Origin of the sequence: Mycobacterium colombiense (assembly GCF_001672755.1) — a bacterium.
GTDB lineage: Bacteria > Actinomycetota > Actinomycetes > Mycobacteriales > Mycobacteriaceae > Mycobacterium > Mycobacterium colombiense_C.
In genome coordinates, this window is the sequence record NZ_LZKI01000132.1 from 1 (window position 1) to 54,687 (window position 54,687).

A 54,687-nucleotide genomic window follows, 5' to 3' on the forward strand; every position below is an offset into this window, starting at 1 on the left:
CCAACCCCGAGCCCGGCGCCGAGGAGAAGATGAAGGAGCGCATGCAGACGATCTCCGAGCGCTGGCGTGCGCACGGTTTCGAGCTGGACATGGCGGGCCTGGTCTACTTCGGTGACCGCAACGAGGCGGCTCCCTACCTGGCGGCCCGCGGCTGGCGGCTGAACAGCGCCAGCATCGGAGAACTGTTCGCGGCCAACGGACTTGACCCCCTCACCGACGACGACATGCGCATGGGCGAGATGCTGTACACCAGCGGCACGCTCGGCGAGAAATAGGAGCCAGGAGGATGACCACCGAAGCGGGACGCACCGACGGCGACAGCTGGGGACCGGCACACAGCGTGGGAGCGACGGCCACCATGGTCGCCGCCTCTCGCGCCGTGGCGTCGCAGGGACCCGATGCCCTGCTCGACGATCCGCTGGCCGACCCGCTGGTGCGCGCCGTTGGGCTGGAGCCGTTCATCCGCATCGTCGACGGCGAGATCGACTTCGAGGACGACCCGCTGTTCAACCGCAAGTCGCGGGCCCAGCAGATCACCGTGCGCACCAGGTTTTTCGACGACTTCTTCGTCGGCGCCACCAAAGACGGTGTGCGGCAGGCCGTGATCCTGGCTTCCGGCCTGGACACCAGGGCCTACCGGTTGCCGTGGCCCGCGGGCACCGTGGTCTTCGAGATCGACCAGCCGGAGGTCATCGCCTTCAAGACCGACACGCTCGCCGGGCTCGGCGCGGCCCCCACCGCCGAGCGCCGCACCATCAGCATCGACCTGCGTGACGACTGGCCGGCGGCCCTGCGCGAGGGCGGGTTTGACGCCTCGGCACCGACCGCGTGGAGCGCCGAAGGGTTGCTGCCCTACCTGCCGCCCGAGGCCCAGGACCGGCTGTTCGACAACATCACCGCGCTCAGCGCCCCGGGCAGCCGGCTGGCGACCGAACACGTGCCCGATCCCAATGCGTTCTCCGACGAGCGCCTGGCGCGCATCTCCGAACGCTGGCAGCGCTTCGGGTTCAACCTGAACGCCGCCGACCTGTTCTACCGGGGCGAGCGCAGCGTCGTGGTCGACTACCTGACCCGTAGCGGCTGGCAGGTCACACCGTCTCCCGCCCGGGAGTTGTACGCCCGCAACGGTTTCGAATTCCCCGAGGACGAGATGGCGGCCACCTTCGGCGAGATGAGCTACGTCGCCGCTACCCTCAAGTGACGCTCGGTTAGGGTTTTGGCTATGTCACGCACTCACGACGATGAGTGGGATCTGGCGTCCAGCGTCGGCGCGACCGCGACCATGGTCGCGGCCGGGCGTGCGATGGCGACCAAGGATCCCCGCGGTTTGATCAACGATCCGTTTGCCGAACCGCTGGTGCGCGCGGTCGGGGTGGACTTCTTCACCAAGATGATGGACGGCGACCTCGACGTGGACGCGATCGACAATGCCTCACCGGTGCGCATTCAGTCGATGGTCGACGGAATGGCTGTGCGCACCAAGTACTTTGACGACTACTTCATCGAGTCCACCGGCGGCGGGGTGCGTCAGGTGGTGATCCTGGCCTCCGGGCTGGACTCGCGTGCCTTCCGGCTGCCCTGGCCCGCGGGCACGGTGGTCTACGAGATCGACCAGCCGCGGGTGATCGAGTTCAAGAGCAGCACCCTGGCCGATGTCGGCGCCCAGCCGACCGCATCGCGGCGCACCATCCCCATCGATCTGCGCGCCGACTGGCCCGCCGCGCTGAAGGCGGCGGGGTTCGACGCGACGGCGCCGACGGCCTGGCTGGCCGAGGGTCTGCTGATCTACCTGCCGCCCGACGCGCAGGACCGGCTGTTCGACAACATCACCGCGCTCAGCGCGCCGGCCAGCACCATCGCCACCGAATTCGTGCCCGGCATCGTGGATTTCGACGCGGAACGGGTGCGCGAGATGTCCGGGTCATTCCGGGAGCACGGGGTCGACATCGACATGGCGTCGCTGGTCTACGCCGGCGAACGCAACCACGTCGTCGACTACCTGTCCAGCATCGGATGGCGACCCGAGGGCATCACCCGAACGGAACTGTTCGAGCGCAACGGCATCCAGCCGCCCGCCCCGGAGAACGACGACCCGCTCGGCGAGATCATCTTCATCAGCGCCAAGCTGGCGGGGTAGAACCGCTAGAGCCGCCAGGGGCCCGGCCACAACGCGCTCGCCCCGGCGTAGGACCGTTCCACGTTGTCCAGGATGCCGCCGATGGTGCGGCCCAGCAGCGCGCCCAGCGCGTCGGGCACCGACGCGGCGGCCGGTTGCGAGGAGGCCCGCGGCCGCAGCATGTCCAGCAGGGAGCCACCCGGGTAGGTCACGACGCGCACGTCGGTGTCCTCATCAAGTCCGGCAAGGATTTTCGCGCGGCGCAGCGCGGCGCGGAAGCCGCCCAGTTCGTCGACCAGGCCGCGCTCGCGCGCGTCGGCGCCGGTCCACACCCGGCCCCGGGCGACGCGATCGACGGCCTCGGTGGTCAGGTTGCGGCCGTCGGCGACCCGCTCCAGGAAGTCGGCGTACACCAGGTCGGCCTCAGCCTCCCGGTGGGCGCGCTGCTCCGGGGTGAACGGCGTCTCGATCGACCAGGCATCGGCATTGGCGTTGGTGCGCACGCTATCCAGCCCGACGCCGAGGCGCTCCAGCAGATCGCGAATCACCAGCTTGCCGGTGATCACGCCGATCGAGCCGGTGATGGTCGCGGGGCTGGCCACGATCGCGTCGGCGGCCACCGCAATGTAGTAGCCGCCGGAGGCGGCGACCGCACCCATCGACGCCACCACCGGCTTGCCTTGTTTGCGAGCCCTTTTCACTTCGCGCCACAGGGTTTCCGATGCGGTCACCGAGCCCCCGGGACTGTTCACCCGCAGCACGATCGCGGACACCGATTCGTCGGCGGCGGCCTCCCGCAACGCCGGGGCGATGGTGTCGCTTCCGACGGTGGAGGCGCCGAACGGCAAAAACTGCGGTCCCCCGCGCCCGTCGACGATCGTGCCGTCGATGTTGATGACGGCCACCTTCGGCTTGGGGCGGCGTCCGGGAACCGAGGGCACCGGCGGGGTCAGCCGGGACCGGTCCGCGCTGGCATAGCGTGACAGGTACAGCCGCGGTGGCGTGTTCTCTTCGGAAACTTCTTGCACACCAACCAGTTCCGCGATGTGGTCATAGGCTTCGTCCCGGAACCCGATCCGGTCGACCAGTCCCGACGACACGGCCTCCTCGCGCAGCAGCGGGGCCCGATCGGCCAGCGCGTCGAGCACACCGGCATCGAGCTTGCGCGAGTGCGCCACCGCTTCCCACACCTGCTCCTGCAGGCTTTCCAGCATTCGGGTGACGGCCTCGCGGTGGGCCTCGGTGAAGCCGTGCTCGGTGAAACGGTTCGCGGCCGACTTGTATTCGCCGCGCGCGACGAATTGGGCTTCGATGCCGGCCTTATCGAACGCGTCGCGCAGGAAGGTGGCATTGCTGGCGAAGCCGATCAGCCCGACGCTTCCGGCGGGCTGCATCCAGACCTCACCGAACGCCGACGCCAGGTAGTACGACAGCGTGCCCGGGTAGGTCTCGGCCCAGGCCAGTGACGGCTTGACGGCGGTGAACGCGACGATGGCCTCGCGCAGCTCCTGCACCGCGGCCGACGGCGACGCGCTGAGTTGAACCCGGGCGATCAGCCCGGCCACCCGCGGATCCTCGGCCGCCCGGTAGATGGCGGCGACCATGTCGCGCAGCGCGACCGGCCGGCTGCCCCCGGTGACGATCGCCAGCGGGTCGAAGCCCGACGTCTCCGGCGGCATCGAGCGCAGGTCCAATTCGAGCACGCAGCCATTGGGCACCCCGTGATGGCGTGCGGTGTCGACCCGGCCGGCGAGGGCCCGAACTTCACCCACGCCGGGGATCGAAGGCAGGAAAGCGAACATGTCTGCAGACTACCGATGCACGGCCGTACGGTGGTCGGGTGAGGTTCTCCATCGCGATCCCGCAGTTCGACTACGAGGGCTTCGACGGAGCCGGGTTGCGCACATTTCTCGCGCGCGCCGAAGAGCTCGGGTTCGAGGGCGGCTGGCTGCTCGAGCAGATCATCGGGCCCGCACCGCTGCTGGCGCCGCTGGAGCTGCTGGCCTACTGCGCGGCCTGCACCGAGCGGCTGCGCCTGGGCGTCGCGGTCCTGGTCACCTCGTTGCACGACCCGCTGCAGTTGGCCTCGGCCGCCACCGCCGTCGACCGGCTCAGCCACGGCCGGCTGGACCTCGGTGTCGCGCCGGGTGGCGGCAGGCGGCAATTCGCGGCCTTCGGCGTGGACAAGGACACCTTCATCTCGTATTTCACCGAGGGCCTGGAGCTGATGAAGGCGGCGTGGTCCGACGAGCCGCGGGTGACGTTTCACGGTCGGTTCCGCGACGTCGATGACCTACCGATCCAGCCCAAGCCGGTGCAGCGGCCGCATCCGCCGATCTGGTTCGGGGGCCTCGCACCCAAGGCGCTGGCCCGCGCGGTGCGGCACGGCGACTCGTTCCTGGGCGCCGGTTCGTCGACCACCGAGGCGTTCGCCGGCGCCGTCGCAGTCGTGCGCCGCGAGCTCGACGAACAACAGAAGGACCCCGCGAACTTCACCATCGGCAAACGGGTCTACCTGATGGTCGACGACGACGCGGCCAGGGCCCGGGAGCGTGTGCTCGCCGGGCTGGACCGCATCTACGGAAAGATGCCCGGCGTGCAGGACGTACCGGTGTCGGGCACAGCCGACGACGTGGCGCGCGGGTTGCGTGAGGTCATCGACGCCGGAGCGCAGATGGTGCTGTTGAACCCCGTCGGCACCGACGCCGCCGAGAACCGCGAGCAGATGGAACGCCTTGCCGCAGAGGTGATTCCGCAGCTGAGCTAGCTAGGACAGCTCGGTCGCCGAACCGCCTGCGGCGGTGATCTTCTCGCGGGCGCTGCCGCTGAACTTGTGCGCGGTCACCTCGACCTTGACCGTCAGCTTGCCGTCGCCGAGCACCTTGACCAGCGAGTTGCGGCGAACCGCGCCCTTGGCCACCAGCTCGTCCACGCCGATCGAACCGCCCTGCGGGAAAAGCCGATTGAGGTCGCCGACATTGACGATTTCGTACTCGGTGCGGAACCGGTTGCGGAAGCCCTTGAGCTTGGGCAGCCGCATGTGGATCGGCATCTGGCCACCCTCGAAGGTCGCCGGCACGTTCTTGCGTGCCTTGGTGCCCTTGGTACCGCGACCGGCGGTCTTACCCTTGGAGCCCTCACCGCGACCGACCCGGGTGCGGGCGGTCTTCGACCCGCGCGCCGGCTTGAGATCGTGCAGCTTGATCGTCATTTCTTGCTACCTCCGGTGCCCGTGGCCGTCGCCTCGGCCGGCTCCACCTCGACGAGGTGGCTGACCACCGCGATCAGGCCGCGGGTCTGCGCGTTGTCTTCGCGGATCACCGAGTGGCGAATCCGCCGCAGGCCCAGGGTGCGCAGGGACTCACGCTGCTTCCAGCGGGCCCCGATGGTGCTGCGCACCTGGGTGATCTTCAGTTGACTACTCATGGTTGTGCCGTTGCCTCTCGTGCCGCCGCACTGGCCATCGCGTCACTTTCGCGGCGCGCCTTGAGCATTCCGGCCGGCGCAACGTCCTCGATGGGCAGGCCGCGCCGAGCGGCCACCTCCTCGGGGCGCTGCAGCAGCTTGAGCGCGGCGACCGTCGCGTGCACCACGTTGATCGCGTTGTCGCTACCCAGCGACTTGGCCAGGATGTCGTGCACGCCGGCGCATTCCAGCACCGCACGGGCGGCGCCACCGGCGATCACACCGGTACCGGGGCTGGCCGGGCGCAGCAGCACCACGCCGGCCGCCGCCTCACCCTGCACCGGGTGGGTGATGGTCCCGCGGATCAGCGGCACCCGGAAGAAGCCTTTGCGGGCCTCCTCGACGCCCTTGGCGATGGCCGCGGGAACTTCCTTGGCCTTGCCGTAGCCGACACCGACCATGCCGTTGCCGTCGCCGACGATCACCAGCGCGGTGAAGCTGAATCGCCGGCCACCCTTGACCACCTTGGAGACACGGTTGATCGCGACAACCCGCTCCAGGTAGTTGCTCTTGTCGCCGTCGCGGTCGCGGCCTCCACGACCGCCGTCGCCACGACGACCGCGGCTGTCGCGGTCACCGCGCGAGTCACGGCTGTCGCCGGCGCCTTGTCCGCCGGCCGGCTGCTCCGCCATTATGCGGTCCTTCCAGTCGTGTTCAAGCTCTTGTCCATCAGAATTGCAATCCGTTCTCGCGTGCGGCATCGGCCAGCGCCGCGATCCGTCCGCCGTAGGTGTATCCGCCACGGTCGAAGACCACGCTGTCGATGCCGGCGGCCTTGGCGCGCTCGGCGATCAGCTGGCCCACCCGCACGCTGCGGGCTTTCTTGTCGCCCTCCAGGCTGCGCACGTCGTCCTCGATGGACGACGCGGCGGCCACCGTGGTGCCGTTCTCGTCGTTGACCAGCTGCACGTGAATGTGTCGCGCCGACCGGTTGATCACCAGCCGCGGACGCTGGCCGGTGCCGGCGATCTTCTTGCGCAGACGTGCGTGCCTACGCAGCCGAGAGACGCGCCGAGTCGCGGAAACGCTCTGCCCCACCGGCTTTCGCGTGGCGGTGTCAGCTTTTGTTTGCGCCATGATTACTTACCTGTCTTTCCGACCTTGCGGCGGATCTGCTCACCCTCGTAGCGCACACCCTTGCCCTTGTACGGGTCCGGGCGGCGCAGACGGCGGATGTTCGCCGAGATCTGGCCGACCTTCTGCTTGTCGATCCCGGTGATGGAGAACTTCGTCGGCGACTGCACGGCGAACGTGATGCCGTCCGGAGCCTCGATCACCACGGGGTGGCTGTAGCCCAGTGCGAACTCGAGGTTGGAGCCCTTGAGCTGCACCCGGTAACCGACGCCGAAGATCTCCATCTTGACCGTGTATCCCTGCGTCACGCCGGTGACCAGGTTGGACACCAGGGTGCGCGACAGTCCGTGCAGCGAGCGGTTGCGCCGCTCGTCGTTGGGACGGGCGACCACGATCGCGCCATCCTCGCTGCGCGACACGGTGATCGGCTCGGCCACGGTCAGATCCAGGACGCCCTTGGGCCCCTTCACCGACACCTTCTGACCATCGATCGTCACGTCGACTCCGGACGGGACCGGAACCGGCTGCTTACCAATGCGAGACATAGTCTTTCGTTACCTCCCCGCCCTTACCAGACGTACGCGAGGACTTCGCCGCCCACGCCCTGTCGGGCTGCCTGGCGGTCGGTCAGCAGGCCCGAGGAGGTGGAGATGATCGCCACACCCAGGCCACCGAGCACGCGCGGCAGATTGGTGGATTTCGCGTACACCCGCAGACCGGGCTTGGACACGCGGCGCAGGCCGGCGATGCTTCGCTCCCGGCTCGGCCCGTACTTGAGCTGAACGATCAGCGACTTGCCGACCCGAGCATCCTCGGTGCGGTAGTCGGTGATGTAGCCCTCGCTCTTGAGGATCTGGGCGATGTTTGCCTTCAGCTTCGAGTGCGGCAACGTCACCTCGTCGTGATACGCCGAATTGGCGTTGCGCAGACGTGTCAAGAAGTCTGCGATCGGGTCCGTCATAGTCATCGAGCGCTGCTCCTCTTCATCGCTACGCTCTGCATCGTCGACATCGCGGTCATGACAGCGTTGGTACCTTCCTCGCGGTGGTTCCCGGTCCGGGCCTGTCGCGCACCTGTTCTGGGTTGGTCTTGGGGGTTGGGGCTGTTACCAGCTGCTCTTCTGCACGCCGGGCAGTTCGCCCGCGTGCGCCATCTCGCGCAGGCAGATCCGGCACAGGCCGAATTTGCGGAAGACCGCGCGTGGGCGGCCGCACCTGTTGCAACGGGTGTAGCCGCGCACCGCGAACTTCGGCTTGCGTGCGGCCTTGTTGACCAGTGCCTTCTTTGCCATCTACTCAGTTCTCCTTGAAGGGAAAGCCGAGGGCCCGCAACAGCGCTCGTCCTTCGTCGTCATTCGTCGCCGAGGTGACGACGTTGATGTCCATGCCGCGGACCCGGTCGATCTTGTCCACGTCGATCTCGTGGAACACCGACTGCTCGGCGAGCCCGAAGGTGTAGTTGCCGACACCGTCGAACTGCTTGGGCGAAAGCCCGCGGAAGTCGCGGATACGGGGCAGCGCAATCGAGGTGAGGCGGTCCAGGAACTCCCACATCCGGTCGCCGCGCAGGGTGACCCGCGCACCGATCGGCATGCCCTCACGCAGCTTGAACTGCGCGATGGACTTGCGCGCGCGGCGGATCTCGGGGCGCTGCCCGGTGATCAGGCCCAGGTCGTTGACCGCGCCGTTGATCAGTTTCGCGTCCCGCGCCGCGTCGCCGACACCCATGTTGACGACGACCTTGGTCACCGTCGGGATCTGCATGACGTTGGCGTAGCCGAACTGCTGCTGCAGCGAATCGCGAATCTCGCTGCGGTAGCGCTCTTTCAGGCGCGGCTGAACCTTTTCTGCAGTACTCATCAGATGTCCTTGCCGTTGCGCTTGGAGATACGAACCCGCTTGCCGGTCTCCTCGTCGACCCGGTAACCGACGCGGGTGGGCTTACCGTCCGAGTCGACCACCATCACGTTGGAGATGTGGATCGGCGCTTCCTGGGTGACGATCCCGCCCGACTGCGCGCCGCGCTGGTTGGTCGAAACCGCGGTGTGCTTCTTGATCGCGTTGACGCCCTCGACCAGCACGCGGTCGCGCTCCGGGTAGACCTTGAGCACCTTGCCTTTGGCGCCCTTGTCCTTACCGGCGATCACCAGGACGGTGTCGTCCTTCTTGACCTTCATTTACAAAACCTCCGGGGCCAGCGAGATGATCTTCATGAACCGCTTCTCGCGCAGTTCGCGGCCCACCGGCCCGAAGATGCGCGTCCCGCGCGGGTCGTTGTCGGGCTTGATGATCACCGCGGCGTTCTCGTCGAACTTGATGTAGCTGCCGTCGGGACGGCGGCGCTCCTTGACCGTGCGCACCACGACGGCCTTGACCACGTCCCCACGCTTGACGTTGCCGCCGGGGATGGCGTCCTTGACGGTGGCGACGATGACATCACCGATGCCGGCGTAGCGTCGCGACGAACCGCCGAGCACACGGATGCACAAGATCTCCTTGGCGCCGGTGTTGTCGGCGACCTTCAGTCGCGATTCCTGCTGAATCACTCGATCTCCTGACCTGGGTTGCGTGTGCACGGCAGGAGAACCCACCGGGGTGGGCATTCGGCGGGCATGACCCACCAAAAACCTGACGTGCGCGGTCTTTGTCACCGAAGGGCACGCGGGGCCGATTCGCACCGGCCGAGGTCTGCCCAAGGCAACCCCTAGAGTCTAGGGGACGACCAGCTCAGAGCCAAATTCTGCGCGAAGGCCATCGAGATCGGCCCCGTCGTCGTCGGATGAAAGCGTCGAACCGCCTTTATCGGCGTCAATGGAACCCTCTTGAACAGCTGAAACGTCTGCTGAGCCGCTCACTGAGAACTAAACTTCCGCAATGTTCTCGGAGACGCGCTACGCGATGAACGCAGACTTGCGCGTCGGCCTACCGCGCGTCACGTAAAGGTGCTCGCGACATCGTGGTTGTCCCGAACTGGTTCAACTGTTGCGAACTTCTGCCCGAGCTACCGGCGATTCAGGGGTGGGTCGAGGCGATGGCATCCCTGGGTCGGTTGATCATTTTCGATCAGCCGGGCACGGGCGCCTCCGATCCGGTCTCGACGGGTGCGTTGCCGACGTTGGAGCTATGGGCCGACAGCATTACCGCCGTGCTGGACGATCTCGGGAGTCGCGAAGCGGTTCTCGTCGCCGCGAACGCTGCCTTCGCACCCGCAGCGCTGTTCGCGGCCAGCTATCCGTCTCGCACCACGGCGCTCGTCGGGCTTGAGGTCTATGCGGATCCGATGGCTGCGAATGAGCTGACTCCGGAGGAGTTCTTCGATGCCACTGTCGCGGTGTGGGGAACCGCCGTGGAATGAGGAAATCCGGACAACGTGGGCGCGACATGACCGGCTGGCGGCGAGCCCAGGGACCGTCGCGCTCATGATGCCGGTGGTGTCCGAACTGGACATCCGGGCGCTCAGGTGCGCGCCGGGTTGCACACCGGCGAATGCGAAGTGCGCGGCGATGACATCGGCGGGATCGGCGTGCACATCGGCGCGCGCGTGAGCGCCCTGGCCGGACCAGACGACGTGCTGGTCTCCAGCACGCTGCGCGACCTCGTGATCGGATCGGGACTCGAGTTCGAGGAACGCGGCGCTCACCAGCTCAAGGGCGTGCCCGGCGACTGGCGCCTGTTCGCCGTCGCCTCATCGTAAGCCGTTGCCCCGCAGTCAGAATGGCGGTGGCTCGTCGCCGCCCGGGGGTGCGGGACCAAGATAGGCGGACTCGCGCTCTTGACGTTTCGCTTGCCGAGCTTGGTGGTTTTGCCTGCGTTCGACCGCGACGCGCTGGGCGCGGTGCTGGGCGCGGGTGCGCCGGCGGGTGGGCATCATCGCGGTGCGGTCGGCGCAAGGGTCGGGTCGTGGCGGGGCCGTGACCCGAGTGTCGCCGGTGGGGGCGCACAGCTGGGGAAACAGCAGTGCGCTGCCTGGCGTGGTGACATAGGTGCGTCCCGCGGGGGAGCTCAGGATCGGCGTGCCGTCAGGCAGCTGCTGTTCGCGCCATCCCCAGAACGTTTTCACCAAATGATGTGTGCGGCAATAGCATTCGAGATTCGACGCGTGCGTGGGGCCGCCGTCGGCATACGGGATCGTATGGTCGAGGTCGCATTGGGTGGCCGGACAGTCGCACCCGGGCCAGCGGCAGGTCAGATCCCGGCAGCGCACGAAATCGGCCAGCGCCTTGGAGGGCACATAACGGGGCTCCGGCGACGCATCGCCGGGATGGGCCAGCGGCACCAGCTTCGCCGAGGCGGCCAGTTCGGCTATCAGCTCCGGCGGGATCAACCCCACAGCACCCACCTCGACGCCCGGCGCCCAGCGGTCAGAAAGCGTGGAGTGCTGTGCGATCACATGGATTACCACCGGTCCGGCGGGGCGCCGTTTCCTCTCGGCGCAATCCGGTCGCCCGCACCGGCACCCCAACCGGTCCGCACCCGCAGCCAGCGCCCCCAACGCATCAGCGCGGCGCTGCTCCCGGGTGCGCGGATCGCGCTCACACACCGTGGCCGCCAAGGCGTCCAACCGCTGATCCAGCGCGTGCGCATCGGGACTCGCCAGGCTGCCTTCGATATGCGACATGCCATCGCCCGCATCCGCGATCCAGATCTCACGATCCGCCACGCACTCCTTGCGGCGCCGTACCGCGTCCGCATCGACGCGAGCCACCACCTTGTCCACCTGCGCGGCCAGCCGGCCCTGACTCAATGACGGCCACCTGGTGACGTTGGCGGCCAGCGCGGCGTCCACGGCGTCCAGCACGTCGGGGTCGGTGATCAAATCGGTGCGGAACACGATCGTTTGAAACATTCGGTAGTCGAGATCGCCGGCGCGAAAGGCCGCACCCACTTTCGGCAGCCGGTCACGCATCGCGCGGGCATACCGCACTCGGCTGGCGGCCAGTCCCTGGCTGATCCGCAACTCCGCAGCGACTTCCGCACTCACCGCTGCCTCGGTGTCGACTGCCCACTCCTCGCACTCCGAACAGCGCGAGAGTCGATATGCGAACAAGTCTCCGATCGCCGCCAACTGCTCAGCCGCTGCGCGGTTCTCTACCCGCGAAAACGTACCGATCCGCTCCAGCAACGCGGCCGACTCCGGCGTTGCCGACGGATGGTGCCGCTCGACAAGCTCGTCGAACCGGGCGATCACGTCTTCGAACATAGGTTCGATCATGCCACCGACCACCGACAGGTACGGTCAGTCGCCCTGCCGGACCCAGGCGACGATGTACAAGCTCATGGCCGTCACCAGCGCGATGAGCACCCACTGCACGATCGCCTGGTCGATCCACGAACCGGGCGGCGGGGCCCCGGGCAGGATGTTGCGCAGCGGGACGATCGCGAACAGGTTCGCGGCGTACCAGGTGGCGAACGGCGGAAGGAATTTCCTTCTGCCCAGCGCCATCGGAATGGCGACCAGCAGGGCCAGGGTGGGCAGGCTGATCAGCACCAGGCAGATCCCCAGGTCGAAGATCAGCGGACCCTTGGCCCGCTTCAATGTGATCACCACGTTGCCGTTGTCGGTCGCGCGGGAGGTGGGCAGCGCGCTCGGGTCGTGCACCCGGTTGACGCTGATCTCCCAGCCGTCCAGCGCGCCGGTCACTTCGACGCGGGCGGGCACCTTCTTGCGGTTGTCACCTGTCCCGACGAACGCGTCGGCCGCGATCGGCTCGGTCCGATAGGAGTCGAACGGCCAGTTGCCGGGGTCGCCATGCGCCTCGATGGTGGTGCTGAGCTGGGCCGGCGCCTTGCCTTTCGGGTATTGCAGATCGCCCAGATCGCTTGTGGGATATAGGCGTACCGCGACATCGTTGGCCAGCACGTCAAAACGGTTGTCGTACTGGGCAACCCCGGGATAGGCGAGCACCTCGACGGACAGGCGGTTGGCGACGGGCTTCAACTCTTCGAGGCGCAGTTGCACGATCGTGGCGTCGCCGCCGCCCTGGCTCAGGTCCAGTGGGGGCAGCGGCCCCTCCGACCGCTGCAGAAAATGCACACCGAAAAGCGACAGGACGTAGACGATGATCACCGCCGCGAGGATGCACACGCCGATCGCGATCCGCGGAGCCTCGCGCTTCTTCTTCGCGGCCGGCGCGGGGGCCGGCGCGACGGGAGTCGGAGCCTCCGTGGTCATCGGCCGACACCGCGAGCAATGGTGGGCCGCGCATCCCGCAAGGCTTGCTGGCGCCAGGCCGGCACCGCTGACGACATCGGGCTGCGGCGGGGTGACACGTCGTCAGATGTTAGCGAAAGACGGAACCTGATGCGCGGCGAAATCCCCTGTCCAGACGCATAACAGGCGCGCGACACCCACCGGACACGCACCGTTAACTTCAGCGGCCGCCACGCCCCGGGCGCAACCGGCCGGCACATCGCTACGGATTTGCTACGCCGACGATCAGTCCGCCACGCAGCGAAACCCGATGTGTGTCGTCGCGGAGTCCTGCGATTGCGGTGACCGGGCCGCAGGACGGTAGCGGTGGCAATACTCCGGCGCGCACAGGTGGCTGCCGCCCTTCAACGTCTGGTTGATCGACGGATCGGCCGGACCCGACGGGGCGCAGCAGGACTTGGGCGGCTCCTCGAGCCGGTGGTGCGCGGCGAACTCGGTGGCCGTCCACTCCCACACGTTGCCGATCATGTCGACAAGCCCAAAAGCGTTGGGCGCGAAAGTGCCAACGGGTGACGTTCCCACCCAGCCGAGCGCGCCGTCATTGCGGTACGGGAAGCTGCCCTGCCAGGTGTTGGCCATCAACCGCCCACCGCTCGTGGCCTCGTCACCCCACGGGTACGTCGTCGTGGACCCGGCCCGGGCCGCGTACTCCCACTCGGCCTCGGTCGGCAGCCGCCGCCCGGCCCAGCGCGCATAGGCCGCGGCGTCCGGATACGCCACCTGCACCACGGGATGATCGCCGCGGTCCGCGACATCGCTGTCCGGCCCGAACGGGTGGCGCCAGCTCGCCCCCGGCAGCCACTGCCACCACTGCCGCCAGTCGCGCAGGTCGACCGGGCCGGGAGTCGGCCGGAAAACCATTGCGCCCGGGCACAAATCGTCTGGGTTCGCTCCCGGATACAGCGCCGGGTCGATCGACTGCTCGGCCACCGTCACATACCCGGTGGCATCGACGAATTCGGCGAACTGCACGTTGGTCACCGGGTGGCGTTCCACCGCGATCGGTCCCACCTTCACGGTGTGGATCGGTGCCTCTTCGGGGTAGAAGCTGGTCGATCCCATGCGGAATGACCCGCCCGGAAGGTCGACCAGCTCGCTCAGCACCCCTTCAGGGTATGACGACCCCTTAATCCGATTGCCGGTACCAGGTGAGCATGTACAGAGCCATCGCCGCGACGAGCGCGATCAACACCCAAAGCACCAGGACCTGATCGATCCACGCTCCTGGCGGTGGCGCACCCGGCAGGAAGTTACGAATGGGGATGACGGCGAACAGCAGAGCGGCGAACCACGTCACGAAGGGCGGCACGAATTTTCTTCGCCCCAAGGCGATTTGAATCACCACGGCAAAAGCCAAGGCGGGCAGCGCGAACAGGACCAGGCAGATGCCCAGGTCGAAAATCAGCGGCCCCTTGGCCCGGTGCAACGTGATGATCACGTTATCGGCACGGTCCGAGTCCTGGCTGGCTTCGCCGACGCGCTGGACACTGACGTCCCAGCCGTCCAACCCTCCGGTGACCTCCACCCGCGCGGGAATGTAGCGCCGGGCATCGCCCTGGCCGACAAGCACCTCGGCCGAGAGCGTGTCGGTGCTGTAGGAGTCGAACGGCCAGTTGTTCGGGTTGCCGTGCGCCTCAATGGTCGTCGCGACCTGCGCCGGCGACTTACCGGCCGGGTACTGCAGGTCCCCCAGGTCATTCGGCGGGTCCATCCGCACCGCGGTGTCGGTCTTCAGCACTTCCAGGCGTTTGTCGAACATCGACTCCTCGGGGATCACCAGCACCTTGACCGTGAGGCGGTTGGCGACGGTGTCCAGTTTCTCCAGCCGGACCAGCACCACGGTGTCATTGGTCGCGTTGAGGTCCGGCGGCTTGAGCGGCCCCGCGGTCTGGGCCAGCAGGTGCACACCGAACAGCGACAGGACGTAGACGACGACAAACCCCGCGACGGCGGCCACGGCGATGACCCTGCGCCGTTTGCGCCGATCGGGCGCGGCCGCCGGTGCAGGTGCTGCGGCCGGTTGCTCCGAGGGCGCCGGAGGCGGTGGTGAGGGTGGCGCTAGATGGGTCATCGGTGAACACCTCCGTGGCGGGATTCGAGCACTCGAAGACGGATGCTAGCGAACTGAATCCTGCGGCGGGCGAAGTTCGAAAATCATCATGTGTAGGTAATTGTCCCCGGCCCGCCACGCCCTTCGGGCCGGTTCAGCGAAACGAATATGTTGGCTCGGCCGCGGCCGCCCCCCCCTTCCGCGCAAACCTCCGGCCGACCGCCGGTCGGCGCTCCAGTTCATCCGGATTTTGTTTGCCTGTTAATCCGTAGCGGTAAATGTCAAGGGGTGAAGCGCAATCGTCCGGTCGTCGGCGCCCTGGCGGCCGGCGCCATGTTGGTCTCCGCATGCAGCAGCTCCCCCTCAAGCCTGCCGTATACCGCCGGGGCCAAGGTCGACTGCGGCGGCAAGCAGGCCCTGGCGGCCAGCGGCTCGACCGCGCAAGCCAACGCGATGACCAAATTCATCGATGCCTATCGCCAGGCCTGCTCGTCGCAGACCCTCAACTACACCGCCAACGGGTCCGGCAACGGCATCAACGACTTCCTCGCCGGCAAAACCGATTTCGCCGGATCGGACACACCGCTGTCGGGCGACCAATACGTCGCCGCCAAGCGGCGGTGCGGGGGTGCCGACGCCTGGAACCTGCCGGTGGTATTCGGCCCGCTGGCCATCACCTACAACCTCGCCACCGTCGACTCGCTGGTGCTCGACGCCCCCACGCTGGCCAAGATCTTCAACGGCACCATCACGCGCTGGGACGACCCGGCCCTGGCGTCGCTCAACGCCTCCATACCGGCCGAGGACATCCACGTCATCTACCGCAGCGACGGCTCGGGCACCACCGACAACTTCCAGGCCTACCTGCAGTCCGCGTCCGGCGGGGCCTGGGGCAGGGGTGCGGGCAAGACGTTCAACGGCGGTGTGGGTACCGGCGCGGTCGGCAACACCGCCATCGCGGCCGCCGTGAAAAGCACCGAGGGTGCGATCGGCTACAACGAGCTCTCGTTCGCACTCCAGCAGGGCCTGTTCGCCGCCGAGATCAAGACGCCGGCCAGCCGCAGGTCGCTGCGCCCGGTCCGGATCGGCACCGACACGGTCGGCAAGACCATCAAGGGCGCCAAGATCACCGGCGCGGGAAACGATCTGGTGCTCGACCTGTCGTCGTTCTACAACCCCGCCCAGCCCGACGTCTACCCGATCGTGTTGGCCACTTACGAGATCGTCTGCTCGAAGTATCCGACCTACGATGTGGCCAAGGCGGTCAAGGCTTTTCTGCAGGCGGCCATCGGCCCCGGCCAGATCGAACTGGCCAGAAGCGGCTACATCCCGTTGTCGGCCGACTTCCAGGCGCGGGTCTCCAGCGCGGTCGACGCGATCAGCTCCGTGGACGCACCGAAACCCGAGTGAGCGAATTCAGGTCTTGGTAGGCGCTTTTCGATCGCGCTGTCGCCACCAGCCGACCAGGAACAGCGTCAGCGCGGCGACCAGCCCGATCAATACCCACAGCACGATGGCCTGGTCGACCCACGAGCCGTACGGTGGGCTGCCCGGCAGGATGTTACGCAACGGGACAATGGCGAAAAGCATTGCGCCGTACCACGTGGTGAGCGGCGGCAGGAACGACGTCCTGCCCAGCGCCACGGGAATGGCGACCCAGAGCGCCAGAACGGGCAGCGAAATCAAGACCAGGCAGATGCCGACGTCGAAGATCAGCTGCCCCTTCGCCCGGTGCAACGTAATCACCAAATCGTCCTTGACATCTGGGTTGTTGTCTTCGGCGTCGTGGACGCGCGTGACGGTGGCGTCCCACCCGTCCAGCCCGCCGGTGGCTTCGACGCGCGCGGCGGTCTTCTCCTTGTTGGCGCCGGAGCCGGTGAACACGTCGGCCGAGATGACCCCGGTGCGGTACGAATCGAACGGCCAGTTCGCGGGATCGCCGTGCGCCTCGATGGTCGTGGTCACCTGTGCGGGCGCCTTACCGACCGGGTACTGCAGGTCGCCCAAGTCGTTGTCGGGATACAGCCGCACCGCCGCGTCGCTGGTCAGCACGCCGAAGTTCTTGTCGTACAACGTGTCTTTGGGGTAGACAAGCACGTTGACCGTCAACCGGTTCGCGACGGTGTCCAGCTTCTCCAGCCGCACCTGGACGACGCTGTCCTCGGCCTCGACCTTGCTCAGGTCCACCGCGGGCAGCGGCGGCGCCGATTTAGCCAGCAGGTGCACGGCGATCAGCGACAGCACATAGATAACGATGACGGAGGCGACGATCCCGAACGCGATCGCGATCTGCCGCCCTCGTGCGCCGGCCGGCTCCGGCGGCCCGGCGATCATGGGGGTACCCATCAGTCCCGCGAAAAGGCAAGCGCGATCTCGGTTTCCACATCCACGTAGGGCCGGCCGGACAGGTCGACGGTGACCTGGGTGATGGTGCCGCCGGTGAACGTGAACGGCGCCTTGTAGCGGCTGGACACCCCCGATCCGCCGTTGCGCCCGACCGTGATACCCGCACCGGCCAGCCCGAAGGTGCCGGGGTGGGTGGTCACCCCGGCCAGCGCGCCGACGACCTTGTCGTCGATGAACAGCGTGACGTCGCCCAGGGGCGTGTGACTGTTCTCCACCGTTCCGGTGCGTGAATAGCTGGCGCCGAACAGATGCCTGCCCAGGGGCACGGCGTCGGACGAGGACACCTCCTGCTGGCGCTCGCCGAGGAAGTTGTACACGTAATGCAGCCGCCCGTCCTGGATGAACAGCACATGCCCGCCGTGCGCGCCGCCCTGCTTGAACAGCACCCCCTCGGCGCCAGTGGTGTCCACGGTCACCTCGGCCAGCACCGAGAACGACCGACCGCGGAGTTCGGCGGCGGCGCCGATGCTGACATCGGCGCAGTCGGGATAGTAGATGTAGCTGTTCCGCTCGCTGACCAGATACGGTCGCGACCGCCCCAGCGTCTCCAGGATGTTCAGGTCCGAGAGCGGCAGCCCGTTGTATTTGGCCGCCTCCGAGAACCACAGCGCCTTGAGTTCTTCGAGTTTGTCCGGGTTTTCGGCCGCCAGGTCATGGCACTGGCTGCGGTCGGCCTCGATGTGGAACAGTTCCCACCGGTCGGCGTCGAAGTGTGACCAGCCGGCCGGTGTCGCCGCGTGCACGGTGTTGGCGAACCAGCCCTGATGCCAGATGCCCCGGGTACCGAGCATGGTGTAGAACTGGGTGCTTTTACCAGTGTCGGCGCCCGAATCGGCAAGGGCCGCTTTGAAACTCACGCCGTCGAGCGGCTTCTGGGTGATGCCCTTGACCGTTTCCGGCGGCGTCATGCCCAGCAGGTCGTAGACGGTCGGGGTGATATCGCAGACGTTGACGTAGTTGTCGCGGACTTCCCCGTGTGCGGCAATTCCGTTGGGCCACGATATGATTGCCGTGTCGGCGATGCCGCCCTCATGCGAGGCGTAGCGCTTGTACAGCTTGTAGGGCGTGTTGAACGCCATCGCCCATCCGATCGGGTAATGGTTGTAGGTCTCCGGGCCGCCGAGGTGTTCGAACAGCTTCATGCTTTCTTCGACGGTGTCGATGTAGCCGTTGAAGAACTTGCCCTCGTTGACCGATCCGTTCGGGCCGCCCTCACCGCTGGCGCCGTTGTCGGAGATGACCACGATGATGGTGTTGTCCAGCTGACCCGATTCCTCGAGATAGTCCAGGATCCGGCCGATCTGGGCGTCGGTGTAGCTGAGGAACCCGGCGAACACCTCGGCCATCCGGGAGAACAGCCTCTTCTCTTCATCGTTCAGCGATTCCCAGGGCCGCACCGTGTCCTGCAGCGGCCACGGTTCGCCGTTCGGTCCCTTCACGTCGAGATACGGGTTCACCGGCGACAATTCGGTGTCGGGCGGCACGATCCCCAGCGACTTCTGCCGCTCCAGCACCACCTCGCGGTAGCGCTCGTAGCCCATGTCGAACTTGCCGGCATACTTGTCCGCCCACTCCTTGAAGACGTGATGCGGCGCGTGCCCGGCTCCGGGGCACACATAGGAGAACCAAGGCTTTTCGGGCGCAATCACTTTGGCGTCGCGGATGAATTCGATCGTCTTGTCGGCGATGTCCTTCGAGAGGTGGTAGCCGTCCTCCGGGGTGCCCGGCGGGGACACCGGGTGGTTGTCGTACACCAGGTCCGGGTACCACTGGTCGGTCTCCCCGCCCAGGAACCCGTAGAACCGCTCGAAGCCGCGCGAGGTCGGCCAGTGCCGCTTCGTGGAGGCGAGGTTCGATTCCTCGAGGGGTGTCAGGTGCCACTTGCCCACGCAGTAGGTGTTGTATCCGCGTTCGGCGAGAGCCTCGGAGAGCAGACCGGTTTCGAACGGGATGCGACCGTTGGCATTGGGGAAGCCCTCGGTGAACTCCTCGATGGTCGCCATGCCGACGGTCGTCGCGTTGCGGCCGGTGAGCAACGACGCCCGGGTGGGCGAGCACAGCGCGGTGGTGTGGAACTGCGAGAGACGGACGCCGCGCTCGGCGATCCGCGCCATGGCGGGCATCTCGACCAGACCGCCGAAGCAGTCCCAGGTCGCGATGCCCGTGTCGTCCCAGACCAGGTACAGCACGTTGGGCGCATTCTGGGGCGCGGTCGGCGCGGCATAGGGCCCCCAGTCCGGTTCGGAATCCCGGATGTCGAGCTCGATCTTCCCGTTGAACTGCCCCGACCCAGCCACCATCGTCAGCCTCACTCTCGTAGCGGACTTGCCGAACGTGCGTGAAGACTACACCCGGGACCGGGCGCTGCGGTGGTGGTACTAAAAGGGCTTACTTCGCCTTTTCCAGAATTTCGACGAGCCGCCAACGCTTGGTCGCCGACGTCGGGCGCGTCTCCATCAGCGAGACGCGGTCGCCGATCCCGGCGGTGCTGTTCTCGTCGTGCGCCTTGACCTTGGTGGTGGTCCGGATGATCTTGCCGTACAGCGGGTGACGCACGCGGTCTTCGAGCTCAACCACGATGGTCTTCTGCATCTTGTCGCTCACCACGTAGCCGATGCGCACCTTGCGGCGGCCGCGCACCTTCGGGTTGGCGGGAGTGTGCTTGGAGCCCTTGTCCTTCGACGCGGCCTCGGTTGTGGCGGCCTTCTTGGGGGCAGCCTTTTTGGCTTCTGCCATCACGATTCCTTACCGTCGGGCCCGGAAGCCAAGCCCAGTTCTCGTTCGCGCAGCACGGTGTAGACGCGCGCGATCTCCTGACGCACCGTGCGGAGCCGGCGGTTGTTGGTGAGCTGTCCGGTCGCCATCTGGAAACGCAGATTGAAGAGCTCTTCCTTGGATTCGCGCAACCGCTCGGCCAGCTCCTCTTCGGTGAGCTCGCGCAGTTCGCCAGGCGAAATTCCCACGGCCATCAGAACTGATCCTCTCGAGTCACGATGCGTGCCTTGATCGGCAGCTTGTGGATTGCGCGGGTCAGCGCCGCCCGGGCGGTCTGCTCGTTGGGGTAGCTGAGCTCGAACAGCACCCGGCCCGGCTTGACGTTGACGACCCACCACTCCGGCGAACCCTTACCCGAGCCCATGCGAGTTTCGGCGGGCTTCTTGGTCAGCGGACGGTCGGGGAAGACGTTGATCCACACCTTGCCGCCACGCTTGATGTGCCGGTTGATGGCGATACGAGCGGACTCGATCTGCCGGTTGGTGACGTAGGCGTGCTCCAGAGCCTGGATGCCGTAGTCACCGAAGTTCACCGCCGTGCCGCCACTGGCGATGCCACGCTGGCGGGGGTGGTGCTGCTTACGGTGTTTAACCCTGCGGGGAATCAACATGATTCAGCTCTCCGTGCTTTGTGGTTCTGCAGCGGGTGCGGACTGGGTCGCGGCGGCGGCGGCGCCCTCTTCGGCGCTCGCGGCCGCGCGGCCCGCCTCGGTGCTGGTGGCCGTGGTGCCCGACGCGCCACTGCGGCGCGGGCGGGTGCCCGACGGACGCTCGCGGCGCGGACGCTCGGCGCCCGCCGGAGCGGCGGCGGCCAATTCGCGCTTGCCACCGACGACGTCGCCCTTATAGATCCACACCTTCACGCCGATCCGGCCGAAGGTGGTCTTGGCTTCGTACAGGCCGTAGTCGATGTCGGCGCGCAGCGTGTGCAGCGGCACCCGGCCCTCGCGGTAGAACTCCGAGCGGCTCATCTCGGCGCCACCGAGACGGCCGGAGCACTGCACCCGGATGCCCTTGACGTTGGGCTGGCGCATCGCCGACTGGATCGCCTTACGCATCGCGCGGCGGAACGCCACCCGATTGCTCAGCTGCTCGGCGACGCCCTGGGCCACCAATTGTGCCTGCGACTCCGGGTTGCGGACCTCGAGGATGTTGAGCTGCACCTGCTTGCCGGTCAGCTTCTCCAGGTCGGCACGGATCCGGTCGGCCTCGGTGCCGCGGCGGCCGATGACGATGCCGGGACGCGCGGTGTGGATGTCGACCCGGACCCGGTCGCGGGTGCGCTCGATCTCCACGTCGGCGATCCCGGCCCGCTCCAGGCCGGTCGAGAGCAGCCGTCGGATCGCGACGTCTTCCTTGACGTAGTCCGCGTACTGCTTGTCGGCGTACCAGCGTGACTTCCAGTCGGTGGTGATGCCCAGCCGGAAGCCGTGCGGATTGATCTTCTGGCCCACTAGTCTGAGCCTCCCTTCGCGTCAGAGGTCTCAGACGTCTTGGCTTCGGCTTTCGCAGCGGCCTTCTTGGCGGGTGCCTTGGTCGCGGCGGTCTTGGCGGGTGCCTTATTGGCCGGCGCTTTCTTGGCGGGTGCCTTCGCGGCGGCCTTGCTGGCCTCGGCGCGACGGGCGCGGGTCGACTTCGCCGATCCCTGGTCCTTGCCCGGCCGGCTTTCCACCACGACCGTGATGTGGCTGGTGCGCTTGCGGATCCGGAACGCGCGGCCCTGGGCCCGCGGACGGATGCGCTTGGCGGTGGGGCCCTCGTCGGCGTAGACGGTGGCGACCACCAGGGTCGCCGGGTCCAGCCCGTTGTTGTTCTGCGCGTTGGCCGCGGCGCTGGCGATCACCTTAGCCACCGGCTCACTGGCGGCCTGCGGCGCCCAGCGCAGGATGTCCAGCGCGTCGGCCACCGAGCGGCCGCGCACCAGGTCGATCACCCGGCGCGCCTTTCTCGGCGACACCCGCACGAAACGTGCTTTGGCCACCGCCGAGGGGAATTCCGTTGTGGTCATCGCCGTTTGGCCTTCCGGTCGTCCTTGATGTGTCCCTTGAAGGTGCGGGTGGGCGCGAATTCACCGAGCTTGTGGCCGACCATCGCCTCGGTGACGAACACCGGGACGTGCTTGCGTCCGTCGTGGACGGCGAAGGTGTGGCCGATGAAGTCAGGAATGATCGTCGAACGCCGCGACCATGTCTTGATCACCTGTTTGGTGTTCTTCTCGTTCTGCGTGTCCACCTTCTTGAGCAGGTGGCCATCGACGAACGGGCCCTTCTTCAGGCTGCGTGGCATGTGCTACTCCTGACTTCCTAGCGACCGTGCTTCTTGCCGGTGCGCCGGCGTCGGACAATGAGCTTGTTACTGGCCTTGTTCGGGTGGCGGGTGCGGCCCTCGGGCTTGCCCCACGGGCTGACCGGGTGGCGACCACCGGAGGTCTTACCCTCACCACCACCGTGCGGGTGGTCCACCGGGTTCATGACGACACCACGGACCGAAGGGCGCTTGCCCTTCCACCGCATCCGGCCGGCCTTGCCCCAGTTGATGTTCGCCTGCTCGGCGTTGCCGACCTCGCCGACCGTGGCGCGGCAGCGCACGTCGACGCGGCGGATCTCACCGCTGGGCATACGCAGCGACGCGTAGGTGCCCTCTTTACCGAGCAGCTGGATGCTGGACCCGGCCGACCGCGCCAGCTTGGCGCCACCGCCCGGACGCAGCTCCACGGCGTGGATCACGGTACCGGCCGGGATGTTGCGCAGCGGCAGGTTGTTGCCCGGCTTGATGTCCGCGTTCGGGCCGCATTCCACCACGTCGCCCTGCGAGAGTCCCTGCGGCGCAATGATGTAGCGCTTCTCGCCGTCCAGGAAGTGCAGCAGCGCGATGTTCGCGGTGCGGTTCGGGTCGTACTCGATGTGCGCGACCTTCGCGTTGACGCCGTCCTTGTCGTTGCGACGGAAGTCGATCACCCGGTAGGCGCGCTTGTGGCCACCACCCTTGTGGCGGGTGGTGATGCGGCCGTGCGCGTTTCGCCCACCGTGGCCGTGCAGCGGACGCACCAGCGACTTCTCCGGGTTGGCACGAGTGACCTCGGAGAAATCGGACACGCTCGAGCCGCGACGGCCGGGGCTCGTCGGCTTGTACTTACGAATTGCCATGTCTAATCAGGTTTCCTCTCGCGGCGACTACGCCGGTGCCCCGAACAGATCGATCGGCTTGCTACCCGGCGCCAGCGTGACGATGGCCCGCTTGGTGCTCTTGCGCTTGCCGAATCCGGTCCTGGTGCGCTTGCGCTTACCTCGCCGGTTCGCGGTGTTCACCGATGCGACCTTGACGGAGAAGATCTTCTCGATAGCGATCTTGATCTGCGTCTTGTTCGAATCGGGGTGCACCACAAACGTGTACACGTTGTCGTCGAGCAGCGAATAGGACTTCTCCGAGATGACCGGGCCGAGAATGATGTCGCGGGGGTCAGTGATGGTCGCCATCTACGCCGTTACCTCCACATCTTTGTCGGCGGCACCGCCGGTGGCCCCGGCGATGTAGGCGTTGAGCGCCTCAACGCTGAACACCACGTCGTCGGAGCGCAGCACGTCGTAGGTGTTGAGCTGGTCGGGGGTCAGGAGGTGCACACCGGGCAGGTTGCGCACGCTCTTGGCGCCGGCCTCGTCGCTGCGGCCGATCACGACCAGCAGCTGCTTGCGGTCGGTCAGCGTGCCCAGGAACGCCTTGGCGTTCTTGGTCGAAGGGGTTTGCCCGGCGACAATTTCGGTGATCGCGTGGATGCGGCCGTTGCGCGCCCGGTCGGACAGTGCGCCGCGCAACGCCGCGGCGATCATCTTCTTGGGGGTGCGCTGGCTGTAGTCGCGGGGCTTGGGGCCGTGCACGACGCCACCGCCGGTGAACTGCGGGGCACGCGTCGAACCCTGGCGGGCGCGGCCGGTTCCCTTCTGCCGGTACGGCTTACGGCCACCGCCGCTGACGTCGCCACGCGTCTTGGTCGAGTGCGTGCCCTGACGCGCCGCCGCCCGCTGTGCGGTGACGACCTGGTGCATCAGCGCGATATTGGCCGGGGCGTCGAACAATTCGGCCGGCAGCTCGATCGAGCCCTCGACCTTGCCGCCCGGCGTCTTGACGTCAATCTTGAGCGTCTTGGAGCCTTCTGCCATCACTTCTCACCTCGTTTGACCGCGCTGCGGACCACGACGAGTCCACCGGTGCGGCCGGGGACCGCGCCCTTGATCAGGAGCACGCCGTTCTCGGTATCGACCTTGTGCACCAACAGGTTCTGGACGGTCACTCGATCGCTACCCATCCGCCCCGACATCCTGGTGCCCTTGAACACCCTGGCGGGGGTGGCGCAGCCGCCGATCGAACCCGGGCGGCGGTGCACTGCCTGGGCACCGTGGCTGGCGCCCTGACCACGGAAGCCGTGGCGCTTCATGGTGCCGGCGAAGCCCTTTCCCTTGGAGGTGCCCGTCACGTCGACGTAGGCGCCGTCGGCGAAGATCTCCGCCGTCAGCTCCTGGCCGACCTCGTACTCGGCGGCCGCCTCGGGGTTCTCCAGCCGCAGCTCGGCCAGGAACCGGCGCGGGTTCACGCCCGCGGCGGCGTACTGACCGGTGACCGGCTTGTTGACCTTGCGGGGACTGATCTCGCCGTAGGCCAATTGCACGGCGCTGTAGCCGTCCTGCTCGGGGGTACGGATCCGGGTCACCACGTTCGGGCCGGCCTTGACGACCGTCACCGGCACAACCCTGTTGTTCTCGTCGAACACCTGCGTCATGCCCAGCTTGGTACCCAGAATGCCTTTTCTTGCCATGAGTCTGGATCTCCTACTGGATGTTGACGTCGACACTGGCCGGAAGGTCGATGCGCATCAGCGCGTCGACGGTCTTCGGCGTCGGGTCGAGGATGTCGATCAGCCGCTTGTGCGTACGCATCTCGAAGTGCTCCCGCGAGTCCTTGTACTTGTGCGGTGAGCGGATGACGCAATACACGTTCTTCTCAGTCGGCAGCGGCACCGGACCTACAACACTGGCACCCGTGCGGACGACGGTCTCGACGATCTTGCGCGCCGACGCGTCAATAGCCTCATGGTCGTAGGCCTTAAGCCTGATGCGGATCTTCTGTCCCGCCACGCTTCTCCTACCCTCACTCCTGTTGAGGCCCGAAATCCGGGCCTGGTGCCACCGGCGCGCCGATCGGGCCGGCCAACTCTGGGCCGATCGAGCGTTGCGCCGGATATTGCGCCGCTGTTTACCTGTCGTGGTCCACCGGCCCCCGCGGTCGGGCGTGTCACCCTCACGCAGCCTCATCCGCGATCGAAATTCGTCGCTCTCAAAGGATGGGACCGGACGCGCCCGTTTGGACGCTGGTCGTATGCCCGACCAGGCGCAAACCCGGCTCAAGGCAACCTGAACAGTATGCCTGAAGATCGTGCCCCAACAAAATTCGGCCGCGATCTGAGGCCGAATCGGCCGCACCCGACTCGAAAACGGTAGCACCGGGGCGTAAACGCGCTGCTCAGAGACCTGGAAGTGGTGGACGCCGGGGCGTCAGGCGCCCGCCGACTCGATGTTCGCTGCGCCGGACCTGCCGCACTGCACATGTAAGAAGCCGTCGACGGCCGCCAGCGCGCACTGGCGGTAGTCGAAATCGGGCAGCGTGGACAGCCGGCCCAGCACCAGCGGGCCGATGAGCAAGGCGATCGCCCGCGATCGGTCCACCTCCCCCAGCTCGGCGGCCTCCGGGCTGTCGAAGATGGCATCGAAGGGCTCGGCGTACTGCTGGGCGATGCGCTCGCGCAGGGTGGTGATCGCCGCACTGTCGGCGTTGCGACTGTGCCGCGGCTCGGGCAGGCCCTCCAGGTCGCGCCCCAGCGCCAGCCAGGACATTGCGGTCATGAGGGTGGGCGCCTGGGCGACGGATTCGGCCTGGGCCAGCACCACCGCGACCAGCCGGTCGCGCAGCGAACCCTCGGCCGGCGGGGCGGGCGACGCCGGGATCAGGCTGTTGAAAGCCGCTGCCAGCAGGTCGTTTCCGCTCGGGAAGTGCCGATACAGGGTTGCCCGGGCCACGTTGGCGGTGCGGGTGACCGCGTCGACCGTCACCGCGCTCGGACCCCCGGCACGCAGCAGCGTGACGGCGGCTTCCAGCAGCCTGGCCCGCGACCTCGCGGGGCGCGGGTCGGACGTCTCGGTGTCGATTGTGACCCACCTTTCTGTTTGAAAACGAGACTATCGGTCTACCTACAAGACTATTGGTCTCGAAACTCGCACGCTCCCAAGGAGGCGAACCGCATGGTCGAAACCCTGGTCCGGTCTGACCAGCGTACTGACGCGATCGGCATCGGCGATAGCTTCCGGGCCCGAAACTGGACGCTGGCCGTCGCCTGCATGGCCGTTGCCCTGGTGGTCGCCTCGATGACGGCACTGAACACCACGCTCGGCGACCTCGCGGTAGCCACCTCGGCCACCGCATCGCAGCTGAACTGGGTCGTTGACGGCTACACCGTGGCTCTGGCGTGCCTGTTGCTGCCGGCCGGCGCGATCGGGGACCGCTACGGTCGGCGCGGTGCGCTGCTGACCGGACTGCTGGTGTTCGCGATCGGTTCGATGGCGCCGGCGCTGCTGCACAATCCGGCCCAGATCATCGCGGGCCGGGCGGTGGCCGGGATCGGCGCCGCGTTCGTCATGCCCGCCACGCTGTCGCTGCTGACGGTGGCCTATCCAAAAGACGATCGCACCAAGGCCGTTGGCATCTGGGCCGGGACGGCCGGTTCCGGCGGCGTCCTCGGCATGCTCGGTTCCGGCCTGCTGCTTCGCTTTTGGGACTGGCACGCCATCTTCTGGTCGCTGGGCATCGCCGGGCTGGTGATCTTCACGCTGGCCTGCACCGTCGCGTCGTCGCGCGACGCGGGCGCACCCCGGGTCGACGCGCTGGGCGCGGTCCTGATCGGCGCGGCGGTCGCCATCGCGGTGGCCGCCATCCTGGAAGCGCCCGGGCGCGGCTGGAGCGACCCGGTGGTGTGGGGCGGGCTCGTCGTCGGCGCGGTGATCGCCGCGGTGTTCGGTGCCGTCGAGTTGCGCCTGGCCCTGCGGGGCAGGCAACCACTGCTGGACGTCCGGCTGTTCGCCGACCCCAATTTCGCCACCGGGGTGACCGCGATCGTCATCCTGTTCGGCGCCACCTTCGGGTTCTTCTACATCGGCATGCAATACGTGCAGCAGATCATGGGCTACTCCGCGCTGGCGACGGCGATCGCCTTCGGCCCGTTCATGGTGCCGCTGGGCATCTTCTCGGCCCTGTCGTTCTGGTACGTGCCCAAGCTGGGGCTGCGGCTGGTGTTGTTCGTCGGCACACTGCTGATGGCGGTCGGATTCGGGTGCATGTACGGGCTGGACCTGCACTCGACGTACTTCGAATTCGCCTGGCCCACCTTGATTCTCGCGACGGGAATCGGAATCTGCACGGCGCCGACGACTTCGGCGATCATGGGTGCGGTTCCCGACGAGAAGCAGGGGGTGGCCTCCGCGGTGAACGACACGTCGCGCGAGATGGGCGGCGCGCTGGGTATCGCGGTGGCCGGTTCCATCCTGGCCGGCCGCTACTCGCACGAGCTGGCACCCAGGCTGGCGGGATTTCCGGCACCCGTCCGCGGCCAGGCCACCGACTCGCTGGCCAAGGCCGTGGAGATCGCCGGCCGGCTCGGGCCCCAGGGGCGGCAGCTGGCCGACATCAGCAAGTCCGCGTTCCTGGCGGCCCTGCACGCCTCCACCATCGCGATGGCCGCGATCGTCGCCCTTGCCGCCGTGGCGATCGGGGTGTGGGCCCCCGGCCGCGACGGCCGCCAGCTACGCCCGGTGCGCCACCTGCTGTCGCGTCACTGAACGAACTCCGCGGCCCGGTGCCCGATCATCACGATCGTGGCGTGCGGGCCGCGGCTGGTGATCGCGGGCAGGATCGAGCCGTCGATCACCCACAGGTTGTCGATGCCCAGCACCCGGCACCGGGGATCGACGACGGCGCCCATCGGCGCCGTGCCGCACAGGTGCTGCGAGGTTGACCAGACGGCCGCCGCGGCGTCGATTGTGCCGCCTGCCAATTCGCGGGCCAGCTCGCTGCCCCGGCGCAGCGCCGCGACGTCCTCGGGCTCGCTGTCGTAGCGGTGCTCGATTCGCGGCGCCACGTCGGGGTCGGCCGAGACCAGCGTGATGCGCCCCCGCGCGCGCGGCTGCATCAGCGCCACCCCCAGGTGTGGCCAGTCGGCGTGACCGGCGGTGCCGTCGCCGGTCATCGCCACGAATCCGCCCGTGTACGGCCTGATCTCGAGGTCGTCGGCCGTACTGAGCACCACCTCCAGCACCGGCCGTCCGGGCGCCACCGTCCACTCGGTGGGCAGCACCCACTCGGCATGATCGCTGAACGACATGCCGACCGGCAGCGGCGCCAGCACCGGCACGCCGGCGGCGCGTAGCATCTTTTCTTCTCCGAAGCCGGAGAGCATCAGCAGGCGTGCGGTCTCGATCGCACCGGCGCACAACACGACCCGGTCGGCGGTCAGGGTCATGCGGCCGTGCGGGCCGACCGCGTCGACGCCGACCGCGGCGGTGCCGGCGAAACGCAGCCTTGCTGCCCGGGTGCGCGCGTGCAGGTTCAGGTTCGGCCGTCCCAGCGCCGGGATCAGGTATCCCGCGCCCGATCCCCGCCGCACTCCGTCGACGATGTTGAGCGGGACGGCGCCGATTCCTGAAACCTGTTCTGGTGTAACATCATTCAGGTCGGCTATCCAGCCGAATCCGGCGCGCTCGGCGGCGGCGATGAATCGCTCGGTGGTCCCGGTCATCTCGTGCGTGCGGCGCACCTGGATGGGGCCGCTGTCGCCGTGGGCGGGACCGTCGAAGTCCAGGTCGGTCTCGATGGCACGGAAGCTGTCCAGCACGTCGGCCCATCCCCAGCCCGGCATGGCCATGCGCTCGAAGTCGCGCGGCAATCCACGGCAGAAGTAGCCGCCGTTGATCGCGCCCGACCCGCCCACCGTCGCCCCGCGCACGAGGGGATGCCGGCGGACGGGCTCGTCGGTGAGGCGGGTCTGGTAGCGCCGCACCAGCGGGCTGCCGACACCTATGGGCAACTGCAACCCGTTGGCGGTCTGGGCGAGCAGTCCCGGATCGTCGAGCGCCGGCCCTGCCTCGAGGACGGTCACCGCGCACCGCGGATCGGCGGAAAGACGTTCCGCAACAACCGATCCTGCACTGCCGGCGCCGACGATCAGCACATCGCTGTGCGAGGCGGCTGTGGTCAAGGTGGTGGTTAACTCCGGATCTGGGGCTTCAGGGCGCGCACGTTGCGTTCACGTAGCACACCCCACCACAACCCCAGCCCATACGCCAGGTCGTCGACGCGCTTGAGCACCAGGTAGGTCGGCAGCCCGATCGGTTCGACGTCGTCACTGATCGCGTCGCGGCGGCGCAGCCAGTCGACCACCCCGTCCATCACGGCCGCGACCAGGACCACCCGCCGGAAATGGCGCGACATGGTGGCGGCCACCAGCGCCAGCGGCCAGTAGTGCCGGCACAACGCCGACGCCAGCTGCAGCGCCGCCGACCACAGGCCGCGGCCCGCGATCATCGCGACATCGGTCATCGACGTCTCGGCGCTGCGCATCGCCCGCGCGATCCGGTGGCCGGTCAGCACGGCCAGGACGATGGACGCCAGCCGCGACAGGGTGGACCCGAAGGCCATCAGAATCCACGTCATCAGCGCCCAGCCGGAGATCACCACCGGCGCCGTCTTATCCGGGTGGCGCACCGACAGCGGAGCCGCCGAACCGCCGTAAAAGGCTTTGCGCGCGAGCCAATCCCGTAGTTCGGTGCGGTGGTCGTGGGCGACCAGCGCGATCGGCTCGTAGCGCAGCCGGGTGCCCGACTCGATGAGCCGCCAGCACAGGTCGACGTCCTCGCCGGACTGCAGGGTCTCGTCGAACCCGCCGACCTCCCGGATCGCCGAGCACCGGCAGATGATCGCCGCGCTGGGCACGTAGGACACCGTGCTGTGCGGCAGCACCGGCGCCTCGCGCTCGCCGAGGTCGAGCGAGGAGTGCACCGCCTCGTAGCGCGCCACCACGTTCTCGCTGTGCGACAGGCCGACGATGCGGGGCGCGACCAGGCCGACCGTGGGATCGCAGAAGTGCCCGAGCAGCGCCTCCAGCCAGCCCCGGCGCGGTGCGACATCGGAGTCCAGGAAGGCGACGAAGTCCGTCCGGCAGGCCCCCAGCCCGGTGTTGCGGGCCGCCGCCGGGCCCTTGCTGCGGTAGTGGCGCAGCACCTCGATGTCGCAGTGCGCACCGACGAAGTCCTCCGGCTCGATCGGGGGGGACGAACCGTCGTCCACCACGACGACGCGCAGCCCCCGCAGGGAGCTCACCAAGCGTCGCACCCCAGAAAGGTTGTCCCGCACCGGGATTACCACCGTCACGTCATGGTGAGACGGGCCGCCCGCGGGCCGGGGGTGGGCCACAGTGGCGTCCAGCAGGGTGCGGGCGAGTTGGGCGCTGAGGTCGTCACGCACCTTCAGCCGGCCGTCCAAGAGCATGTCCTGCGCGGCGGGCGCCAACTTCAGCAGCCGGGTCGGCGAACCGCCCAGCAGCGCCGAGCCATCGCCGAGCACCCGCACGCGGCGGTCGACCTGGACGGCGAACCCGTTCGGAAGACGGGGCGCGCTCATGTCAGCATCCCGTCGGGCCCCGGCCGCCACCGGGAGACCCGCCGGACACAGCCGTCAACCATCTCGGTGAAGATCCGCTTGCCCTCCGCGGCGGTGGCGGTGGTCGGGTCGCCCAGCACCCCGACCGGGCTGACCGCCCCGACTCCCCCACGGCGCATTGACCCGAGCAACTCGGGCAGCGGCGCGGTGTTGCCGGCCACCGACCGCTCGGTCCGGACCACGGCCGGCGAGATGTGCAGCACCACCGAGGTTTCGGTATGGCCGGCGTGGGCGTCGCCGCCGGCGGTCAGGCAGGGGCACCAGCCGACGTCGCGGCCCTCGGTGCGCAACAGGGCCACCGCGCTGCTCAGCGCCTCGACATTGCCGCCGTGGCCGTTGACGAAGACCAGGCGCCGGGCCCAGTCGGCCGCTGACCTGCCGTACTCGACCAGCAGCAGCGTCAGCGCCTCGGTGCCCAGCGAGATCGTTCCGGCGAAACTCTGGTGCTCGCCGCTGGCGCCGTAGGCGATGGCCGGCGCCACCAGCCACCCGTGCCCGAGGCGGGCTCGAGCGTCGCCGGCGACCGCCGTCGCGATCCGGGTGTCGGTGTCCAGCGGCAGGTGCGGACCGTGTTGTTCGGTCGACCCCAGCGGAACCATTACCGACGCCGACGTGCTTGATAGCTGGCTCGACGTCGCGGTTCCCAATTCGCCGAGTACGGACACTCGGTGATGGTAGGACGAATTCACCTGGCGTGCACCAATTGTTGAAGCTTGAAAAAAACTTTTTTTCTGGGTCGTTTACTCGCCGTTCGAATTCTGGGCTCGTCCGTCACGGTTACCCCGCCCGTACCACGATTTGCGTAATCGTCACTTAATCGCAGATGTCCGCCCTGAATACTCGGGCTTTTGCTACCCGCTACCCGAGGGCACGCCCAGCGCCCGGGTGAATCCGGGCGGCACCAGAACGTGGTCCGGCCCGAGGTCGTGCACCGACGAGAGCCCGAGCCCCATCAGCGCCGAGTCGATGCCGCCGCGCAGAATGTCGAGCACGTTCTCCACGCCCGGTTGGCCGGCCGCGGCCAGCCCCCACAGGTAGGCCCGGCCGATCATCACCGCGCGCGCTCCCAGCGCCACGGCCTTGACGACGTCGCTCCCGCGCCGCACGCCGCCGTCGAGGAGCACCTCGATCTGATCGCCGACGGCCGCGGCCACCGCGGGCAGGGCGCGGATCGAGGCCGGCGTGCCGTCCAGGTTGTTACCGCCGTGGTTCGACACCGAAATAGCCGAAACCCCCGCGTCCACTGCCCTTTTGGCGTCGTCGACACGCATTACGCCCTTGAGCATGAACGGCCCGCCCCACAGCTCGCGGAGCCAGGCGATGTCCTCCCAGGTCGGCGGCGTCGTGCCCATCCACTCCCCGTACGCCTGGAAGAAGGGCGGCCCGGGTTCGCCGCGGCGGCCCTGGTTGGGAACGCGCAGCTCCGGCGGCCGCATGGTCTTCGCCCACTGCAGCAACCACCGGGGCTTGGTGATGACCTCCGGGCTCATCTTGACGATGGTCTTGAAGTCCATCTTCTCCGGGATCGACGGGCTGCCCCAGTCCCGGCCGTGCGAGAAGCTCCAGTCGGTGGTGACGATCAGCCCGACCGCCCCGGCCGCGCGGGCGCGCTCGACCCGCGCCGCGATCGCGTCGCGGTCACCGAGCCAATACACCTGGAAGAACAGCTTGGGGTTGGCCGCAACGACCTCTTCGATCGGCTTGCTGGCGAACGAGGACAGCCCCATGGCGGTGCCGCGGGCGGCCGCGGCCCGCGCCACGGCGACCTCACCCTCGGGGTGTACCGCCTGAACGCCCGTCGGCGAGATCAGCACCGGCAGCGAAATCTCTTGTCCCATAACATTGGTCGACAAGTCGCGCTTTTCCTGCGCGCCGATGACGTGCGGCGCGAATCCGAGTTCGCTGAACGCTGCCACGTTGTCGGAGACCGTGACTCCCTTTTCGCTGGCCGAAATCAGCGACGAGTAAGCCGATTTCGGCAACCGGCGCTTGGCGCGTTGCTGCGCGATGGCGACGGTCTCAAACCATGCGTCGGCCATCGTTACACCGGGCTTTCGCTACACATGCGTGCCGGCGGCGTCTCAGGCGTGACCGTAGGCGGCCGCACCGACAGGGTCAGCGGAACCGGCTGGCGGATGCGCTTGCCGCGGGAATGATCGGCCCGGGGGCGCGGCGTCTCGCGGTCGTGCGCCAGCGCCGTCGCGCTGTGGCCCTGCACGCATTCGGGATCCGGCCCGTCCAGCGGCAGGCCGGTGAAGAATTTGGCGGCCATACATCCGCCCCGGCAGCTGTCGTAGTGACCGCAGCTGCCGCAGGCGCCCGCCGACTGCGGCTCGCGCAGCTCGCGGAACAGCGGGGCGTTCTTCCAGACGTTGTCAAAACCACCGTCGGACACCACGTTTCCAGCCAGGAAGCGGTCGTGGATGGCGAACGGGCAAGCATACACGTCGCCGACCGGATCGATCAGGCACACGACGCGGCCCGCGCCGCACATGTTCAGACCGGCCAGGGCGCCGGATTGGCCGAGCGGGGCCAGGTGGAAGAAGGAGTCGCCGGTGAGCACCCGCTCGCCCTTGGCGACCAGCCAGTCATAGAGCTGGACCTGCTGGTCCGCGGTGGGGTGCAGCTCTTCCCAGACATCGGCGCCACGCCCGGAGGGGCGGAGCCGGGTGATCCGCAGCGTGGCGCCGTAACGGCTTGCCAGCGCGGCGAATTCGTCGAGCTGGTCGACGTTGTGCCGGGTGACCACCACGGAGATCTTGGCGTCTTTGAATCCGGCCGCGGCCAGATTCTCCAGAGCCCGCACCGCCATGTCGAACGAGCCGGGTCCGCGAACGGCGTCGTTGACCTCTGCGGTGGCGCCGTCCAGCGAGATCTGGACGTCGACGTAGTCGCTGGCCGCCAGCCGCGCGGCGACCTCGGGCGTGATCCGGACGCCGTTGGTGGAGAACTTCACGCCGACGTGGTGCTCGGTCGCGTAGTCGACCAGTTCCCAAAAGTCCGGGCGCACAGTGGGTTCCCCACCACCGATGTTGACGTAGAACACCTGCATGCGTTCCAGCTCGTCGATGATGTCCATGCATTGACGGGTGGACAGCTCGCGCGGGTCTCGCTTGCCCGACGACGACAGGCAGTGCACGCACGCCAGGTTGCAGGCATACGTCAGTTCCCAGGTGAGGCAGATGGGTGCGTCGAGCCCATGCTCGAACTGCTCGATCAGCCGGGGTACGGGGGCCGCTGTGGTCATTGATGGTCCTTCCGGGGCACCAGCATGTTGGACTCGACGAGCACACCCAGCGCATGCAGGTACGGGGCCTGCGCGGCGTCGTCCACGCCGGCCGCGCGGCAAGCGGACCGGATGTCGGGATGGTCGGCCAGCGACTGCACCACCGTGAGGATGGTGCGGTTCTTCAGAAACGACAGCTTGCGGGTACCGAAGTGGTAGAGCAGCGCGCCGAACGGTTCCGGCCGAACCGCTACCTGCGGGTGCAATCGCCAGCCGCGATCAGGATCGAACGGCGTCGCCGTCCGAGCCTGCGCGGGCGCGGGCACGGTCAGTAAACCCCGCACATGCCGTCGATGGACACCTCTTCGACCAGGGTCTCGGTGACGAGCTGGGTGTCAGTTTCGGTCTCGTGGTCCACGGGGCCTTGCCTTTCGTCCGGTCTTGACAACGATGGGGTCTGAGTCACACTCGCCGCCAGAATATGGCATCGAGTGCCGAAATGGAAGGGCGGGGTCCGATGATGCCGCAGCCGCGGGTGGGCAGGCGCCGCTCGACCACCCCGCACCACATCACCGACGTCGCCATCGACATGTTCACGGCCCGCGGTTTCGCCGACGTGAGCGTCGACGACGTCGCCCAGGCCGCCGGTATCTCCCGCCGCACCCTGTTCCGCTATTACGCATCCAAGAACGCCATCCCCTGGGGCGACTTCGACAACCACCTTGCCCACTTGCGCGACCTGCTCGACAACGTCGATGCCGGCGTGGGCCTGGGTGATGCGCTGCGCGCCGCGCTGTTGGCGTTCAACACCTTCGACGAATCCGAGACCGCCCGGCACCGGCAGCGCATGCGGGTAATCCTGCAAACCGCTGAGCTGCAAGCGTATTCGATGACGATGTACGCCGGCTGGCGTGAGGTGATCGCCGGGTTCGTGGCGCGCCGCCTGGACTGCAAGACCGCGGATCTGCTGCCCCAGACCGTCGCCTGGACGATGCTCGGGGTGGCCTTGTCGGCCTACGAGCACTGGCTGAGCGATGAATCCGTCCCGCTGCCGGTCGCCCTGGGCAACGCCTTCGACGTTGTGGGTGCCGGACTGGACGGGCTGACCGGGTGACGGCCGAGCACCTGGTGCACACCCTGCGGTCACAGGGCAGGTTCTGCGCCTCGTCGGGCTCGCCGATGTATGGCGAGCTGTTCGAACTGGTGGCCGGCGACGTCGAAGCCGGCGGCGTCTTCGCGACCGTCTTGGCCGGCCGCGAGGACGCCCCCTCGCGCGACGCCGTACCGCTGCGGTTGCTCGGCGGGCTGCACCGGTTGGTGCTCGACGGCCGGGCGGCGCGGTTGCGCCGCTTCTACCCCAGCACCGGCGGCGGGTGGGAGGCCGAACCCGCCTGGCCGGAGATCCTGGACGCCGCCGCCGGTCACGTCGACGCACTGCGCGCGGCGCTGAGCCGGCCACCGCAGACCAACGAGGTAGGCCGATCGGCCGCCCTGATCGGCGGACTCCTGCACATCAACCACGAATTCGGCTTGCCCATACGGCTTTTCGAGATCGGGTCGAGCGCGGGGCTGAACCTGCGGGCGGACCACTACCGGTACGGCTTCGCCGGTGGCCAGTGGGGGCCGAGCGACTCACCGGTGAGCATCGACGACGCGTGGCGCGGCGCGCTGCCGCCCCGGCGCGAGTTGCGGATCGTCGCGCGGCACGGGTATGACATCGCGCCCATCGACGTCGGCGACGCCGACGGGGAGCTGACCGTGCTGAGCTATGTCTGGCCCGACCAGGCCGCCCGGCTGGCGCGGCTGCGCGGCGCGATCGAGGTCGCCCGCCGGGTGCCGGCGGCACTCGAGCGCCGAACCGCGGCCGACGCGGTCGCCGGCCTGGCGCCGGCCGACGGTGCGCTGACCGTGTTGTGGCATTCGATCACCTGGCAGTACCTGTCCGCCGACGAACGCGCCGCGGTGCGCGCCCACGTGGAAACGCTGGCCGCCCGGGCCGGCGCCCGCTCGCCGTTCGCCCACCTCACGATGGAGCCGACACGCGACGGCCCGGGCGCACCCATCAGGTTCGTGGTGCGGGCCCGCAGCTGGCCGGATGGCGCCCCGCAGACCCTGGGCGAATGCCATCCGCACGGCGCGCCGGTGGACTGGCACTGATGCACGCAGCCGAATGCCCTACTGCGGTAAGGCATTCGGCTGCGTTTGAGGCCTGAGTTACTAGGTCCCCATGAAGGTCATGGGATCGTGCAGCACGCGGGTGCCGTCATGCAATCCTTCGATGGCCTCCATGTGCTCGGGGGCGAGGGTGAAGTCGAACACGTCCAGGTTCTGCGCGACGCGCTCGGGCTTGGACGACCGCGAGACCACGACGTTGTCCAACTGCAGGTTCCACCGAACCAGTACCTGGGCCGGGGTGCGGCCGTACTCGGCGGCGATCGATGTCACCGTCGGGTTCTCGAGCATCTTGCCGACACCCAGCGGGCTGTAGGACTGGGTCTGCACGTCGTGCTCGGCGTGGGCCAGGCGCAGGTCGGCCTGGTTGAGCCGAGGGTGCAACTCGACCTGGTTCACGGCGGGCACCTCGTCGGTTTCCTCGATGACCGTCGCAAGCAGTTCCTCGGTGAAGTTGCAGACGCCGATCGAGCGGACGTGCCCCTCGTCACGGGCCAGCTTCATGCCCTCGAAGCTCTCCACATACTTGCCCAGCTTCGGCGCCGGCCAGTGGATCAGGTAGAGGTCGAGGTAGTCCAGCCCGAGCCGGTCCAGGCTCGCCTTGCATGACTCCTGGGCGGTGTGGAAGCCCTGCTTCGACGTACCCAGCTTGGTGGCGACGAACAATTCCTCGCGGGGAATGCCCGAGGCCGCGATGGCGCGGCCGACGGCTTCCTCGTTTCCGTAGGAGGCGGCGGTGTCGATGAGGCGACAGCCGGCTTCCAGCGCCGCGAGTACCGAGCTTTCCGTCTCCTCGTCGGACAACTTGGCTACCCCCAAGCCAAGTACGGGCATCTTCGCCTCGTCATTGAGTGCGACGGTCGGAATCGCGCTGGGCGAGCTGTATATCTCATCAATCACTGTCACTTGCCAATCACCTGCCTGCTCAAGTTAGTGGTTATCTAGGAAAGGAACGATGATTCAGCGGCGGCCAACGGCCGGGCGGTTCAGCCAACGCACTGCGTTGTGCACGGTCCCGCAACATCGCCCGCTGCAGACAGTAGCGAAGCCCTGCAAGCGGTGCACCGAATGCCGCGACACTTGTCGACACAGCAAAATTCGTCACCGCTTGGAGTTACGAGTTTCCAGCACAATGCGTTTGGTATTGCTCTTGATGGCAATTGTGTGACACCGACTACAGCGCTGCATTCTTTCCCCTGACAAGCATTCCAAACAAACGCGTGCAGTGAGGTGCATCACCATCGAATTAGGCTGTGGCGTAAGGCTAATTCGCGTCGAACCTCCAGGCAGACGGGCGTACGCCAGTGAAAACCTTGACGGTCTAAGTGCTTTCGTTTCTGCGGAGTTCAGCGGGGTGCGTGCGACAGGAATTCGCCGATCCCTTATGCTCGACAAACGCCGACCGCACGCCAACACCGGAAGCGAGGCAGACCTGTCCCATGAAGACAATGCAAGAACTTTTCGAAATAGCCTGGCAGGCAACACAAATCGGTGCCACCACGCTCAAGAAATCGCAGCCGAGCTCGGTGCAGCACAAGGGTGACCGCGACACTGTCACCGACGTCGACCTCGCGATCCAGCGCGACATCGCCGCCTACCTCGCCCAGTCCACCCCCGATATCGCGCTACTGGCCGAAGAGTCCGAGCAGCAACCGGAGATCGAAACGTCCGAGTGGCTCTGGGTTCTTGACCCCATCGACGGGACGTCCAACTTCGTCCACGGCCTGCCGCTGTGCGCCGTATCACTGGCCCTGCTGCACGCCGGTCGCACCGTGGTGGCCGTCACCCACGCTCCCCTGCTCGGCAAGACCTACCACGCCATCGAGGGCAAAGGCGCTTTCGTCAACGGGCAACGGATCACCGCCAGCGCCACCGACAGCCTCAGCGGCGCCATCGTGTCCCTCGGCGACTACGCCGTCGGCCACGACGCCGGCCGGCTCAATCAGCACCGGCTGGCGCTCACCACCGAGCTGGTGCCCCGGGTCGAGCGCATCCGGATGATCGGGGCGGCGACGCTCGACCTCGCCTTCGTCGCCGAGGGCGCGCTGGACGCCTGCGTGATGATGTCCAACAAGCCGTGGGACACCGCCGCGGGGACACTGATCGCCCGCGAGGCCGGGGCCCAGCTCACCGATGCGCAGGGCAACCCGCACACCCACAGCTCCGCGTCGACGATCGTCACCGCGCCGGGTATCGCCGAGCAGCTCGCCACGGTGATCCGCAACACCGAGGTGCCCAGCGACCGGTACGCGGCCGCCGTCGGCTAGCCGCAGGAACGAAAGATACTGCTCAGCCCAGTATTTCGGCGATGGGTACGGCCGCGGCGATCTTGGCGCGTGCCTTCATGACCTTGCCGGGCATCCCGCCGCCGACCACCCCGACCAGGGCGCCGTCGCGTTCGTAGTAGGCCAGGAACTTGCGGCCGTCGTCCTCGACGACATGGACGATATCGTCGGCCTCCGGCTCGCCCAGGCACTGGATCTTGACGTCGTACTGGTCGCTCCAGAAGTACGGGACGACCACCACCGGCGGCACGTCCTGGCCAAGCATCGCGGGCACGACGGCACGGGCCTGATCCGCGACGTTGCTCCAATGTTCCACGCGCCCTTGATGTCCCGTCGCGTCACGCCACGAGGCGACGTCACCGAGCGCCCACACGTTCGGTGCGCTGGTGCGCCCGGCCTCGTCGCAGATGACGCCGTTGTCGACCTCGACCCCGCTGCCCTCCAGCCATTCGGTGGCAGGGCGCGACCCGATGCCCACGACCACGATGTCGGCCGGTAGTTCGATGCCGTCGCTGAGCACCACCGCCTCGACGCGCGAGTCGCCGCGCACCTCCGTCACCCCGACCCCGAGGCGGACGTCGACGCCCTCGGCACGGTGCAGCCGGGCCACCAGCTCGCCGATCTGCTCGCCGAGCACCGCGGCCAGCGGAGTCGGCTGCGGCTCCACCAGCACCACATCCACACCCAGGCTGCGCAGGCTGGCCGCCACCTCGCAGCCGATGAACCCGGCGCCGATGACGACGGCGCGCTGGGCCGCCGACGCGTGCTTGCGCAACGCCATGCTTTCGTCGAAGGTCCGCAGCACGCGGATGCCCTCCAGATCCGGGATCGCCGGGATGCGCCGGGGCACCAGGCCCGTGGCGATGACGAGTTCGGCGTAGCCAAGCGTGGACCCGTCGTCGAGAGTAACGGTCTGCGCCGCGGTGTCCAGGCTCCTCGCGGCGGACCCCAGTCGCAGGGTGATGTCGTTCTCGTCGTACCACTCACGCGGTTTGAGCGCGGTGTCGTCGACCTCCTTGCGCAGCACCTCTTTGGACAGCGGCGGGCGGTCGTAGGGCAGGTGCACCTCGTCGCTGACGATCGTGATGGGCCCGGAATACTCCGACCTCCGCAACTGCTCGGCGGTGCGGGCGGCGGCCAATCCGCCGCCGACGATCACGATTCCGTTGTTCGCGCTTGCGTCACTACTCACGTGGAGTTCTTAGCACGATGGCCGGTCAGTACTTTAGGGCACCCTTATCCACGGGGATCTGGGTGCCCGTGAGGGTGCCGGAACCGTCGCCGGCGAGCCAAGCCACCACGTCGGCCACTTCGTCGGCCGCCATGAAGCCGTTGGGCTGCACCGGCATTGGCGGAAAGCTGTGCACGAAGGTGGGATGCTTGGCGAAAATCTCCATCATCGCCTCGGGTTCGATCATCGGGGTGTCCACCGAGTACGGGTGGATGGAGTTGACCCGGATGCCGAATTCGCCGAGCTCGATCGCCAGCGTGTTGGTCAGCGCCGTGAGTCCGTGTTTGCTGGCCGAATAGTGGCCGTTGCCCGGGGTGGCCTTGATGCCCGCCGACGAGCTGACCACGACAATGGATCCGCCGTTTCCCGCCTCGATCATGGCGGGCACGGTGGCGCGCAGCGTGCGCCACGTGCCGGTCAGGTTGACGCCGATGACGGTGTCCCACTGCTCGTCGGTGAGCTCCCAAATGCGGCCCCAGCTCAGCACTCCCGCGTTGGCCACCACGATGTCGAGCCGGCCGAACTGCTCGATCCCGTCGGCCACCAGATCGCGCAGCGCGGCATCGTCGCGGACGTCGACCTGGCGGGTCAGGATCTTGCGGCCCTCGTTCTCCACCAGGCGCGCGGTCTCGTCGAGGTCTTCGCGGGTGGCGGGCGTGTAGGTCACGCTGGCGGACGCCGCCGCGCAGATGTCCAGCGCGATGATGTCGGCGCCCTCGCGGGCCAGCCGCACCGCGTGCGAGCGCCCCTGCCCACGGGCGGCCCCGGTGATGAACGCGACCCGCCCTTGCAGTGATCCGGCCTGTCCAGCCACGTGTAACCCCTTCGACCGCCGATAGACCAAGCCAGGCTAGCAGCGCAACTGAAACGTGTTCTAATTCACCCGGTGTAGCCGGGCGAGCCGTCAGATTTCGGCGATGATCGCCGCGCGCCGGCTGGTGTATTCGGCATCGGTCAGCGCCCCGCTGGTGTGCAGATCCCGCAGCTCCTGCAGCCGGGTGGCGATCGACGGTTCGGGCGGTGTGACGACCGCCGCCGCCGGCGCCGGCTGTGCGGCCGGGGCCTGCTGTTCGACCGCGCGGCGCACCACCGCCTGGATCTGGGCGCGCAGGGCCGGGTTCGACCGGATGTCGACCATCTGATTCAGCGCCACGTTGTTGGCCTTGAGGATCTGCAGGATCTCCATCAACGGGCCGGCCTGCCCGCTCAGATCGTAGGTTTTGTTGTCCTCAGCCACCGTGAACTGCGCGGGAACCAGGCCGTTGACCAAAGCGCTTCGCTCCCAGTCGATTCGGTATTCGCTGGTGGTCGGGTTGACCAGCACCACCACCTTGCGGGCGTTGAGGTTGCCGAGCCGGGTGACGCTTGCGATGACCCGGTCCGCACTGTCGAACGGCAGGAGTCCGGGGCCGGCGATGTGCAGGTGCAGCTTGACGACCTGCTGGTTGTTGACCCACGTCCCCGTCTCGGTGATTCCGGTGATCTGGGCGAGCGCCAGCACCCCGTTCTGCTCGAGCGCGGCCACCTTGGCCGACGACTTGGCGCCAAAGTTCGCCAGGGCGAGCGCGATCAGCACGTCGGCGACGGTGATCAGCAGGCCGACGTAGAACATCCACTGCAGCAGGCTGTCGAGGCCGAGGGTGAAGTACACGATCAGGAAGATCGGTCCGACCAGGCCGCCGCACAGCAAAACCACCAACTGTGCCTTCAGGTAGCGCGCCAACACATGCCCCTCCTCGGCTTACTGGGGAATCCGTGTCAGATTAGCGCTGGGGGTGTCGCGACGAATGCGATACGCGCAAACCGCGTCCGGTCGCCTACACCGACTCGGTGGGCACGATCGGCACCCGCTTGACCGGCGCACCGGCCGGTTGCGCCGGGTGTGCCGGCTGCGCCGCGGCCGGGGCGGGCGCAGCGGTGCGCGCCGACACCGGCATCGTGGAGGCTGGCGAGGTCTGCGGCGGAACCGCGGTCTGCAGCGGCGCGGCGGGGGTTCCGGCCGGCGTCGCAACCGAGGCCGCCGGCTGCACGGGGGCGGGCGAGCCGGCCGGGGCGTAGGCCGGCGTCACCACCCGCGCCGCGCCCGCCGGCGTGGTGGCCGAGGCCAACGTCGCCGACCCCACCGGGGCCGCCGCGATCGGGGTGCCGGCCGGTGCGGGTGCCACCGCGGCCGCGGCCGGCGCCACCGCCGCCGCCAGCGGTCCCGCGGGTGCGGTCGGCGCGGACGTGCCGACGGCACCGGCGCTCACCGCCGGCACCTGCGCGGCCACCGACGCCGGGGCCGCCGCGGTCTGCAAGGGCGAGGTGTTGGCGGCCTCCGCGAAGGCATACTGCGCCGCCCCGCCGTTCATCAGATTGACGAACTGGCTGTGGAACGCGGCGGCCTGGGCGCTCAGCGCCTGATAGACCTGGGAGTGCGCGTCGAAGAGCGCGGCGATGCTCGCCGACACCTCGTCGGCACCGGGGGCCAGTACCTCCGATGTCGGACCCATCGCGGCGGTGTTGGCAGAGCTGATCGTCGACCCGATCCTGGCCAAGTCCCCGGCCGCGGCCGCGACGAATTCGGGCGTCGCCTGAACGAACGACATCGGCACCTCCCGCAACGCGACGGTCAGGAGAATTATGAGCGAATCCTAAACCAGCGGCGCCGTTGCCGCATGGTTTCTCCCGCGCCGGTCGGGGCCGATGCCGCCGCCGCAACGCACAAAGCCCGGACTGCCGAGTCGGCAATCCGGGCTTTGCGGTGGTTCGAAACTACTTGATGATCTTGACGACCCGGCCGGCGCCGACGGTGCGGCCACCCTCACGGATCGCGAACCGCAGACCGTCGTCCATGGCGACAGGCTGGATCAGCTTCACCGAGATGTTGGTGTTGTCACCGGGCATCACCATTTCGGTGCCCTCCGGCAGCGTCACCACACCGGTCACGTCGGTGGTGCGGAAGTAGAACTGCGGACGGTAGTTGTTGAAGAACGGCGTGTGCCGGCCGCCCTCGTCCTTGGACAGGATGTAGACCTGACCCTCGAACTCGGTGTGCGGGGTGGTGGTGCCGGGCTTGGTCACGACCTGACCGCGCTCGACGTCCTCCCGCTTGATACCACGCAGCAGCAGCCCGACGTTGTCGCCGGCCTGACCCTGGTCGAGCAGCTTGCGGAACATCTCCACGCCGGTGACGGTGGTCTTGGTGCTGGTCGGCTTGATGCCGACGATCTCGACCTCTTCGTTGACGTTGATGATGCCGCGCTCGACACGACCGGTGACCACCGTGCCACGACCGGTGATGGTGAAGACGTCCTCGACGGGCATCAGGAACGGCTTCTCCGTCTCGCGGACCGGGTCCGGGATCGACTCGTCGACGGCTTCCATCAGCTGCTCGACGGACTCGACCCACTTGGCGTCGCCCTCGAGCGCCTTGAGCGCCGAGACCCGCACGACCGGGGCGTCCTCGTCGAACTCCTGGGCGGCCAGCAGTTCGCGGACCTCCATCTCGACGAGCTCGAGCAGCTCCTCGTCGTCGACCATGTCGGCCTTGTTCAGCGCGACCAGGATGTAGGGCACACCGACCTGACGGGCCAGCAGCACGTGCTCACGGGTCTGCGGCATCGGCCCGTCGGTGGCGGCGACCACCAGGATCGCGCCGTCCATCTGGGCCGCACCCGTGATCATGTTCTTGATGTAGTCGGCGTGACCCGGGGCGTCGACGTGGGCGTAGTGACGCTTCTCGGTCTGGTACTCCACGTGGGAGATGTTGATGGTGATACCGCGCTGACGCTCCTCGGGCGCGTTGTCGATCTGGTCGAACGCGCGGGACTCGTTCAGGTTGGGGTACTTGTCGTGCAGAACCTTGGTGATAGCCGCGGTCAGCGTGGTCTTGCCGTGGTCAACGTGACCAATGGTCCCGATGTTGACGTGCGGCTTCGTCCGCTCGAACTTCGCCTTCGCCACTTCTGTGTCCTCCTGGACTAGTTGGTGCTTGTTAAAGCAGTGTTGGTGTTTTCAGTTGTGCCGCGCCCAAGGCATTCCAATGACCCGGCAAGATTACTCCGCTGGCCGTTACTGGCCCGTCGCCTTCGCGATGATCTCCTTTGACACGTTCGCCGGCACTTCGGCGTACGAGTCGAAGACCATGGAGTAGTTCGCCCGGCCTTGGGTCTTGGACCGCAGGTCGCCGACGTAGCCGAACATCTCCGACAGCGGCACATGCGCCTTGACCACGCGCGCACCGCTCCGCTCCTCCATGGCCTGGATCTGGCCACGGCGGGAGTTCAGGTCGCCGATCACGTCGCCCATGTAGTCCTCGGGCGTGGTGACCTCGACGGCCATGATCGGTTCCAGGATGACCGGCTGCGCTTGCTGCGCAGCCTTTTTCAGCACCTGGGAACCGGCGATCTTGAACGCCATCTCCGACGAGTCGACCTCGTGGAAGGCCCCATCGAGCAGGGTGACCTTCAAGTTCACCAGCGGGTAGCCGGCCAGGACACCGTATTGCATGGCGTCCTGCGCGCCGGCGTCGACCGATGGGATGTACTCACGCGGGATGCGTCCACCGGTGACCTTGTTCTCGAACTCGTACGTCGCACCGTCTTCGCCGGTGAACGGCTCGAGGTTGATGATCACCTTCGCGAACTGGCCGGAGCCGCCCGTCTGCTTCTTGTGGGTGAACTCGACGTTGTTCGCCGCCCGCTTGATGGTCTCCTTGTAGGCAACCTGCGGCTTACCGACGTTGGCCTCGACCTTGAACTCGCGCCGCATGCGGTCCACCAGGATGTCCAGGTGCAACTCGCCCATACCGCCGATGACGGTCTGGCCGGTCTCCTGGTCCAGGTGCACCTTGAAGGTCGGGTCTTCCTCGGCGAGCTTCTGGATCGACAGCGACAACTTCTCCTGGTCGCTCTTCGTCTTGGGCTCGATGGCCACCTCGATGACCGGGTCGGGGAAGGTCATCGACTCCAGCACGATCTGCTGGTTCGCGTCGCTCAGGGTGTCACCGGTGGTGGTGTCCTTGAGCCCGATCACCGCGTAGATGTGGCCCGCCGACGCGGTCTCCACCGGGTTCTCCTTGTTGGAGTGCATCTGGAACAGCTTGCCCAGCCGCTCCTTCTTGCCCTTGGTGGCGTTGATGACCTGGCTGCCGGAGTCGACCTTGCCCGAGTACACCCGGACGTAGGTCAGCTTGCCGAAGAACGGGTGCGTCGCGACCTTGAACGCGAGCGCGGAGAACGGCTCCTCGGTCGACGGTTTGCGGGTGACCTCTTCGTCCTCCTTGCCCGGCACGTGGCCGACGGCCGGCGGCACGTCCAGCGGCGAGGGCAGGTAGTCGATGACGGCGTCCAGCATCGGCTGCACGCCCTTGTTCTTGAAGGCGCTGCCGCACAGCACCGGGTAGGCCTCCGAGCTGATGGTCAGCTTGCGGATGGCGCCCTTGATCTCCTCGACCGTGAGCTCCTCGCCGCCGAGGTACTTCTCCAGCAGCGCCTCGTCGGTCTCGGCGACGGCCTCGAGCAGCTTGGTGCGGTACTCCTCGGCCTTCTCGGCCAGCTCAGCCGGGATCTCGATGGTGTCGTAGGTTTCGCCCAGCTTCGTCTCGCCGCGCCACACCTTGGCGTTCATCTCGACCAGGTCGACGATGCCCTCGAAGTCACCCTCGGAGCCGACGGGCAGCTGGATCGGGATGGCGTTGGCGCCGAGGCGCTCCTCCATGGTCTTCACCGAGAAGTAGAAGTCGGCGCCGATCTTGTCCATCTTGTTGACGAAGCAGATGCGCGGAACGTCGTACTTGTCGGCCTGCCGCCAGACCTGCTCGGACTGCGGCTCGACACCTTCCTTGCCGTCGAAGACGGCCACGGCGCCGTCGAGCACGCGCAGGCTGCGCTCCACCTCGACGGTGAAGTCGACGTGCCCGGGGGTGTCGATGATGTTGATCTGGTTGTCTTTCCAGAAGCAGGTGGTAGCCGCGGAGGTGATGGTGATCCCCCGCTCCTGCTCCTGCTCCATCCAGTCCATGGTGGCGGCGCCGTCGTGCACCTCACCGATCTTGTAGCTGATACCGGTGTAGTAGAGGATGCGCTCAGTCGTCGTCGTCTTGCCGGCGTCGATGTGCGCCATGATGCCGATGTTGCGGACCTTGGTGAGGTCGGTCAGCACGTCCTTCTGTGCCACAGAAGTCTTCCCACTCTTTCGATTGCTTGGTTGTTCGCTGTCGCTTTGCGCCCGGCCACCCTGCCTTGACGCGGTTGGAGCCCCTACCAGCGATAGTGCGCGAAGGCGCGGTTGGCCTCGGCCATCTTGTGGGTGTCCTCGCGCCGCTTGACGGCGGCACCGAGGCCATTGCTGGCATCCAGGATCTCGTTGGCCAGCCGCTCGACCATGGTCTTCTCGCGGCGTTGCTTGGAGAAGCTGACCAACCAACGCAGTGCCAGCGTCACGGAACGATCCGGACGCACCTCGACGGGGACCTGGTACGTAGCGCCACCGACGCGGCGGCTGCGCACCTCGAGGGAGGGCTTGACGTTGTCCATTGCGCGCTTGAGGGTGATCACCGGGTCGGTACCTGTCTTTTCCCGGGCGTTCTCGAGCGCTCCATAAACAATGCGTTCGGCCAGCGATTTCTTCCCGTCCAGCAGAACCTTGTTCACCAGCTGCGTCACCAGCTGCGACCCGTAGACCGGGTCATTGACCAACGGACGCTTCGGCGCGGGCCCCTTGCGCGGCATCAGCTCTTCTCCTTCTTGGCGCCGTAACGGCTGCGAGCCTGCTTGCGGTTCTTGACACCCTGGGTGTCCAGCGAACCGCGGATGATCTTGTACCGAACACCGGGCAGGTCCTTCACACGACCACCACGCACCAGCACCATCGAGTGCTCCTGGAGGTTGTGGCCCTCGCCGGGGATGTACGCGGTGACCTCAACCTGGCTGGTCAGCTTCACGCGGGCGACCTTCCGAAGCGCCGAGTTCGGCTTCTTCGGAGTGGTGGTGTACACGCGGGTGCATACGCCACGGCGCTGCGGGCTGCCCTTCAGGGCCGCGGTCTTGACCTTGGCGACCTTGTCGCGGCGACCCTTGCGGACCAGCTGCTGAATGGTTGGCATCTACCGGCTTTCTGTGTTCGTGTTCGGCATACTTCTAGCGTTTACAAGTCTGTGTACTGCAGTTATGTCCGGTCGCATCACCCCGCGCCCGGGTGTGTCGCATGCGCTGCGCACCGGACTTGGTCCGATGCTCCGTGGACACGCGAATTTGCCCGGCATCCACTCCCTTACGGTTAGGCGCCGTAAGCCGCCAGGCACGAGGGACCACAATACCCGCCGCCGGTCTCGCAGGTCAAAGCGACGGCGGCGCCGGCCGGGCGCTGGGCGTCGCGGCCGTCGGACTAGTAGCGGGCGCCATCGGCGGCGGTGCGCCTTTCCAGGCCCGCCGCCAGCCGCAGCACCATGTCGGAGAACAGCGCGTCGGTGTCGATCTCGTCCATCACACCCGTCATCTCCAGCAAAACAAACCCGTGCAGCGCGGACCAGAACTCCAGCGACGCGTGGAACGCCGCCTCGCCGTCGAGTCCGTAGGACGACAGCACGGCGATCACCGGCGCTGCGGCGCCGCGGGTTGCGGCGGTGTACTCGGGATCGTCACCGCCGAACGGCATCCGGGTGAAGGCCGAGTAGCGGCCCGGGTGGTGGTGGGCGTAGCTGCGGTAGGCCCCGGCCATCACCAGCACCGCGTCGTCGCGGGCGCGGCCCTCGCCGACCCGGTTGAGCATCGTGATGATGTCGTCGATGACGCGGATCCGCACCGCGCGCCGCAGGTCTTCCAGGCTGTCGACGTGGTTGTACAGCGACGGCCCCTTGGTGCCCAGCTGCATCGCCAGCGCGTTGATGGTCAGGGCGTCCCAGCCCTCGCGGTCCAGGAACGTCAGGGCGCCGTCGATGATCCCGTCCCGGCTGAGCTTGGCCGGACGGGAGGCGGGCCGCCCCGCGCGCTGGCGCCCGGCCGCCGGCGGCGGATCCGGTGGAGCTGCCATGGCGGTCGCCCTTCGATTGCGTGAACGGGTTGCGGTTAACTAATGACTCTAGTTGACGCCCGTGCAGAGATTAATCTCCCCGCAGCGGATACGAGCTTCCGGCAAAGGAAAACAAAGTCTGCCACCGGGCAGGCAAATGCACGTAATGTCATGCTTGCCTCGTTTCGAGCAGCCGACCCGTCCCAAAGGGGGCCCGCAGTGAAGTGGACGACTGTCGCCGGTTCGGTGGCCGCGTGTGCCATCGCCGTCGTCGGCCTACCGGGGGTCGCGCAGGCCAAGAACGGTGACACCCACGTCATCGGGCAGGACATCGAGCAGACGATCGACTGCAACGACGCCACGCTCATGGTCAACGGCACCGGCATCAACGTCACCGCGCTGGGCAACTGCTATGCCGTGACGGTGATGGGCTCGTCGAACACCGTCATCGCCGACTCGGTGTCACACGACATCACCGTGTACGGCTATAACCAGACGGTGTTCTACAAGAGCGGTCAGCCCGCCCTGTGGGACCGCGGCCGCGAACTGGGCATGACCAACCGGCTCCAACAGGTGCCGGGCTAAACCGTGGCAGCACAACGACATCCGATCAAGAATCGAGGAAACATGCCCGCCTACATCCGTGACCGCTCGCTGCGCCTGGCCGTGCTCGCCATGACACCGGCCGCGGCGGCCCTGGTGCTGGCCGGCTGCAGTTCGACGGCCAACCCGCCGGCGGGGTCCTCGACCACCACCACCAAGAGCAGCGCGACGACCAGCGCGGGCGCCGCGCCGACGACGGGATCGGGCGGGGCGAGCACCACCGCGTCCATCGAGATCGGCAACACGATCAACTACGGATCGATGGGCACCACAACCACCCTGGACTGCGCCAGCGGCAAGTCGCTGAACGTCGGCGGCTCGGACAACAACCTGACCATCACCGGCACCTGCGAGACGGCCACCGTCAGCGGCACCAACAACAAGATCACCTTCGACAAGGTGAACACCCGCATCACCGTGCTGGGGATGAACAACACCATCACCTACAAGGACGGCGACCCCAAGGTCGACAAGATCGGCCAGAGCAACACGATCAACAAGGGCAGCTGACCACCCGCGTCCACCAGCTGCTAGCCGGCCGGCGCCCCGTGCCGTCCCGCGCCCGCCGCGAAGCGCCCGGCCCCCTCGTTCGCCTCCGCGGCCACCCGCGAGATGCTGGCGAATTCGAAGTCGATCGCGTCGGATTCGGTTGCGCCCCATTGGTGTAGCGCCGAGAGCCGATCCGAGCGCAGGCACTGCTGCGGCAGCGCCGCCAGTTGCGCCGCCAAATCCTCGGCGGCCTGGCGCGACCGCCCCTTGGGCACAACCCGATTCGCCAATCCGATGGCCAGGGCTTCGTCGGCGGCCACCGCGCGGCCGGTGAGGATCAAGTCCATCGCGCGGCTGTGCCCGATCAGCCGCGGCAGCCGCACGGTGCCGCCGTCGATCAGGGGGACGCCCCAGCGCCTGCAGAACACGCCGAACACCGCGTCTTCCTCGGCCACCCTTAAATCACACCAGATGGCCAGCTCCAGGCCGCCGGCAACGGCGTAGCCGCTGACCGCGGCGATGACGGGTTTGGACAGCACCATCCGCGTCGGGCCCATCGGGCCCGGGCCGGTGCGGTGCACTGCGTTGGCGTCGGGCGTGCCGAAGGCCTTCAAATCGGCTCCGGCGCAGAAGGTTCCGTTGTCGCCCCACAGCACCGCCACCGACGCGGCGTCGTCGCGGTCGAACTCCTCGAACGCCGAATACAGCGCGGCGGCCGTCGGGCCGTTGACCGCGTTGCGGGCCGCGGGCCGGTTGATGATCACCGTGGTCACCGGGCCGTTGCGCTCGACCCGCACCGGTTCACTCATGTCGCCTCCGCAAATAGTGGTTCGCGCCGCCGCAGCAGCTCAGCGGCGAAGTCGTGGTAGGCCGTCCGCAACCGGGCGCCGGGCCAGTCGGCCGGCAGCAGCTCGTCGGGCAGCACGGGGTCGGTGAGCAGGTGGCGCACCGTCGCCGCGGCCACCAGAAAACGGGCGGGAATGTCGGGCGCGGCCGCCATCTCGTCGAGCAGCCGATGGCCGGTCTGGGCCCAGGCGGGCAGGTCCCACAGCTGCGCGGCCAGCTCGGCGGGGTCCTCGTCGCGCGCCCGCAGCACCCTCGCCTGGGCGGTGATCTCGGGGCCGAGCTCCGCGTCGATGTTGTCGGGCCGCATCCACACCCCTTCGCGGAGCTCACCGAAGCGCTTGTCGTGCAACGTTGTTCGCAGCGCCGCGCGGGTGCGCGCGTCGTTTCCGACGCTCGTCACGATCAGCGTGGCCCACTCGCCGCCCCAGGGGTGCACCCGCGGGTCGATGGCGTCGTCCTGGCGCCTCTGACGTGCCAGCAGGCGATCGGAGAGCCGGTAGCCGTCGGCGGAGCGGATCAGGTCGCCGGCACCGACCATGCGGGTCAGCGCCACCCGCAGCGTCGACTCCTTGATACCGAAATCGGAAGTGAGCCTGACCAATTCGCTGGCCCGGGCGTGTGCGGGGTGGGCGCCGAGCAGCACGCTGAGCACCACCGACCGCGCCGTCATGTCCGGCATCGCTACACTCCGGACGCGCGGCGGCCGTGGTCGCCGAACGGTTCGTCGCGGTGCCGTACCGCCTCGCGGAATCCGTGTTCGACGGCGTCGGCGACGAAGGCGTGCCCCTCGGGCGTGTGCCGGGCGACACCGTCGAACACCGTGCTGACCATCCGGCTGGTCGCCACGCCCTGTTGCAGCAGTGCGGAATTCAGCGCGAGCTTGACCATGATCAGCTGGTTGACGGGCACCGCGGCGATCCGCTCGACCAGTCGCTCGGTGCGCCCGTCGAGCTCTGCCGGGTCCGGCGCCTCGACCGCCCATCCCCACTCCACGGCCTGAGCGCCGGTGATGCAATCGCCGGTGAACAACAGCCTTTTCGCGCGCTGGTCGCCGAGGCGGTGCGCCCACAGGCCGGCCGCCGGGACGCCCCACACCCGCGTCGGCGGGTAGCCGATCTTCGCGTCGGCGGCGGCAATCACCTGGTCGGCGTGCAGCGCGATGTCGGTACCGCCCGCCACGCAATAGCCGTGGATCTTGACCACCGTCGGCTTGTCGGCGTGCATGAGGCTGGAGAAGCCCCGCACGAAGCGGCTCATCATCTGATAGTCGATCATCGGGTCCCACGGCTGATCGGCTACGTGGTTGACCGCCTGGGTCTTTCCGTCCAGCACGGTGCCCTGGTACGCGCCGGTGCCGCCGGCCGAGCCGGTGCGATCGGCGTAGGCACTCAGGTCGAAGCCCGCGCAGAAGCCCTCGCCGCGACCGGACACCAGGATGACGTGCACGCTCGGGTCGAGGTCGGCGCGCTCCACCAACGCCGAGAGTTCCAGCGGGGTGTCCGCGACGATCGCGTTGCCCTTGTCCGGCCGGTTGAACGTGATGCGCGCAACCCGATCGGTGACCTCGTAGGTCATCGTTTTGAGGTTGTCGAAGTCGACCGGCCTGATCGCGTGAGTCATGTTGTGGCTCAGCCCTTTACCAGCGCCCGCTCCAGGATCGGTGCGAGGTCGAGCCCGTCGGGCATGGTGCCGAAGGCACCGCCCCACTGTCGGTCGAGCCGGGTGGTCAGGAAGGCCTCGGCGACGGCCGGGTGGCCGTGGCGCACCAGCAGCGAGCCCTGCAGCGCCAGGCAGATGTCTTCGGCCACCTTGCGGCCGCGGTAGGCGATGGTCTCCAGGTCGGCCAGCTGATCGCGCAGCCGCGCGACGTGGTTGGCCAGGCGGGGATCCTGACCCGCGCCGTCGGCGAGCTCGTCGAACAGCACCTCGACGCACTCGGGGCGGGTTGCCATGGCGCGCAACGTGTCCAGCGCGCTGACGTTGCCCGAGCCCTCCCAGATGCCCATCAGCGGCGCCTCCCGGTACAGCCGCGGCATGCCGGAGTCCTCGGCATAGCCGTTGCCGCCCAGGCATTCCAGCGCCTCGGCGGCGTGCGGCGTCGAGCGCTTGCACACCCAGTATTTGCTGGCCGCCAGGCCGATGCGGCGCAGCAGCGCTTCGGTCTGGTCGCCGCGCACGGCCCTGTCGGTGGCGCCGGCCATCCGCATCGCGACCATGGTGGCCGCCTCGGCCTCGACGGCCAGGTCGGCCAGCACGTTGCGCATCAGCGGTTGGTCGATCAGGTAGGCGCCGAAGGCCTTTCGGTGCTGGGCGTGGTAGATCGCCCGGGTCAGGCCGGTGCGCATGCTGGTGGCGCTGCCCAGCGTGCAATCCAGCCGGGTGAGGTTGACCATCTCGATGATGGTGGGCACGCCGCGCCCTTCCTCCCCCACCAGCCACGCGATCGCGCCGTCGTATTCGACCTCGCTGGACGCGTTGGCATGGTTGCCGAGCTTGTCCTTGAGGCGCTGCAGGAACATCCGGTTGCGGGTGCCGTCGGGCAGGACGCGGGGCAGCATGAAGCAGGACAGCCCGCCCGGCGCCTGCGCCAGCACCAGGAAGATGTCGCACATCGGCGCCGAGGTGAACCACTTGTGACCGGTCAGGCGGTAGCTGCCGTCGGCGTTGGGGGTCGCCTCGGTGGTGCCGGCGCGCACGTCGGAGCCGCCCTGCTTCTCGGTCATCGACATGCCCGCGGTGATGCCCGGCTTGGTGGTGGCCGGCCTGAGCTCGGGGTCGTATTCGCGGCTGGTCAGCAGCGGCTCGTAGACCTTGGCCAGCTCGGGGTTGAAACGCAGCGCCGGGACGACGGCGTACGTCATCGAGATCGGGCAGATGTGGCCCGGCTCGACCGTCCACACCGACGTTTTCGCGGCACGCACGACGTGAGAGCCCGGGCGGTCGTCGGCCCAGGGCGCGGCGTGCATGCCGTGGGCGATCGCCGCGCGCATCAGTTCGTGGTAGGCGGGGTCGTATTCGACCTCGTCGACGCGGTGACCGTTGCGGTCGTGGGTGTGCAGGACGGGCCGGTTGCGGTCGGCGAGCTCGCCCCACCGCTGCGCCTGGTGGGTGGCCGACAGCGCGCCCACCTCGTTCACCTCGTCCAGGCCCCACTGCCCGCCCTCGCGGATCAGGGCCTCGATCAGCACCGCGGAGCCGGCGGGGTTGTGGTTTTCCAGGGGCGGGACCTGATTGGTGACGACATGGGTGTCCGACATGCCACCAATGTTACATTTTTCCGACAGTTGCACAAGAGGTGTAACAGCCGTGGGGCGGTCAGCCCTTGGTGTTCTCCCGCAGGAACGCGATGTCGTCCTTGCGGCCCTCGTCCGCGGTCTCGCAGATCACCGGCGCGGCGGCGGCCTCCACCACCGCGACGAGCAGCTGCGGGTCGATCTGGCCGGTGCCGAAGTTGGCGTGCCGGTCGGCGCCGGAGCCGGCCGCGTCCCTCGAGTCGTTGCAGTGCACCAGGTCGATGCGTCCGGTCAGAGCCTTGATCCGGTCGACCGCATCGATCAGCGCCTCACCGGCCGCCCAGGCGTGACAGGTGTCCAGGCAGAACCCAATTCCCTTGTCGCCGATGTGATCCCACAGTTTGCCGATGGTGTCGAAATAGCGAGCCATCGCGTGGTCGCCGCCGGCGGTGTTTTCCAGATACACCTGCACGTCTGTTTCCAGGTAGTCCAGCGCTTTGACCCACCGCTCGAAGCCGGCTTCCATGTCGTCGTCGTCGGCGTGGCCGCCATGCACGATGACCGCCGTCGCGTTGATCTGCGCGGCCGCGTCACAGGTGTCCTGCAAGATCTTGCGCGACGGGATCCGGATGCGGTTGTTCGCCGACGCCACGTTGATGAGGTACGGCGCATGGACGTACAACGGGACCGTCGACGCTTTGAGCGCCTCGGCATCGTCGCGGGGCATCGGTTTCTTCCAGCTCTGGGGGTTGCCGAGGAAGAACTGCACGACGTCGGCGCCGTCGGCCTGCGCGGCGGCCAGCGGATCGTCACCGTGGACATGAGAACCAATGAGCACGGGTCGAGTCTAGGCGCGGCCACCGACGCCGCGCACGGCCGTCATCGCCGCCAAAACAGGTGGTGCGTCACCCCGCTGGGACTGGGCACCACCTCGTGATGGAACGTGTCGTCGAGCTCGTCCGGTGACTCCCAGAGCCGCGATCCCGCGCCGATCTCGACGTCGGCGACCGCCACGTGCAGCGTGTCGACCAGGCCGGCGTCAAGGAATTGCCGGACGGTGGTCGCGCCGCCGCCGAGCCGGACGTCCTTGCCGTCCGCCGCGGCCATGGCCTGCTGCAGAACCTTCGCCGGTTCTCCGGAGACGAAGTGAAAGGTGGTGTCGGACAAGGTCAACGACGGACGCTCATAGTGCGTCATCACGAAGACCGGGGTGCGGAACGGCGGTTCGTCGCCCCACCACCCCTGCCACTCGAGGTGATCTTCCCAGGGTCCGCGATAAGGACTGAACTTGTTGCGGCCCATGATCTCCGCGCCGATGTTGTTCCGGTAGTCGCGGGTGAAGTAGTCGTCGAGGCCGCGCGTACCGCCGGGCTCACCGCGGCCCACCCAGCTCGCGGTCGCGCCGACCCAGGCGAACAACGCGGGCTGATCGGCGTCACCGAATGGCCGCTCCAAGCACTGATTGAGGCCGGCACCGAACCCGTCGCGGGACAGCATGAAGTTGTGGACTCTGAGCAGTTGGGTCAACGCGATTCCTCCTGGGATGGGCAGTCACAAGGTAGACCTCGCCCGCCGGCCGAACTCATCGCAGACGAAAAAACCCCCGCCGAAGCGGGGGCTTTTTCTCGTGCGCCGATTGCGGGGTGCTAGCGGTAATCGCTGTAGCCGTAGTCGTCCAGCGGCACCGCGGCACCGGTGGCCTGGCCGAAGTCCGGGCTGTAGTACTGATCCTCGTAGGACGGGATCGTGTACGCGGCGGC

At 67.8% G+C, this 54,687-nt stretch carries 65 protein-coding genes and 1 pseudogene (1 of these 66 only partly in view); 13 read left to right on the forward strand and 53 right to left on the reverse strand.

Going from position 1 to position 54,687, the window contains the following annotated elements; translation table 11 throughout:
- From A5708_RS17895 to A5708_RS17905, 3 genes and pseudogenes are all read left to right on the forward strand, one after another.
- Positions 1-275: pseudogene (locus tag A5708_RS17895) on the forward strand (SAM-dependent methyltransferase); the annotation flags it as partial.
- 11 nt (positions 276-286) lie between these two features.
- Positions 287-1,201, forward strand: a complete 915-nt coding sequence (locus tag A5708_RS17900) for a class I SAM-dependent methyltransferase (RefSeq protein ID WP_065029914.1) — start codon at positions 287-289, stop codon at positions 1,199-1,201.
- 21 nt (positions 1,202-1,222) lie between these two features.
- On the forward strand, positions 1,223-2,137 hold the full coding sequence (locus A5708_RS17905; RefSeq protein WP_065029915.1) for a class I SAM-dependent methyltransferase: 915 nt from the start codon (positions 1,223-1,225) through the stop codon (positions 2,135-2,137).
- A 5-nt stretch (positions 2,138-2,142) separates the two neighbouring features.
- Here the strand turns inward: A5708_RS17905 and sppA are convergent, their stop codons facing one another.
- Entirely contained in the window at positions 2,143-3,918 is a 1,776-nt protein-coding gene (gene sppA / locus A5708_RS17910) for a signal peptide peptidase SppA (protein WP_065029916.1), read from the reverse strand.
- Between the two features lie 38 nt (positions 3,919-3,956).
- Here sppA and A5708_RS17915 point away from each other — a divergent pair, with 38 nt between their 5' ends.
- Positions 3,957-4,883: an LLM class flavin-dependent oxidoreductase gene (locus tag A5708_RS17915; protein WP_065029917.1), complete on the forward strand. Its 927-nt coding sequence runs from the start codon at positions 3,957-3,959 to the stop codon at positions 4,881-4,883.
- Here the strand turns inward: A5708_RS17915 and rplO are convergent, their stop codons facing one another.
- The 10 genes from rplO to rplN form a co-directional block, all read right to left on the reverse strand.
- Complete coding sequence (gene rplO / locus A5708_RS17920; protein ID WP_064950241.1) at positions 4,884-5,327, reverse strand: 50S ribosomal protein L15; 444 nt, start codon at positions 5,325-5,327, stop codon at positions 4,884-4,886.
- Positions 5,324-5,542: a 50S ribosomal protein L30 gene (gene rpmD, locus A5708_RS17925; RefSeq protein ID WP_065029918.1), complete on the reverse strand. Its 219-nt coding sequence runs from the start codon at positions 5,540-5,542 to the stop codon at positions 5,324-5,326. The genes rplO and rpmD overlap by 4 nt, the downstream gene beginning before the upstream one ends.
- Positions 5,539-6,213 (reverse strand): 30S ribosomal protein S5, encoded by a 675-nt coding sequence (gene rpsE / locus A5708_RS17930; RefSeq protein ID WP_064877068.1) that lies wholly within the window; start codon positions 6,211-6,213, stop codon positions 5,539-5,541. Before rpsE ends, rpmD begins: the two co-directional genes overlap by 4 nt.
- Positions 6,214-6,250: 37 nt before the next feature.
- A complete protein-coding gene (gene rplR / locus A5708_RS17935; protein WP_196772676.1) occupies positions 6,251-6,619 on the reverse strand; it encodes a 50S ribosomal protein L18 in 369 nt (122 codons plus the stop codon).
- A gap of 41 nt (positions 6,620-6,660) precedes the next feature.
- Entirely contained in the window at positions 6,661-7,200 is a 540-nt protein-coding gene (gene rplF / locus A5708_RS17940) for a 50S ribosomal protein L6 (protein WP_065029920.1), read from the reverse strand.
- Between the two features lie 23 nt (positions 7,201-7,223).
- Positions 7,224-7,622 (reverse strand): 30S ribosomal protein S8, encoded by a 399-nt coding sequence (gene rpsH, locus A5708_RS17945; RefSeq protein ID WP_007773558.1) that lies wholly within the window; start codon positions 7,620-7,622, stop codon positions 7,224-7,226.
- A 138-nt stretch (positions 7,623-7,760) separates the two neighbouring features.
- Complete coding sequence (locus A5708_RS17950; RefSeq protein ID WP_007167851.1) at positions 7,761-7,946, reverse strand: type Z 30S ribosomal protein S14; 186 nt, start codon at positions 7,944-7,946, stop codon at positions 7,761-7,763.
- A gap of 4 nt (positions 7,947-7,950) precedes the next feature.
- Complete coding sequence (gene rplE, locus A5708_RS17955; RefSeq protein ID WP_064950238.1) at positions 7,951-8,514, reverse strand: 50S ribosomal protein L5; 564 nt, start codon at positions 8,512-8,514, stop codon at positions 7,951-7,953.
- Positions 8,514-8,831, reverse strand: coding sequence for a 50S ribosomal protein L24 (gene rplX, locus A5708_RS17960; protein ID WP_064877073.1), 318 nt, complete (start codon positions 8,829-8,831; stop codon positions 8,514-8,516). The genes rplE and rplX overlap by 1 nt, the downstream gene beginning before the upstream one ends.
- Positions 8,832-9,200, reverse strand: coding sequence for a 50S ribosomal protein L14 (gene rplN, locus A5708_RS17965; RefSeq protein ID WP_003403649.1), 369 nt, complete (start codon positions 9,198-9,200; stop codon positions 8,832-8,834).
- Between the two features lie 410 nt (positions 9,201-9,610).
- Here rplN and A5708_RS28010 point away from each other — a divergent pair, with 410 nt between their 5' ends.
- The gene (locus tag A5708_RS28010; protein ID WP_419538335.1) at positions 9,611-10,009 is read left to right on the forward strand and encodes an alpha/beta fold hydrolase; all 399 of its coding nucleotides are present in this window, start codon (positions 9,611-9,613) and stop codon (positions 10,007-10,009) included.
- 105 nt (positions 10,010-10,114) lie between these two features.
- The gene (locus A5708_RS28015) at positions 10,115-10,348 is read left to right on the forward strand and encodes a hypothetical protein (RefSeq protein WP_419538336.1); all 234 of its coding nucleotides are present in this window, start codon (positions 10,115-10,117) and stop codon (positions 10,346-10,348) included.
- Between the two features lie 15 nt (positions 10,349-10,363).
- Here the strand turns inward: A5708_RS28015 and A5708_RS17975 are convergent, their stop codons facing one another.
- From A5708_RS17975 to A5708_RS17990, 4 genes are all read right to left on the reverse strand, one after another.
- Positions 10,364-11,854 carry an HNH endonuclease signature motif containing protein gene (locus A5708_RS17975; RefSeq protein ID WP_065029921.1) on the reverse strand — a complete coding sequence of 497 codons (1,491 nt, stop codon included), beginning with the start codon at positions 11,852-11,854 and terminating at the stop codon, positions 10,364-10,366.
- Between the two features lie 36 nt (positions 11,855-11,890).
- The gene (locus A5708_RS17980) at positions 11,891-12,826 is read right to left on the reverse strand and encodes a DUF4436 domain-containing protein (RefSeq protein ID WP_065029922.1); all 936 of its coding nucleotides are present in this window, start codon (positions 12,824-12,826) and stop codon (positions 11,891-11,893) included.
- Positions 12,827-13,090: 264 nt separating this feature from the next.
- On the reverse strand, positions 13,091-13,969 hold the full coding sequence (locus tag A5708_RS17985; protein WP_065029923.1) for a formylglycine-generating enzyme family protein: 879 nt from the start codon (positions 13,967-13,969) through the stop codon (positions 13,091-13,093).
- Between the two features lie 22 nt (positions 13,970-13,991).
- Positions 13,992-14,936: a DUF4436 domain-containing protein gene (locus tag A5708_RS17990; RefSeq protein WP_065029924.1), complete on the reverse strand. Its 945-nt coding sequence runs from the start codon at positions 14,934-14,936 to the stop codon at positions 13,992-13,994.
- A gap of 267 nt (positions 14,937-15,203) precedes the next feature.
- Between A5708_RS17990 and pstS the strand changes: the two genes are divergently transcribed.
- Positions 15,204-16,325 (forward strand): phosphate ABC transporter substrate-binding protein PstS, encoded by a 1,122-nt coding sequence (gene pstS, locus A5708_RS17995; protein WP_065029925.1) that lies wholly within the window; start codon positions 15,204-15,206, stop codon positions 16,323-16,325.
- Between the two features lie 6 nt (positions 16,326-16,331).
- Here pstS and A5708_RS18000 read toward each other — a convergent pair whose 3' ends face one another.
- The 14 genes from A5708_RS18000 to A5708_RS18065 all read right to left on the reverse strand — a co-directional run bounded on the left by A5708_RS18000 (position 16,332) and on the right by A5708_RS18065 (position 26,241).
- Positions 16,332-17,261 (reverse strand): DUF4436 domain-containing protein, encoded by a 930-nt coding sequence (locus A5708_RS18000; RefSeq protein WP_065029926.1) that lies wholly within the window; start codon positions 17,259-17,261, stop codon positions 16,332-16,334.
- Entirely contained in the window at positions 17,261-19,621 is a 2,361-nt protein-coding gene (locus A5708_RS18005) for an arylsulfatase (RefSeq protein ID WP_065029927.1), read from the reverse strand. The genes A5708_RS18000 and A5708_RS18005 overlap by 1 nt, the downstream gene beginning before the upstream one ends.
- An 88-nt stretch (positions 19,622-19,709) precedes the next feature.
- Positions 19,710-20,057 (reverse strand): 30S ribosomal protein S17, encoded by a 348-nt coding sequence (gene rpsQ, locus A5708_RS18010; RefSeq protein ID WP_065029928.1) that lies wholly within the window; start codon positions 20,055-20,057, stop codon positions 19,710-19,712.
- The gene (gene rpmC / locus A5708_RS18015) at positions 20,057-20,290 is read right to left on the reverse strand and encodes a 50S ribosomal protein L29 (protein WP_007773580.1); all 234 of its coding nucleotides are present in this window, start codon (positions 20,288-20,290) and stop codon (positions 20,057-20,059) included. Before rpmC ends, rpsQ begins: the two co-directional genes overlap by 1 nt.
- Positions 20,290-20,706 (reverse strand): 50S ribosomal protein L16, encoded by a 417-nt coding sequence (rplP, locus tag A5708_RS18020; protein ID WP_007773582.1) that lies wholly within the window; start codon positions 20,704-20,706, stop codon positions 20,290-20,292. Before rplP ends, rpmC begins: the two co-directional genes overlap by 1 nt.
- Positions 20,707-20,709: 3 nt before the next feature.
- A complete protein-coding gene (gene rpsC, locus A5708_RS18025) occupies positions 20,710-21,549 on the reverse strand; it encodes a 30S ribosomal protein S3 (RefSeq protein ID WP_065029929.1) in 840 nt (279 codons plus the stop codon).
- On the reverse strand, positions 21,549-22,103 hold the full coding sequence (gene rplV, locus A5708_RS18030) for a 50S ribosomal protein L22 (RefSeq protein ID WP_065029930.1): 555 nt from the start codon (positions 22,101-22,103) through the stop codon (positions 21,549-21,551). The genes rpsC and rplV overlap by 1 nt, the downstream gene beginning before the upstream one ends.
- On the reverse strand, positions 22,100-22,381 hold the full coding sequence (rpsS, locus tag A5708_RS18035; protein WP_007773585.1) for a 30S ribosomal protein S19: 282 nt from the start codon (positions 22,379-22,381) through the stop codon (positions 22,100-22,102). Before rpsS ends, rplV begins: the two co-directional genes overlap by 4 nt.
- Before the next feature lie 17 nt (positions 22,382-22,398).
- Entirely contained in the window at positions 22,399-23,241 is an 843-nt protein-coding gene (gene rplB / locus A5708_RS18040) for a 50S ribosomal protein L2 (protein ID WP_065029931.1), read from the reverse strand.
- A 27-nt stretch (positions 23,242-23,268) separates the two neighbouring features.
- A complete protein-coding gene (gene rplW, locus A5708_RS18045; protein WP_065029932.1) occupies positions 23,269-23,571 on the reverse strand; it encodes a 50S ribosomal protein L23 in 303 nt (100 codons plus the stop codon).
- Positions 23,572-24,252 carry a 50S ribosomal protein L4 gene (gene rplD, locus A5708_RS18050; protein ID WP_065029933.1) on the reverse strand — a complete coding sequence of 227 codons (681 nt, stop codon included), beginning with the start codon at positions 24,250-24,252 and terminating at the stop codon, positions 23,572-23,574.
- Positions 24,252-24,905 (reverse strand): 50S ribosomal protein L3, encoded by a 654-nt coding sequence (gene rplC, locus A5708_RS18055; protein ID WP_007773591.1) that lies wholly within the window; start codon positions 24,903-24,905, stop codon positions 24,252-24,254. The genes rplD and rplC overlap by 1 nt, the downstream gene beginning before the upstream one ends.
- Positions 24,906-24,918: 13 nt before the next feature.
- Positions 24,919-25,224: a 30S ribosomal protein S10 gene (gene rpsJ / locus A5708_RS18060; RefSeq protein ID WP_003873519.1), complete on the reverse strand. Its 306-nt coding sequence runs from the start codon at positions 25,222-25,224 to the stop codon at positions 24,919-24,921.
- 417 nt (positions 25,225-25,641) lie between these two features.
- Positions 25,642-26,241 carry a TetR/AcrR family transcriptional regulator gene (locus tag A5708_RS18065; protein ID WP_196772677.1) on the reverse strand — a complete coding sequence of 200 codons (600 nt, stop codon included), beginning with the start codon at positions 26,239-26,241 and terminating at the stop codon, positions 25,642-25,644.
- Positions 26,242-26,385: 144 nt separating this feature from the next.
- On the opposite strand from A5708_RS18065, the gene A5708_RS18070 reads away from it, so the two are divergent.
- Positions 26,386-27,975: an MFS transporter gene (locus tag A5708_RS18070; protein ID WP_065029935.1), complete on the forward strand. Its 1,590-nt coding sequence runs from the start codon at positions 26,386-26,388 to the stop codon at positions 27,973-27,975.
- Here A5708_RS18070 and mftG read toward each other — a convergent pair.
- The 7 genes from mftG to mftA all read right to left on the reverse strand — a co-directional run bounded on the left by mftG (position 27,969) and on the right by mftA (position 34,494).
- Positions 27,969-29,390 (reverse strand): mycofactocin system GMC family oxidoreductase MftG, encoded by a 1,422-nt coding sequence (gene mftG / locus A5708_RS18075; RefSeq protein ID WP_065029936.1) that lies wholly within the window; start codon positions 29,388-29,390, stop codon positions 27,969-27,971. The two genes, A5708_RS18070 and mftG, sit on opposite strands and share 7 nt — an antisense overlap.
- An 8-nt stretch (positions 29,391-29,398) precedes the next feature.
- Positions 29,399-30,811, reverse strand: a complete 1,413-nt coding sequence (gene mftF, locus A5708_RS18080; protein WP_065030062.1) for a mycofactocin biosynthesis glycosyltransferase MftF — start codon at positions 30,809-30,811, stop codon at positions 29,399-29,401.
- Positions 30,808-31,539 carry a mycofactocin biosynthesis peptidyl-dipeptidase MftE gene (gene mftE, locus A5708_RS18085; RefSeq protein ID WP_065029937.1) on the reverse strand — a complete coding sequence of 244 codons (732 nt, stop codon included), beginning with the start codon at positions 31,537-31,539 and terminating at the stop codon, positions 30,808-30,810. The genes mftF and mftE overlap by 4 nt, the downstream gene beginning before the upstream one ends.
- A 162-nt stretch (positions 31,540-31,701) precedes the next feature.
- The gene (gene mftD, locus A5708_RS18090) at positions 31,702-32,889 is read right to left on the reverse strand and encodes a pre-mycofactocin synthase MftD (protein WP_065029938.1); all 1,188 of its coding nucleotides are present in this window, start codon (positions 32,887-32,889) and stop codon (positions 31,702-31,704) included.
- A gap of 2 nt (positions 32,890-32,891) precedes the next feature.
- Positions 32,892-34,097: a mycofactocin radical SAM maturase gene (gene mftC / locus A5708_RS18095; RefSeq protein ID WP_065029939.1), complete on the reverse strand. Its 1,206-nt coding sequence runs from the start codon at positions 34,095-34,097 to the stop codon at positions 32,892-32,894.
- Positions 34,094-34,420 (reverse strand): mycofactocin biosynthesis chaperone MftB, encoded by a 327-nt coding sequence (gene mftB, locus A5708_RS18100; RefSeq protein WP_196772673.1) that lies wholly within the window; start codon positions 34,418-34,420, stop codon positions 34,094-34,096. Before mftB ends, mftC begins: the two co-directional genes overlap by 4 nt.
- The gene (gene mftA / locus A5708_RS18105; RefSeq protein WP_007773607.1) at positions 34,405-34,494 is read right to left on the reverse strand and encodes a mycofactocin precursor MftA; all 90 of its coding nucleotides are present in this window, start codon (positions 34,492-34,494) and stop codon (positions 34,405-34,407) included. The genes mftB and mftA overlap by 16 nt, the downstream gene beginning before the upstream one ends.
- Positions 34,495-34,593: 99 nt before the next feature.
- On the opposite strand from mftA, the gene mftR reads away from it, so the two are divergent.
- The gene (gene mftR, locus A5708_RS18110; RefSeq protein ID WP_196772674.1) at positions 34,594-35,190 is read left to right on the forward strand and encodes a mycofactocin system transcriptional regulator; all 597 of its coding nucleotides are present in this window, start codon (positions 34,594-34,596) and stop codon (positions 35,188-35,190) included.
- Positions 35,187-36,233, forward strand: a complete 1,047-nt coding sequence (locus tag A5708_RS18115) for a DUF2332 domain-containing protein (protein ID WP_065029941.1) — start codon at positions 35,187-35,189, stop codon at positions 36,231-36,233. The genes mftR and A5708_RS18115 overlap by 4 nt, the downstream gene beginning before the upstream one ends.
- A gap of 60 nt (positions 36,234-36,293) precedes the next feature.
- Here the strand turns inward: A5708_RS18115 and A5708_RS18120 are convergent, their stop codons facing one another.
- Entirely contained in the window at positions 36,294-37,154 is an 861-nt protein-coding gene (locus A5708_RS18120) for an aldo/keto reductase (RefSeq protein WP_081293004.1), read from the reverse strand.
- Positions 37,155-37,687: 533 nt separating this feature from the next.
- Between A5708_RS18120 and A5708_RS18125 the strand changes: the two genes are divergently transcribed.
- Positions 37,688-38,515, forward strand: coding sequence for an inositol monophosphatase family protein (locus A5708_RS18125; protein WP_065029942.1), 828 nt, complete (start codon positions 37,688-37,690; stop codon positions 38,513-38,515).
- Between the two features lie 22 nt (positions 38,516-38,537).
- On the opposite strand, the gene A5708_RS18130 is transcribed toward A5708_RS18125, so the two are convergent.
- The 9 genes from A5708_RS18130 to A5708_RS18170 form a co-directional block, all read right to left on the reverse strand.
- Positions 38,538-39,725: an NAD(P)/FAD-dependent oxidoreductase gene (locus tag A5708_RS18130; RefSeq protein WP_065029943.1), complete on the reverse strand. Its 1,188-nt coding sequence runs from the start codon at positions 39,723-39,725 to the stop codon at positions 38,538-38,540.
- 25 nt (positions 39,726-39,750) lie between these two features.
- Positions 39,751-40,578, reverse strand: coding sequence for a mycofactocin-coupled SDR family oxidoreductase (locus A5708_RS18135; RefSeq protein WP_065029944.1), 828 nt, complete (start codon positions 40,576-40,578; stop codon positions 39,751-39,753).
- Positions 40,579-40,668: 90 nt separating this feature from the next.
- Positions 40,669-41,490, reverse strand: coding sequence for an SHOCT domain-containing protein (locus A5708_RS18140; protein WP_065029945.1), 822 nt, complete (start codon positions 41,488-41,490; stop codon positions 40,669-40,671).
- Between the two features lie 91 nt (positions 41,491-41,581).
- Complete coding sequence (locus A5708_RS18145) at positions 41,582-42,352, reverse strand: PE family protein (RefSeq protein WP_196772675.1); 771 nt, start codon at positions 42,350-42,352, stop codon at positions 41,582-41,584.
- A gap of 166 nt (positions 42,353-42,518) precedes the next feature.
- Positions 42,519-43,709, reverse strand: coding sequence for an elongation factor Tu (gene tuf, locus A5708_RS18150; protein ID WP_044483827.1), 1,191 nt, complete (start codon positions 43,707-43,709; stop codon positions 42,519-42,521).
- Between the two features lie 108 nt (positions 43,710-43,817).
- Positions 43,818-45,923 (reverse strand): elongation factor G, encoded by a 2,106-nt coding sequence (gene fusA, locus A5708_RS18155; RefSeq protein ID WP_081293005.1) that lies wholly within the window; start codon positions 45,921-45,923, stop codon positions 43,818-43,820.
- An 83-nt stretch (positions 45,924-46,006) separates the two neighbouring features.
- Positions 46,007-46,477, reverse strand: a complete 471-nt coding sequence (gene rpsG, locus A5708_RS18160; RefSeq protein WP_007767793.1) for a 30S ribosomal protein S7 — start codon at positions 46,475-46,477, stop codon at positions 46,007-46,009.
- Positions 46,477-46,851 (reverse strand): 30S ribosomal protein S12, encoded by a 375-nt coding sequence (gene rpsL, locus A5708_RS18165; RefSeq protein WP_007767794.1) that lies wholly within the window; start codon positions 46,849-46,851, stop codon positions 46,477-46,479. The genes rpsG and rpsL overlap by 1 nt, the downstream gene beginning before the upstream one ends.
- Before the next feature lie 281 nt (positions 46,852-47,132).
- Positions 47,133-47,777 (reverse strand): TetR/AcrR family transcriptional regulator, encoded by a 645-nt coding sequence (locus A5708_RS18170; protein ID WP_065029947.1) that lies wholly within the window; start codon positions 47,775-47,777, stop codon positions 47,133-47,135.
- Positions 47,778-47,975: 198 nt separating this feature from the next.
- On the opposite strand from A5708_RS18170, the gene A5708_RS18175 reads away from it, so the two are divergent.
- Both A5708_RS18175 and A5708_RS18180 read left to right on the forward strand, forming a co-directional pair.
- Positions 47,976-48,341, forward strand: a complete 366-nt coding sequence (locus tag A5708_RS18175; protein ID WP_065029948.1) for a DUF3060 domain-containing protein — start codon at positions 47,976-47,978, stop codon at positions 48,339-48,341.
- A gap of 42 nt (positions 48,342-48,383) precedes the next feature.
- Positions 48,384-48,869: a DUF3060 domain-containing protein gene (locus A5708_RS18180; RefSeq protein WP_065029949.1), complete on the forward strand. Its 486-nt coding sequence runs from the start codon at positions 48,384-48,386 to the stop codon at positions 48,867-48,869.
- Between the two features lie 20 nt (positions 48,870-48,889).
- Here A5708_RS18180 and A5708_RS18185 read toward each other — a convergent pair whose 3' ends face one another.
- The 7 genes from A5708_RS18185 to A5708_RS18215 all read right to left on the reverse strand — a co-directional run.
- Positions 48,890-49,657, reverse strand: a complete 768-nt coding sequence (locus tag A5708_RS18185) for a crotonase/enoyl-CoA hydratase family protein (protein WP_065029950.1) — start codon at positions 49,655-49,657, stop codon at positions 48,890-48,892.
- The gene (locus A5708_RS18190; RefSeq protein WP_065029951.1) at positions 49,654-50,373 is read right to left on the reverse strand and encodes a PaaX family transcriptional regulator C-terminal domain-containing protein; all 720 of its coding nucleotides are present in this window, start codon (positions 50,371-50,373) and stop codon (positions 49,654-49,656) included. Before A5708_RS18190 ends, A5708_RS18185 begins: the two co-directional genes overlap by 4 nt.
- A gap of 2 nt (positions 50,374-50,375) precedes the next feature.
- Positions 50,376-51,314, reverse strand: coding sequence for a crotonase/enoyl-CoA hydratase family protein (locus A5708_RS18195; RefSeq protein ID WP_065029952.1), 939 nt, complete (start codon positions 51,312-51,314; stop codon positions 50,376-50,378).
- 8 nt (positions 51,315-51,322) lie between these two features.
- Positions 51,323-52,951, reverse strand: a complete 1,629-nt coding sequence (locus A5708_RS18200) for an acyl-CoA dehydrogenase family protein (protein ID WP_065029953.1) — start codon at positions 52,949-52,951, stop codon at positions 51,323-51,325.
- Positions 52,952-53,009: 58 nt separating this feature from the next.
- Complete coding sequence (locus A5708_RS18205; protein WP_065029954.1) at positions 53,010-53,765, reverse strand: deoxyribonuclease IV; 756 nt, start codon at positions 53,763-53,765, stop codon at positions 53,010-53,012.
- A 41-nt stretch (positions 53,766-53,806) separates the two neighbouring features.
- Positions 53,807-54,454, reverse strand: a complete 648-nt coding sequence (locus tag A5708_RS18210) for a dihydrofolate reductase family protein (RefSeq protein ID WP_065029955.1) — start codon at positions 54,452-54,454, stop codon at positions 53,807-53,809.
- A gap of 119 nt (positions 54,455-54,573) precedes the next feature.
- Positions 54,574-54,687, reverse strand: the final stretch of a protein-coding gene (locus tag A5708_RS18215; RefSeq protein WP_065029956.1) for a DNA-directed RNA polymerase subunit beta'. 3,837 nt of this gene lie beyond the right edge of the window; 114 of the gene's 3,951 nt are visible here — the last part of the coding sequence; its start codon lies beyond the right edge, outside the window — the gene reads right to left on this strand; its stop codon occupies positions 54,574-54,576.

What these genes read in the sequence shown, in the direction of transcription:
- mftR (WP_196772674.1), top strand. Translation starts at nt 34,594, where the DNA reads ATGATGCCGCAGCCGCGGGTGGGCAGGCGCCGCTCGACCACCCCGCAC.
- rpsH (WP_007773558.1), bottom strand. Translation starts at nt 7,622, where the DNA reads ATGACTATGACGGACCCGATCGCAGACTTCTTGACACGTCTGCGCAAC.
- mftD (WP_065029938.1), bottom strand. Translation starts at nt 32,889, where the DNA reads ATGGCCGACGCATGGTTTGAGACCGTCGCCATCGCGCAGCAACGCGCC.
- A5708_RS17990 (WP_065029924.1), bottom strand. Translation starts at nt 14,936, where the DNA reads ATGACCCATCTAGCGCCACCCTCACCACCGCCTCCGGCGCCCTCGGAG.
- rpmC (WP_007773580.1), bottom strand. Translation starts at nt 20,290, where the DNA reads ATGGCCGTGGGAATTTCGCCTGGCGAACTGCGCGAGCTCACCGAAGAG.
- A5708_RS18005 (WP_065029927.1), bottom strand. Translation starts at nt 19,621, where the DNA reads ATGGTGGCTGGGTCGGGGCAGTTCAACGGGAAGATCGAGCTCGACATC.
- rplX (WP_064877073.1), bottom strand. Translation starts at nt 8,831, where the DNA reads ATGAAGGTCAAGAAGGACGACACCGTCCTGGTGATCGCCGGTAAGGAC.
- rplP (WP_007773582.1), bottom strand. Translation starts at nt 20,706, where the DNA reads ATGTTGATTCCCCGCAGGGTTAAACACCGTAAGCAGCACCACCCCCGC.
- A5708_RS18185 (WP_065029950.1), bottom strand. Translation starts at nt 49,657, where the DNA reads ATGAGTGAACCGGTGCGGGTCGAGCGCAACGGCCCGGTGACCACGGTG.
- rpsE (WP_064877068.1), bottom strand. Translation starts at nt 6,213, where the DNA reads ATGGCGGAGCAGCCGGCCGGCGGACAAGGCGCCGGCGACAGCCGTGAC.
- A5708_RS17980 (WP_065029922.1), bottom strand. Translation starts at nt 12,826, where the DNA reads ATGACCACGGAGGCTCCGACTCCCGTCGCGCCGGCCCCCGCGCCGGCC.
- A5708_RS17950 (WP_007167851.1), bottom strand. Translation starts at nt 7,946, where the DNA reads ATGGCAAAGAAGGCACTGGTCAACAAGGCCGCACGCAAGCCGAAGTTC.
- rplF (WP_065029920.1), bottom strand. Translation starts at nt 7,200, where the DNA reads ATGTCTCGCATTGGTAAGCAGCCGGTTCCGGTCCCGTCCGGAGTCGAC.
- A5708_RS17905 (WP_065029915.1), top strand. Translation starts at nt 1,223, where the DNA reads ATGTCACGCACTCACGACGATGAGTGGGATCTGGCGTCCAGCGTCGGC.
- A5708_RS18200 (WP_065029953.1), bottom strand. Translation starts at nt 52,951, where the DNA reads ATGTCGGACACCCATGTCGTCACCAATCAGGTCCCGCCCCTGGAAAAC.
- A5708_RS18190 (WP_065029951.1), bottom strand. Translation starts at nt 50,373, where the DNA reads ATGCCGGACATGACGGCGCGGTCGGTGGTGCTCAGCGTGCTGCTCGGC.
- rplW (WP_065029932.1), bottom strand. Translation starts at nt 23,571, where the DNA reads ATGGCGACCATCACTGACCCCCGCGACATCATTCTCGGCCCGGTCATC.
- A5708_RS18000 (WP_065029926.1), bottom strand. Translation starts at nt 17,261, where the DNA reads ATGGGTACCCCCATGATCGCCGGGCCGCCGGAGCCGGCCGGCGCACGA.
- rplB (WP_065029931.1), bottom strand. Translation starts at nt 23,241, where the DNA reads ATGGCAATTCGTAAGTACAAGCCGACGAGCCCCGGCCGTCGCGGCTCG.
- rplO (WP_064950241.1), bottom strand. Translation starts at nt 5,327, where the DNA reads ATGACGATCAAGCTGCACGATCTCAAGCCGGCGCGCGGGTCGAAGACC.
- A5708_RS17975 (WP_065029921.1), bottom strand. Translation starts at nt 11,854, where the DNA reads ATGTTCGAAGACGTGATCGCCCGGTTCGACGAGCTTGTCGAGCGGCAC.
- rpsQ (WP_065029928.1), bottom strand. Translation starts at nt 20,057, where the DNA reads ATGGCAGAAGCCAAAAAGGCTGCCCCCAAGAAGGCCGCCACAACCGAG.
- rpsG (WP_007767793.1), bottom strand. Translation starts at nt 46,477, where the DNA reads ATGCCGCGCAAGGGGCCCGCGCCGAAGCGTCCGTTGGTCAATGACCCG.
- rpsS (WP_007773585.1), bottom strand. Translation starts at nt 22,381, where the DNA reads ATGCCACGCAGCCTGAAGAAGGGCCCGTTCGTCGATGGCCACCTGCTC.
- A5708_RS18070 (WP_065029935.1), top strand. Translation starts at nt 26,386, where the DNA reads ATGGTCGAAACCCTGGTCCGGTCTGACCAGCGTACTGACGCGATCGGC.
- A5708_RS18145 (WP_196772675.1), bottom strand. Translation starts at nt 42,352, where the DNA reads ATGTCGTTCGTTCAGGCGACGCCCGAATTCGTCGCGGCCGCGGCCGGG.
- mftC (WP_065029939.1), bottom strand. Translation starts at nt 34,097, where the DNA reads ATGACCACAGCGGCCCCCGTACCCCGGCTGATCGAGCAGTTCGAGCAT.
- A5708_RS18180 (WP_065029949.1), top strand. Translation starts at nt 48,384, where the DNA reads ATGCCCGCCTACATCCGTGACCGCTCGCTGCGCCTGGCCGTGCTCGCC.
- rplC (WP_007773591.1), bottom strand. Translation starts at nt 24,905, where the DNA reads ATGGCAAGAAAAGGCATTCTGGGTACCAAGCTGGGCATGACGCAGGTG.
- A5708_RS18195 (WP_065029952.1), bottom strand. Translation starts at nt 51,314, where the DNA reads ATGACTCACGCGATCAGGCCGGTCGACTTCGACAACCTCAAAACGATG.
- A5708_RS18125 (WP_065029942.1), top strand. Translation starts at nt 37,688, where the DNA reads ATGAAGACAATGCAAGAACTTTTCGAAATAGCCTGGCAGGCAACACAA.
- sppA (WP_065029916.1), bottom strand. Translation starts at nt 3,918, where the DNA reads ATGTTCGCTTTCCTGCCTTCGATCCCCGGCGTGGGTGAAGTTCGGGCC.
- mftF (WP_065030062.1), bottom strand. Translation starts at nt 30,811, where the DNA reads ATGAGCGCGCCCCGTCTTCCGAACGGGTTCGCCGTCCAGGTCGACCGC.
- A5708_RS17900 (WP_065029914.1), top strand. Translation starts at nt 287, where the DNA reads ATGACCACCGAAGCGGGACGCACCGACGGCGACAGCTGGGGACCGGCA.
- rpsL (WP_007767794.1), bottom strand. Translation starts at nt 46,851, where the DNA reads ATGCCAACCATTCAGCAGCTGGTCCGCAAGGGTCGCCGCGACAAGGTC.
- rplV (WP_065029930.1), bottom strand. Translation starts at nt 22,103, where the DNA reads ATGACCACAACGGAATTCCCCTCGGCGGTGGCCAAAGCACGTTTCGTG.
- A5708_RS18170 (WP_065029947.1), bottom strand. Translation starts at nt 47,777, where the DNA reads ATGGCAGCTCCACCGGATCCGCCGCCGGCGGCCGGGCGCCAGCGCGCG.
- rplE (WP_064950238.1), bottom strand. Translation starts at nt 8,514, where the DNA reads ATGAGTACTGCAGAAAAGGTTCAGCCGCGCCTGAAAGAGCGCTACCGC.
- rpmD (WP_065029918.1), bottom strand. Translation starts at nt 5,542, where the DNA reads ATGAGTAGTCAACTGAAGATCACCCAGGTGCGCAGCACCATCGGGGCC.
- rplD (WP_065029933.1), bottom strand. Translation starts at nt 24,252, where the DNA reads ATGGCAGAAGGCTCCAAGACGCTCAAGATTGACGTCAAGACGCCGGGC.